This is a genomic window from Amycolatopsis pittospori (assembly GCF_013870525.1).
In the GTDB taxonomy this organism is placed as follows: domain Bacteria; phylum Actinomycetota; class Actinomycetes; order Mycobacteriales; family Pseudonocardiaceae; genus Amycolatopsis; species Amycolatopsis pittospori.
In genome coordinates, this window is record NZ_JACBXD010000028.1 from 1 (window position 1) to 56,775 (window position 56,775).

At 69.1% G+C, this 56,775-nt stretch carries 55 protein-coding genes (1 of these 55 only partly in view); 22 read left to right on the forward strand and 33 right to left on the reverse strand.

What is annotated here, in order from left to right; translation table 11 throughout:
* Positions 1-67: 67 nt before the first annotated feature.
* The 4 genes from H5J31_RS17705 to H5J31_RS17720 all read right to left on the reverse strand — a co-directional run bounded on the left by H5J31_RS17705 (position 68) and on the right by H5J31_RS17720 (position 5,082).
* On the reverse strand, positions 68-2,116 hold the full coding sequence (locus H5J31_RS17705) for a fibronectin type III domain-containing protein (RefSeq protein WP_181773691.1): 2,049 nt from the start codon (positions 2,114-2,116) through the stop codon (positions 68-70).
* A 3-nt stretch (positions 2,117-2,119) separates the two neighbouring features.
* On the reverse strand, positions 2,120-3,073 hold the full coding sequence (locus H5J31_RS17710; RefSeq protein WP_181773692.1) for an AAA family ATPase: 954 nt from the start codon (positions 3,071-3,073) through the stop codon (positions 2,120-2,122).
* A 72-nt stretch (positions 3,074-3,145) separates the two neighbouring features.
* Positions 3,146-4,420, reverse strand: a complete 1,275-nt coding sequence (locus tag H5J31_RS17715) for a sensor histidine kinase (RefSeq protein ID WP_328701525.1) — start codon at positions 4,418-4,420, stop codon at positions 3,146-3,148.
* Positions 4,417-5,082 (reverse strand): response regulator transcription factor, encoded by a 666-nt coding sequence (locus tag H5J31_RS17720; RefSeq protein WP_181773693.1) that lies wholly within the window; start codon positions 5,080-5,082, stop codon positions 4,417-4,419. The genes H5J31_RS17715 and H5J31_RS17720 overlap by 4 nt, the downstream gene beginning before the upstream one ends.
* 35 nt (positions 5,083-5,117) lie before the next feature.
* Between H5J31_RS17720 and H5J31_RS17725 the strand changes: the two genes are divergently transcribed.
* Entirely contained in the window at positions 5,118-5,774 is a 657-nt protein-coding gene (locus H5J31_RS17725; RefSeq protein WP_181773694.1) for a response regulator transcription factor, read from the forward strand.
* A 55-nt stretch (positions 5,775-5,829) separates the two neighbouring features.
* Here the strand turns inward: H5J31_RS17725 and H5J31_RS17730 are convergent, their stop codons facing one another.
* The 3 genes from H5J31_RS17730 to H5J31_RS17740 all read right to left on the reverse strand — a co-directional run bounded on the left by H5J31_RS17730 (position 5,830) and on the right by H5J31_RS17740 (position 7,415).
* Positions 5,830-6,012, reverse strand: coding sequence for a CsbD family protein (locus H5J31_RS17730; RefSeq protein ID WP_181773695.1), 183 nt, complete (start codon positions 6,010-6,012; stop codon positions 5,830-5,832).
* A gap of 159 nt (positions 6,013-6,171) precedes the next feature.
* Positions 6,172-7,050: a phosphotransferase gene (locus H5J31_RS17735; RefSeq protein ID WP_181773767.1), complete on the reverse strand. Its 879-nt coding sequence runs from the start codon at positions 7,048-7,050 to the stop codon at positions 6,172-6,174.
* Positions 7,050-7,415, reverse strand: a complete 366-nt coding sequence (locus tag H5J31_RS17740; RefSeq protein ID WP_236005190.1) for a glycine-rich domain-containing protein — start codon at positions 7,413-7,415, stop codon at positions 7,050-7,052. The genes H5J31_RS17735 and H5J31_RS17740 overlap by 1 nt, the downstream gene beginning before the upstream one ends.
* Before the next feature lie 343 nt (positions 7,416-7,758).
* On the opposite strand from H5J31_RS17740, the gene H5J31_RS17745 reads away from it, so the two are divergent.
* Entirely contained in the window at positions 7,759-8,466 is a 708-nt protein-coding gene (locus H5J31_RS17745; RefSeq protein WP_181773696.1) for a helix-turn-helix domain-containing protein, read from the forward strand.
* 14 nt (positions 8,467-8,480) lie between these two features.
* Here the strand turns inward: H5J31_RS17745 and H5J31_RS17750 are convergent, their stop codons facing one another.
* From H5J31_RS17750 to H5J31_RS17770, 5 genes are all read right to left on the reverse strand, one after another.
* Positions 8,481-8,888, reverse strand: a complete 408-nt coding sequence (locus H5J31_RS17750) for an ATP-binding protein (RefSeq protein WP_181773697.1) — start codon at positions 8,886-8,888, stop codon at positions 8,481-8,483.
* A gap of 84 nt (positions 8,889-8,972) precedes the next feature.
* Complete coding sequence (locus H5J31_RS17755) at positions 8,973-9,203, reverse strand: hypothetical protein (RefSeq protein WP_181773698.1); 231 nt, start codon at positions 9,201-9,203, stop codon at positions 8,973-8,975.
* The gene (locus H5J31_RS17760) at positions 9,200-9,613 is read right to left on the reverse strand and encodes an ATP-binding protein (RefSeq protein WP_181773699.1); all 414 of its coding nucleotides are present in this window, start codon (positions 9,611-9,613) and stop codon (positions 9,200-9,202) included. Before H5J31_RS17760 ends, H5J31_RS17755 begins: the two co-directional genes overlap by 4 nt.
* A complete protein-coding gene (locus tag H5J31_RS17765) occupies positions 9,610-10,998 on the reverse strand; it encodes a PP2C family protein-serine/threonine phosphatase (RefSeq protein ID WP_181773700.1) in 1,389 nt (462 codons plus the stop codon). The genes H5J31_RS17760 and H5J31_RS17765 overlap by 4 nt, the downstream gene beginning before the upstream one ends.
* Positions 10,998-11,360: an STAS domain-containing protein gene (locus H5J31_RS17770; protein ID WP_328701526.1), complete on the reverse strand. Its 363-nt coding sequence runs from the start codon at positions 11,358-11,360 to the stop codon at positions 10,998-11,000. Before H5J31_RS17770 ends, H5J31_RS17765 begins: the two co-directional genes overlap by 1 nt.
* A 184-nt stretch (positions 11,361-11,544) precedes the next feature.
* Here H5J31_RS17770 and H5J31_RS17775 point away from each other — a divergent pair, with 184 nt between their 5' ends.
* The 3 genes from H5J31_RS17775 to H5J31_RS17785 all read left to right on the forward strand — a co-directional run bounded on the left by H5J31_RS17775 (position 11,545) and on the right by H5J31_RS17785 (position 15,408).
* Positions 11,545-12,072, forward strand: a complete 528-nt coding sequence (locus tag H5J31_RS17775) for an EF-hand domain-containing protein (protein WP_181773702.1) — start codon at positions 11,545-11,547, stop codon at positions 12,070-12,072.
* 220 nt (positions 12,073-12,292) lie between these two features.
* Positions 12,293-14,821: a hypothetical protein gene (locus H5J31_RS17780; RefSeq protein WP_207898198.1), complete on the forward strand. Its 2,529-nt coding sequence runs from the start codon at positions 12,293-12,295 to the stop codon at positions 14,819-14,821.
* Positions 14,818-15,408, forward strand: a complete 591-nt coding sequence (locus tag H5J31_RS17785; protein WP_181773704.1) for a helix-turn-helix transcriptional regulator — start codon at positions 14,818-14,820, stop codon at positions 15,406-15,408. Before H5J31_RS17780 ends, H5J31_RS17785 begins: the two co-directional genes overlap by 4 nt.
* A 165-nt stretch (positions 15,409-15,573) precedes the next feature.
* Here the strand turns inward: H5J31_RS17785 and H5J31_RS17790 are convergent, their stop codons facing one another.
* Together H5J31_RS17790 and H5J31_RS17795 are read right to left on the reverse strand one after the other, a co-directional pair.
* Complete coding sequence (locus H5J31_RS17790; RefSeq protein ID WP_181773705.1) at positions 15,574-16,209, reverse strand: helix-turn-helix transcriptional regulator; 636 nt, start codon at positions 16,207-16,209, stop codon at positions 15,574-15,576.
* A gap of 84 nt (positions 16,210-16,293) precedes the next feature.
* Positions 16,294-16,545 (reverse strand): hypothetical protein, encoded by a 252-nt coding sequence (locus tag H5J31_RS17795; protein WP_181773706.1) that lies wholly within the window; start codon positions 16,543-16,545, stop codon positions 16,294-16,296.
* Positions 16,546-16,893: 348 nt separating this feature from the next.
* Between H5J31_RS17795 and H5J31_RS17800 the strand changes: the two genes are divergently transcribed.
* The 4 genes from H5J31_RS17800 to H5J31_RS17815 all read left to right on the forward strand — a co-directional run bounded on the left by H5J31_RS17800 (position 16,894) and on the right by H5J31_RS17815 (position 25,445).
* Positions 16,894-18,984, forward strand: coding sequence for a BTAD domain-containing putative transcriptional regulator (locus H5J31_RS17800; RefSeq protein ID WP_181773707.1), 2,091 nt, complete (start codon positions 16,894-16,896; stop codon positions 18,982-18,984).
* A 106-nt stretch (positions 18,985-19,090) separates the two neighbouring features.
* Positions 19,091-22,744, forward strand: coding sequence for a BTAD domain-containing putative transcriptional regulator (locus H5J31_RS17805; RefSeq protein WP_181773708.1), 3,654 nt, complete (start codon positions 19,091-19,093; stop codon positions 22,742-22,744).
* A 41-nt stretch (positions 22,745-22,785) separates the two neighbouring features.
* Positions 22,786-24,063 carry an extracellular solute-binding protein gene (locus H5J31_RS17810; protein ID WP_181773709.1) on the forward strand — a complete coding sequence of 426 codons (1,278 nt, stop codon included), beginning with the start codon at positions 22,786-22,788 and terminating at the stop codon, positions 24,061-24,063.
* 11 nt (positions 24,064-24,074) lie between these two features.
* Positions 24,075-25,445, forward strand: a complete 1,371-nt coding sequence (locus H5J31_RS17815) for a GH1 family beta-glucosidase (RefSeq protein ID WP_181773710.1) — start codon at positions 24,075-24,077, stop codon at positions 25,443-25,445.
* A 208-nt stretch (positions 25,446-25,653) separates the two neighbouring features.
* On the opposite strand, the gene H5J31_RS17820 is transcribed toward H5J31_RS17815, so the two are convergent.
* The 3 genes from H5J31_RS17820 to H5J31_RS17830 are packed head-to-tail and all read right to left on the reverse strand — an operon-like array spanning position 25,654 to position 28,135.
* Positions 25,654-26,487 carry a carbohydrate ABC transporter permease gene (locus H5J31_RS17820; RefSeq protein WP_181773711.1) on the reverse strand — a complete coding sequence of 278 codons (834 nt, stop codon included), beginning with the start codon at positions 26,485-26,487 and terminating at the stop codon, positions 25,654-25,656.
* The gene (locus H5J31_RS17825) at positions 26,484-27,377 is read right to left on the reverse strand and encodes a carbohydrate ABC transporter permease (protein WP_236005191.1); all 894 of its coding nucleotides are present in this window, start codon (positions 27,375-27,377) and stop codon (positions 26,484-26,486) included. Before H5J31_RS17825 ends, H5J31_RS17820 begins: the two co-directional genes overlap by 4 nt.
* Positions 27,374-28,135, reverse strand: a complete 762-nt coding sequence (locus H5J31_RS17830; RefSeq protein WP_181773712.1) for a DeoR/GlpR family DNA-binding transcription regulator — start codon at positions 28,133-28,135, stop codon at positions 27,374-27,376. The genes H5J31_RS17825 and H5J31_RS17830 overlap by 4 nt, the downstream gene beginning before the upstream one ends.
* Before the next feature lie 245 nt (positions 28,136-28,380).
* Here H5J31_RS17830 and H5J31_RS17835 point away from each other — a divergent pair, with 245 nt between their 5' ends.
* Complete coding sequence (locus H5J31_RS17835) at positions 28,381-30,807, forward strand: beta-L-arabinofuranosidase domain-containing protein (RefSeq protein ID WP_181773713.1); 2,427 nt, start codon at positions 28,381-28,383, stop codon at positions 30,805-30,807.
* A 304-nt stretch (positions 30,808-31,111) separates the two neighbouring features.
* On the opposite strand, the gene glmS is transcribed toward H5J31_RS17835, so the two are convergent.
* Genes glmS through H5J31_RS17860 form a run of 5 tightly spaced genes read right to left on the reverse strand, consistent with a single transcriptional unit; the run spans position 31,112 to position 35,892 of the window.
* On the reverse strand, positions 31,112-32,932 hold the full coding sequence (gene glmS, locus H5J31_RS17840; protein WP_181773714.1) for a glutamine--fructose-6-phosphate transaminase (isomerizing): 1,821 nt from the start codon (positions 32,930-32,932) through the stop codon (positions 31,112-31,114).
* A gap of 56 nt (positions 32,933-32,988) precedes the next feature.
* Positions 32,989-33,261 carry a hypothetical protein gene (locus tag H5J31_RS17845; RefSeq protein WP_181773715.1) on the reverse strand — a complete coding sequence of 91 codons (273 nt, stop codon included), beginning with the start codon at positions 33,259-33,261 and terminating at the stop codon, positions 32,989-32,991.
* A gap of 57 nt (positions 33,262-33,318) precedes the next feature.
* A complete protein-coding gene (locus tag H5J31_RS17850) occupies positions 33,319-34,410 on the reverse strand; it encodes a M20 family metallopeptidase (protein ID WP_181773769.1) in 1,092 nt (363 codons plus the stop codon).
* A gap of 5 nt (positions 34,411-34,415) precedes the next feature.
* Positions 34,416-35,726: a glycosyltransferase family 2 protein gene (locus tag H5J31_RS17855; RefSeq protein ID WP_181773716.1), complete on the reverse strand. Its 1,311-nt coding sequence runs from the start codon at positions 35,724-35,726 to the stop codon at positions 34,416-34,418.
* Positions 35,727-35,736: 10 nt separating this feature from the next.
* Positions 35,737-35,892: a hypothetical protein gene (locus H5J31_RS17860; protein ID WP_181773717.1), complete on the reverse strand. Its 156-nt coding sequence runs from the start codon at positions 35,890-35,892 to the stop codon at positions 35,737-35,739.
* Between the two features lie 253 nt (positions 35,893-36,145).
* On the opposite strand from H5J31_RS17860, the gene wecB reads away from it, so the two are divergent.
* From wecB to H5J31_RS17880, 4 genes are all read left to right on the forward strand, one after another.
* A complete protein-coding gene (wecB, locus tag H5J31_RS17865) occupies positions 36,146-37,357 on the forward strand; it encodes a non-hydrolyzing UDP-N-acetylglucosamine 2-epimerase (RefSeq protein ID WP_181773718.1) in 1,212 nt (403 codons plus the stop codon).
* Positions 37,358-37,361: 4 nt separating this feature from the next.
* Positions 37,362-39,095: a DUF2334 domain-containing protein gene (locus H5J31_RS17870; protein ID WP_181773719.1), complete on the forward strand. Its 1,734-nt coding sequence runs from the start codon at positions 37,362-37,364 to the stop codon at positions 39,093-39,095.
* 9 nt (positions 39,096-39,104) lie between these two features.
* A complete protein-coding gene (locus H5J31_RS17875) occupies positions 39,105-40,292 on the forward strand; it encodes a cytochrome P450 (protein ID WP_181773720.1) in 1,188 nt (395 codons plus the stop codon).
* Between the two features lie 234 nt (positions 40,293-40,526).
* Positions 40,527-41,315, forward strand: coding sequence for an XRE family transcriptional regulator (locus tag H5J31_RS17880; protein ID WP_328701527.1), 789 nt, complete (start codon positions 40,527-40,529; stop codon positions 41,313-41,315).
* Here H5J31_RS17880 and H5J31_RS17885 read toward each other — a convergent pair.
* The 3 genes from H5J31_RS17885 to H5J31_RS17895 form a co-directional block, all read right to left on the reverse strand.
* On the reverse strand, positions 41,302-42,075 hold the full coding sequence (locus H5J31_RS17885; RefSeq protein ID WP_181773722.1) for a hypothetical protein: 774 nt from the start codon (positions 42,073-42,075) through the stop codon (positions 41,302-41,304). The two genes, H5J31_RS17880 and H5J31_RS17885, sit on opposite strands and share 14 nt — an antisense overlap.
* A 9-nt stretch (positions 42,076-42,084) precedes the next feature.
* Positions 42,085-42,699 (reverse strand): papain-like cysteine protease family protein, encoded by a 615-nt coding sequence (locus H5J31_RS17890; RefSeq protein WP_236005203.1) that lies wholly within the window; start codon positions 42,697-42,699, stop codon positions 42,085-42,087.
* 325 nt (positions 42,700-43,024) lie between these two features.
* Positions 43,025-44,587 (reverse strand): adenylate/guanylate cyclase domain-containing protein, encoded by a 1,563-nt coding sequence (locus tag H5J31_RS17895; protein ID WP_181773724.1) that lies wholly within the window; start codon positions 44,585-44,587, stop codon positions 43,025-43,027.
* 351 nt (positions 44,588-44,938) lie between these two features.
* Between H5J31_RS17895 and H5J31_RS17900 the strand changes: the two genes are divergently transcribed.
* Both H5J31_RS17900 and H5J31_RS17905 read left to right on the forward strand, forming a co-directional pair.
* Positions 44,939-45,199: a hypothetical protein gene (locus tag H5J31_RS17900; protein ID WP_181773725.1), complete on the forward strand. Its 261-nt coding sequence runs from the start codon at positions 44,939-44,941 to the stop codon at positions 45,197-45,199.
* A gap of 36 nt (positions 45,200-45,235) precedes the next feature.
* Positions 45,236-45,700 (forward strand): peroxiredoxin, encoded by a 465-nt coding sequence (locus tag H5J31_RS17905; RefSeq protein WP_181773726.1) that lies wholly within the window; start codon positions 45,236-45,238, stop codon positions 45,698-45,700.
* A 3-nt stretch (positions 45,701-45,703) separates the two neighbouring features.
* On the opposite strand, the gene H5J31_RS17910 is transcribed toward H5J31_RS17905, so the two are convergent.
* The gene (locus tag H5J31_RS17910) at positions 45,704-46,396 is read right to left on the reverse strand and encodes a MerR family transcriptional regulator (RefSeq protein WP_181773727.1); all 693 of its coding nucleotides are present in this window, start codon (positions 46,394-46,396) and stop codon (positions 45,704-45,706) included.
* A 76-nt stretch (positions 46,397-46,472) separates the two neighbouring features.
* On the opposite strand from H5J31_RS17910, the gene H5J31_RS17915 reads away from it, so the two are divergent.
* Positions 46,473-46,934 (forward strand): DUF6194 family protein, encoded by a 462-nt coding sequence (locus H5J31_RS17915; protein ID WP_181773728.1) that lies wholly within the window; start codon positions 46,473-46,475, stop codon positions 46,932-46,934.
* 105 nt (positions 46,935-47,039) lie between these two features.
* Positions 47,040-48,599: a dolichyl-phosphate-mannose--protein mannosyltransferase gene (locus tag H5J31_RS17920; RefSeq protein WP_328701528.1), complete on the forward strand. Its 1,560-nt coding sequence runs from the start codon at positions 47,040-47,042 to the stop codon at positions 48,597-48,599.
* A 4-nt stretch (positions 48,600-48,603) separates the two neighbouring features.
* Here the strand turns inward: H5J31_RS17920 and H5J31_RS17925 are convergent, their stop codons facing one another.
* Entirely contained in the window at positions 48,604-49,143 is a 540-nt protein-coding gene (locus H5J31_RS17925; RefSeq protein ID WP_181773729.1) for a putative immunity protein, read from the reverse strand.
* 58 nt (positions 49,144-49,201) lie between these two features.
* Here H5J31_RS17925 and H5J31_RS17930 point away from each other — a divergent pair, with 58 nt between their 5' ends.
* Positions 49,202-49,927 (forward strand): TioE family transcriptional regulator, encoded by a 726-nt coding sequence (locus tag H5J31_RS17930; protein WP_181773730.1) that lies wholly within the window; start codon positions 49,202-49,204, stop codon positions 49,925-49,927.
* Between the two features lie 36 nt (positions 49,928-49,963).
* Here the strand turns inward: H5J31_RS17930 and H5J31_RS17935 are convergent, their stop codons facing one another.
* Both H5J31_RS17935 and H5J31_RS17940 read right to left on the reverse strand, forming a co-directional pair.
* A complete protein-coding gene (locus H5J31_RS17935; RefSeq protein WP_236005217.1) occupies positions 49,964-50,389 on the reverse strand; it encodes a hypothetical protein in 426 nt (141 codons plus the stop codon).
* A gap of 2 nt (positions 50,390-50,391) precedes the next feature.
* Positions 50,392-51,603: a hypothetical protein gene (locus tag H5J31_RS17940; protein ID WP_328701529.1), complete on the reverse strand. Its 1,212-nt coding sequence runs from the start codon at positions 51,601-51,603 to the stop codon at positions 50,392-50,394.
* Positions 51,604-51,974: 371 nt separating this feature from the next.
* Between H5J31_RS17940 and H5J31_RS17945 the strand changes: the two genes are divergently transcribed.
* Entirely contained in the window at positions 51,975-53,132 is a 1,158-nt protein-coding gene (locus H5J31_RS17945; RefSeq protein WP_181773732.1) for a S1 family peptidase, read from the forward strand.
* A gap of 110 nt (positions 53,133-53,242) precedes the next feature.
* Complete coding sequence (locus H5J31_RS17950; RefSeq protein WP_181773733.1) at positions 53,243-53,728, forward strand: carboxymuconolactone decarboxylase family protein; 486 nt, start codon at positions 53,243-53,245, stop codon at positions 53,726-53,728.
* Between the two features lie 232 nt (positions 53,729-53,960).
* Here H5J31_RS17950 and H5J31_RS17955 read toward each other — a convergent pair whose 3' ends face one another.
* The 3 genes from H5J31_RS17955 to H5J31_RS17965 are packed head-to-tail and all read right to left on the reverse strand — an operon-like array spanning position 53,961 to position 56,082.
* Positions 53,961-54,938 (reverse strand): alpha/beta fold hydrolase, encoded by a 978-nt coding sequence (locus H5J31_RS17955; protein ID WP_181773772.1) that lies wholly within the window; start codon positions 54,936-54,938, stop codon positions 53,961-53,963.
* A gap of 33 nt (positions 54,939-54,971) precedes the next feature.
* Positions 54,972-55,463, reverse strand: coding sequence for a DinB family protein (locus H5J31_RS17960; RefSeq protein ID WP_181773734.1), 492 nt, complete (start codon positions 55,461-55,463; stop codon positions 54,972-54,974).
* A complete protein-coding gene (locus H5J31_RS17965; protein WP_181773735.1) occupies positions 55,453-56,082 on the reverse strand; it encodes a class I SAM-dependent methyltransferase in 630 nt (209 codons plus the stop codon). The genes H5J31_RS17960 and H5J31_RS17965 overlap by 11 nt, the downstream gene beginning before the upstream one ends.
* A gap of 91 nt (positions 56,083-56,173) precedes the next feature.
* Between H5J31_RS17965 and H5J31_RS17970 the strand changes: the two genes are divergently transcribed.
* The gene (locus H5J31_RS17970; protein WP_181773736.1) at positions 56,174-56,746 is read left to right on the forward strand and encodes a helix-turn-helix domain-containing protein; all 573 of its coding nucleotides are present in this window, start codon (positions 56,174-56,176) and stop codon (positions 56,744-56,746) included.
* Here the strand turns inward: H5J31_RS17970 and H5J31_RS17975 are convergent, their stop codons facing one another.
* On the reverse strand, positions 56,747-56,775 hold the 3' end of the coding sequence (locus H5J31_RS17975; protein ID WP_181773737.1) for a response regulator transcription factor. Its footprint extends 574 nt past the window's final position; 29 of the gene's 603 nt are visible here — the last part of the coding sequence; its start codon lies off the right edge, out of view; the stop codon is at positions 56,747-56,749.

The window sequence follows — 56,775 nt, forward strand, 5'->3', positions numbered from 1 at the left end:
TCGCCCAAGCCGTAGAACAGCACGGCCGCGATCAGCAGCCCGGTTCCGCGTCGAGTCGGCCGCATCGCTACTTCCAGACCAGTTTCTTCGATTCGACGCCGTCGGCACGGATCCACACGTTGCGACCTTCGGTGCCCTGCGGGAACTCCTCGAAGGTCAGCTTCCCGTCCGGTCCGATCCGCTTGGACTTGCTGCCGTGCACGCCGTCGTCGGTGACGCAGGTGACCGACACGGTCTTGCCGGGGGTGAACCCGGTCATCACGATGTGGATCAGCCCGCAGATGGGCGGGTCACACAGATCCGCCGTGGTGTCGGCGCCGCGCGAGATGACGATGCTCCGGTCGGCGGGCTGATCGCCGCTCGACTTCGTGACCTGTGCGGGAGTACCGCGACCGGCAGCGTTCTCCGCGACCACGGTGACGGTGATCGGCTGCTCGATCCCGATGCCGGGGATCAGCCGCGACCGGCCCGTCACCCTCGCCGAACCGGCGCCGGAACCGTCCGCCCGCCGCCAGGAGACGTGGTACGCGGTGACCGGCGAACCGTTGGCCGCGGCGGCGTTCCAGGTCACGTTCGCGTCGGTGTCCCCCGTCTTGATGCGGACATCGAGCCCGGTGGGCGCGCCCGGCGGGTTGACGTTCGATCGCGGGGTCACCGCGCCCGAAGTGGCGCCGGGACCCGTGCCCGCCCGGTTCGTCGCGGTCACTGTGAAGGCGTACGCGGTCCCGTTGGCCAGCCCGGCGATCGACGTCGTCCGGACTCCGCCACCGACCGTCTTCTCCCCGCCCGCCCAAGAGATCCGGTATCCGCTGACCGTCGCGCCGTTGGCCGCGGCCGCGCCCCACTTCACCGTCGCGGCACCGTCTCCGGGGGTCGCGCTCACCGAACGCGGCGCGCCCGGCGGGCTCGCCGGGATCACCGGCTGCGGCTGGGGTTTCGGCTGCACCGGCACGGCCGGTCTGTCGGCCGGCTTGTCTATGGGCTTGTCTGCGGGCTTGTCGGCCGGCTTGTCCGGCGTCGGCGGGGTCACCGGGTTCGGTTCGTCCGCGGGCTTCGGAACCCCGGTCACGGGAACCTCGTTGACCGCGCCGTCCTGATCGACGACGAGTACGTGCGCGCCGTCGGCACCGTCCACATAGACCCGGGAATCCGGACCGCGGACCGGCGGATGCTCGGCACCGCCCGGAATCGGCCTGTTCTCCTTCGCGCGGCCCGCGCCGTCGAAGGTGCGCAACGTGCGGTTTCCCTTGTCCACCAGGGCGACCACCGAACCGGACGACGCGAGACCCGCGTAATCACCGGGTGGCAAGGGAACGGTGACCGGACTTCCGGAACCGACCAGATACAGCCGCGCTCCCGCCCGGTCCAGGATCGCGAGCTTGCCATCGACGTCGGTGGAGGCCGCGACAGCGGTGTCCGGCACGTCCACGCCGAGCCGGACGGACTCGCCGAAGCCCGCCGACGAAACCCCGCGCACGGTGTCGTCGTCGTTGTCCACGAACACCGGACCGGCTGCGGTGACCACCAGGGATCCCTTGTGCCTGCCCGGAATCGCGATCGGGCACGAGACGCGGTCGGCGCCGGGCGCGAGTTCGCACAGCAACCCGTTGTCGATCTGGTGCAGCCACAGCCGTCCGTCGGCGGTCGCCACCGGATCGCCCAGCCTGCCGCCGACCGGGATCCGCGCCATCCCCTCGCCGAGCCGGACCACGATGCCCGATTCGCGGTACACCGCGTACGGGCCGCCCTTGGTCTCGACGGTCGCGGGCCATTCGTTCGCGGGCGACGGCGTGCTGTTCTCGACCGAAAGCGTCGACTTCCCGAACTCGATGGTCTTCGACGGCGAGACGGCGTACCCCTGCGTCGGTCCCTGCACGACCCGGCTGCCGGGATCGGCGCCGGGCAGCGAAACCTGGGCGTCGGCCTGCTTGCCCGAGCCGTCGACGTGGAAGGCCGAACCCAGCGCGGAGTTGTAGATCCAGTGCCCCGTCTGCGCCAGGTCCAGGCCGACCAGCGGTTTCGCCCCGCCGGTGACCGCGATCCCGACCAGCGCGACGGTGCCCGAGACGATCATCGCGATCGGCATCCGCGCGCGGAAACGTCCGGAAGCGCCCACGGCTCAGACCGCGTTGACGGCCGGCGCCGGCGTCGCCGCCAGGGCCTCGTCGACGATCTCGGTGGCCGGCCGCTGATTGAGTTCGGCGTCGGCGGTGAGCACCAGGCGATGCGCCAGCACCGGTTTCGCGACGGCCTTGATGTCATCCGGCGTCACGTAGTTCCGGCCGTCGGTGGCCGCGATCCCTTGTGCCGCGCGGACGAGCGCGATGCTCCCGCGTGGGCTCGCGCCGTAGCGGACCGACGCGTGGTCCCGGGTCGCGGCGGCCAGCCGGACCGCGTACGAGCAGATCGCCGGGTCCAGATAGGCGTCCCTCACCTGGTCGATGGCACGGCGCAGGATCTCCAGATCCACCACCGGCTCGAGTTCGTCCGGGCTGACCCGCGCGCAGTCGCTCATGATCACCCGCACCTCGGCGTCGTGATCGGGGTAGCCGACGGAGATCCGCATCATGAAGCGGTCGAGCTGGGCTTCGGGCAGCCGGTAGGTGCCCTCCATCTCGATCGGGTTCTGGGTGGCGATCACCAGGAAGGGATGCGGCACGTCGTGCGGCACCGAATCGACCGTCGCGCGCCGCTCCGACATCACTTCGAGCAACGCGGATTGCGTCTTCGGGGTGCCGCGGTTGATCTCGTCGGCCAGCACGATGTTGGCGAAGATGCCGCCGGGGTGGAACTCGAACTTCTCGTTGTTCTGGTGGTAGACCATGACTCCGGTGACGTCGCCGGGCAGCAGGTCGGGGGTGAACTGGATGCGGTTCCAGCTCCCGCCGATGCTGCGCGCCAGGCAGCGGGCCAGCGTCGTCTTCCCCAGCCCGGGGACGTCTTCGATCAGCAGATGCCCCTCGGAGAGCAAGGCGGCGATCGCCAGCCGGACGACGTCGGGTTTCCCGCGCAGCACGCGCTGCACGTTCTCGGCGACGGCCCGGTAGACCGCGGTCGCTGCCGGCTGGTTCATCGTTTCCCCTCCGAACGGTGCCTTCGGACAGGAAGCATCCCTCGCCGGGGCCGGGACCGGTCCCCGCCGAGGTCAGGGGCCGCTGACCGGCAGGGCGAGCTCGAAGATCGCGCCACCCTCGTCGCGGTTGTAGACCCGCAGCGTGCCGCCGTGGACGTCGGCCACCCATTTGACGACGGCCAGGCCGATCCCGGTGGACCCGCCCCCGCTGACGAACCGCTCGAACAACGCGGCCGCTCCCTCCGGGTCCACACCCGGGCCGCGATCGGCGATGAGCACCCGGCCGTCGAGCACGGTGACCTGGATGTCGGCCACCTCGCCCGGCTCGCGGCCGTGGCTCAGCGCGTTGCCGATGAGGTTCGCGATCGCGCGCCGCAACAGTGTCGCGTCGCCGTCGACCCGGGTCGGGACGGTGGTGACCGCGATCCTCGCGTCGTCGGCGGGCAGATCCTCGACGACCATCTCGACCAGCTGATCGAGCATGAGCGGGCCGATGGTCAGCTCGTCGACCCCGGCGGTGACGCGCGCTCGTTTCGGCCAGAGGTCGATGATGTCGCCCATCATCGAAGCCAGGCGGATCGTCCTCGGCAACATCTCGGCCTGTTCGGCGGGGTTCCGCGAAGCCGTTTCGGCGAGGGCGCGCAGACCCGCCACCGGGGTCTTGAGGTCGTGGACGACGCCGTCGAGAAGCTGGGAAACGCCGTCCAGCAACGACTTCTGCTGTTCCAGCGCGGCGGTGGCCGGGCGCATCGCCCGGCCGGCGATGGCGTAACCGGCGGCGCCGAGTCCGAGCACCAGCAGCACGCAGCCGCCGATCACCAGCCAGACCCACTCGTCGTGCTGGTCCTGGACGCCTTCCGCGTCGGCCACCACGACGACGGCGCCGACGATCTGCCCCTGGAGGTCCTGGATCGGATCGGCCGAGACGTACACGGACCTGCCCTCGGCCGTGGTCTCGTAGCCGGTCTTGGACCGGTTCAGGCTCGTCGCCTCGGTCGCGAGCCGGTTCAGCAGCGCGTCGTCCACGGCCACGCACTCGCGCTTCCCGCGATACGGCTCGAACCTCGGAGCGCTGCCGGGGAGGACGGCGAACCGCGGGCACTGGTCGTTGACCGTGTCGGTGCCGATGTAGGCGGTGACGATCGAACCGCCGTTCGCGGTGATCAGCCTGGCCAGTGTGGCCGCGGTCTGCCGGACGTCGCTGTCGAGCCGCTGTCTGCCCTGATCCGCGTCGGCCTGGATCACCAGCCAGGCCAGCACCACCAGGCCGAACGCGTTCATCGCGGTGAACAGCAACGTCAGGAGACGGCGCAGACCGCGCAGATGGCCGGTCGAGGAGTCCGTCACGAGAGCCGGTATCCGATCCCGCGCACCGTCTCCACCGGATCGGGCTGGCCCAGCTTGCGGCGCAGGCGTTTGACCACGGCGTCGACGACGTTCGCCATCGGCTCGTTCTCGAGGTCCCAGCAGTGCTCGATGAGGTCCGCGCGCGACACCGCCATACCCGGCCGGGTCGCGAGGTATTCGAGGATCGCGAACTCCCGGTTGCTCAAGGAGAGCAGCACGCCGGCTCGGCGGACCTCACAGCGCGCGAAGTCCACTTCGAGGTCGGCGTGGCGCAGCACCGGCGGCCTTCCACCCTGGCGGCGGCACAGGTTCGTCACGCGGGCCAGCAGTTCCGCCATCACGAACGGTTTGACCACGTAGTCGTCCCCGCCGTGTTCGAAACCCTCGACGCGGGCGCTGCCCGAGTCCAGCGCGGTCAGGAACAACACCGGCACGGCCCAGCCTCGCCGCCTGCGCTCGTCGACGAATCCCGCGGCGTCGCCGTCGGGCAGCATCCGGTCGAAGACCGCGCACGCGAACGGCTCGCCCGCCGCGGCGAGCACGTTCGCGGCGGCCGCCAGCGAACCCGCGGCGTCCACCGTGAACGAGGCCGCCCGCAGCTCGGTCACCACGGCAAGCCGGATGTCCGCGTCGTCCTCGACGACCAGCACTCGCGCGTTCATGGCATCCCTCCGTGACAGGACGCTACCGTGAGCGAGTGCGGATCCTGGTCATCGAGGACGACGAAGCCCTACGGACGTCGGTGCACTCGTCGCTGCGCTCGGCCGGATTCGCCGTCGACGCCGTCGGCGATCTCCGCGCGGCGGACGAGGCGCTGTTCGTCAACGAATACGATTGCGCCGTCTTCGACCGGATACTCCCCGGCGGCGATTCACTGGACTACGTCGAGCGGAAACGCGCCACGGGCTGGGCGACCCCGGTACTGTTCCTGACCGCGCTCCGCGACCCCGATCAGCGGGTCGCCGGCCTGCGGCGCGGGGGCGACGACTATCTCGAAAAGCCTTTCGCCATCGCGGAAATGGTGGCCCGCGTACGCAGCCTTTGCCGCCGCGGCGGGGTCGCGCCACCCCCGGTACTCCGCGTCGCCGACCTCGAACTGGACACCGGCCGGCACGAAGTCCGGCGCGGTGGCGTGCTGTTGAGCCTGACCCGCACGGAATTCGCCGTCCTGCGGTGTCTGCTGGAGAACGCGGGGCACGCGGTTTCGCGGGACGACCTCATCCGGGCGGGCTGGGACGAACAGGCCGATCCCGCTTCGAACGTCCTCGACGTCCTTTTGACCAGCCTCCGGCGGAAACTGCTTTCGCCGCCCTTGATCGCCACCGTGCCGAAGGCCGGATATCGCATCGGCTGAACGCCAAAAAGGGGTCCGCCCAGTCCAGGCGAACCCCTTTTTCTTGGCCCTACGGTCAGTTCTTGTCCGTGACGCCCTTCACGGCGTCCTTGAGCTTCTCGCCGGCCTGCTTCACGTTGGCCTTGCCCTGCTCGGCCTTGCCTTCGGCCTGCCACTGCTCGTTGTCCGTGGCGTTCCCGACGGCTTCCTTCGCCTTGCCCTTGAGTTCGTCGACCTTGTTCTCGGCTTTGTCGTTCATCGGGCCTCCATTCGTTGTCCGCTACCTCAGGGTTACCCGGCGTCGAAGAGCGGAAACCTGCGAAGCGATTTTGGACGGGTGGCGACGGACACGTTTAGCCTCATAGGCGCATACCGATGGGTAGTCGATGGCCACACGTCGAGGCAAATGTCGGATTTCCTACAGCCTGAGCCGATACCTGGTGTAGTCGGCGGCGGCGAGTCGTAACCTGGTCGCCCCGGGAAACGGCGAGGTGGCGGCACGGTAGCCCCACAGCCCTGCGACGTAGCAGGCGAATGCCGTCACGGCGTCCTCGGACCGAGTCTCCCATGCTGGGACCGTGGCCGCCCACTCCTCCGCATCTCGGGGATCATGTCCGGCCGCGATCAGACGCACCACGAGGAACGCGGTGTCGATCCAAGCCGCGCCCGAGGCCGGACGACCCCAATCAATTACGCGAGTCGTCTCGCCATCGTCATCGATCACGAACTGGTGCTCGTGCAGGTCCGTGTGGACCAAAGCGTCACCCTTGACCATCTCGGGGATGCTCCGGCACCGATCGGTCAGCTCGACGATGTCCCAGTCGAAATCCTCATCCTCGGTCTCGGCTGCCAGCTTCTGCCACCAGTCAGCTGTCCCCCACCGCTTGCTCAATGGTTGTACCGACCCGCCTGGAAGCGTGCTGATCCTTTCCAAGGTCGCCGCGACAATGGCCAGATCGTCAGAGCTCGGCGAGAGGTCGGCAGGGCGGCCGTCAACGTACTCGAATCCGACCACGAGCCAAGGGGTCTCTGCGTCGACATCTTCGCTGAACCGAACATCCGGGGCGAGGCCGGGAGCCAAAGCGCCCGCTTCCGACTCGTTCCGCAGCCAGCGCATCCTCGGGCTGATGCCCTTGACGCCCTTGAGAAAAAGGTCGGATTCGCCGGAGCGGAGCACCAGGGCGAAATCGTTGTTCTGACCTTGCTCGACCTCTCGGACATCGAAGGTCGCGCCGACATGCGGGTGCACTGCCGCCTTGACAGCGCCGGGCAAGTCGTCCCAACCATATCGCCGCATCACGCCGGGACCGTATCAGTGCGGACCGGATGATGGTGGCACCCGGTGTCACCACTGGAGTGAGTGCAACCTTCGCTGCACTGATTGCATTTCGCCGATGCCTTCCACAGCGGCAGATCGACCACGTAGCCGGCCTGTCGGATGGCGTCGACCGTGCGGTCGGTCATCCGCTCCGGATCACGGGCGATGCGCTTCCCATCGTTCGGGACGTGGTGCAGGAATCGCCCTGCGACTCTTTCGCAGAATCTCGCATAGTCACGCGTGTAGAGGATGAAAGTGTGCCACCCGATGTCCACCGTATCGCTGGGCGCCAGTTGCTCAGACGAGTCCGCGCACGCTCCGAGGAAGGCCAGCGCCTGGTCCATGATCCTCTCCGCATGCCCCAGGGGAGATCGTTCTCCCCGGCGATGCGTTTTACGAGGCGACTGAACAGATCTTGCGAGATGAGACCCTGCCCTACGAATTCCTGAACGGCGGTTTTCATTCCCTCTCCTTTTCGTAACCATGCGCTCGCCATGTCGATTACCTTGAATCCGGCCACCCCAGCGCTCAGGAACGCAACGTCGCGGCAGCGGAAACGTTTTGGAATGAGTTTCGACGCTCGTTCGCGCTCGCGAAGTCCGCTCGACTTCCACGCCTCGCTCGCCTTGCCTCGCCGAGTAGCATCGTCGTTACCGGGCGTGAGGGGAACAGGTGAGGGGTCTACTGGTGTCTACTACAGCAGAGATCAGCGAACCTACGGGCGCGAAGCTCCGCGCGGCTCGCCTCTACATGAAGCTGTCCCTATCAGAGATGGCGAAGGCCACCAGGTACACCAAGGCGTACCTCGGGCTGGTGGAGACGGGAAAGAAGGCCGTTACGCTGGAGGTGCTGACCGCGTATGAGCGAGTACTAGGAGACGGCATGAAGCGCCCGGACCTCGTTCACCCCCGACTGATCAGGCTCGACACGCCGCAGGAGCGTGAGCGCGTCCTCGTGGCCGTCGAAGCGGGTGACCCCGACGTCTTCGCTCAAGGACCGACTTCGAGTTCGATCGATGCCGCGATCTGCCCGAACTTGTCCGAGACCGCTATCGGCCACTTCCGCACTTGGGCGCTTGACGGGAAGACGTCAACTCTGCGAGCGAACGCGATCTCCATCCTCGGCTTCCTGCCGGGCAGGGAGAACGCTGAAGTCGTAGTGCGAGCCCTCGACTCGGACCCGAAGGTACGGAAGCTGTGCCTCGCGTCCGAGGTTTCCCGGCTCATGCAATGGGACTGGCCGACCTCACTCCAAGTTGCCGACGATCCGACGACCGCCCCGGATCCGAAGGGGCTCGGGATGAAACTGGCGAAGGAGGCGATCGACCCCAAGGACTCCGAATCCCGCTGGTGTGCTGGTTGGCTCCTTCAACGGCTGGCGCCGGTCCTCGGTTGAGATACCGGGAGCGATCAGGCGTCGCGGCCGTAGCCGAGTTCCGCCCACACCGTCTTGCCGTCGTCTCGGTGGTCCTGACCCCAAGCAACACTGCACGCCTCGATCAGCGCCAGTCCGCGACCGCCGTTCACCGACGACCGGCGCGGGACCGCGGGCGTCTTGCCGGAGTCGTCGACCTCGATCCGCAGCCGGCCGGGTCGCCTCAGCAGACGCACCTGCTGCGGCGGTTTCCCGTGCCGCAGCGCGTTGGACACGAGCTCGTCCAGAACCAGGATCGTGTCCATGAGGTCGTCTTCGGCGAGGTCGCCGAGTTCCTTGCGCGCCCAGGCCCGGACCCGCGCCAGTTCGGTCAGGTCGCCGCCCACGTCCAGAGTCAGCACCTCGACCTGGGCGTCGGCTCTCGCGGCCTGTTCGGTGGACACGGGGACCTCCAGTTCTTTTACGACTCTCGGGGGAGCTCGTGCCGATCTAGTACCCCAAATGCCGCGAAATCTAACAGCCCGCCGTCAACGCTCGTTCCCCGTGTGGCCGCACGCGTAGACGGTCTTCGCGGCGAAGGCCTCGCACGCCGGGCAGTTGTTCACCGGCCGGTCGCGACGGCCCCAGAAGGGATGGGTGGCGCCGCACAGCGCGGTGACCAGGTCGCCGCGTCCGGGATCCGGATGGCAAACGGGGCAATAGGCATGGGCGGCGCGTTCGACGTCGGTCGTGCCGAGGATGACGAACTCGCCGCTCATGTCGGCCCTCCGGTCAGCCAGCTCATGGTCACCGTGGTGCCGTCGCCCCGGTACTCGCACGCGGCCTGGTCGGCGAGGCGGTCGATCAGCAGCAGTCCTCGGCCGCGGATGGTGTCCTCCGTATCCGCGGGCTTCCAGGCGCCGTAGTCGGTGACGACCACCTTGATCTCGTTCCGGCTGGAGGTGGCGTGAATTTCGATGACGCCGTCCGCCTCGTCGCGGTAGGCGTGCTCGGCCGAGTTGGCCAGCGCCTCGTTGCTCGCCAGGACGATGTCCTCGCGCCGTTCCCCGTCCACGCCGAGTCCGGCGAGCCACTCGGCGAGCTGCTTGCGGAGTCCGACGAGCCGTCCGGCCTCGGCGGGTACCCGATCCCGGAACTCTTGCGGCACCGGGGCCGAAACGTGCTTCATTCTTCGCCGCCTGTCGTGTGATGGACGTGGATCACGGCGATGTCGTCGTCGTGCCGATTGTGGGTGATCTCCTTGATGAGATCGTCCCAGGCGGCCGCCGCGCCGAGCCGGTCGCCGAACGCGAGGAACGCGTCGAGCAGGCGGCCGATGCCCAGGGTGAGGTCGCGTGCGGGACTCTCGACCAGGCCGTCGGTGTACAGCACCAGGTCGGCGCCCGGCGGGAAACTGGTCGTCCGCTGCGGGAATTCGACGCCGACCCCCAGCGGCGCCGCGAGTGCCTCGCCGATCTGTTCGATCCGGCCGTCCGGATCTTTCAGCAAAGCGGGCAGATGTCCCGCGTTCGCGTAGGTCAGCGAGTGGTCCTCCGGATCGTGAACCGCGTAGAAGCAGGTGACGAATCCGGGCTCGGTCAGCTGGGAGACATGCCGGAGCAGATCCGACGGACACAGCTCCAGCAGGGCGTACGAGCGGATGGCCGTCCGGGTCTGGCCCATCACGGTCGCCGCGGCCACCCCGTGCCCGACGACGTCGCCGATGACGAACGCGGTGCGCCCGGACGGCAGCCGGATGACGTCGAACCAGTCGCCGCCGATGTTGATGCCGGTGGCGGCGGGCAGGTAGCGGGTGATGATCCGCAGGCCGGGGATTTCGGGCACGTCCGGCAACATGCTGCGGGACAGTTCCGCGACGAGGGTGCGCTCCTGCTCGTAGAGCCGCGCGTTGTCCAGCGCGATCGCGCTGTAGCCGGCGATGCCTTCGGCGAGGTACTCGTGCCGTTCGGTGAACCGGCCCGGCTCGGCGTGGCCGAAGAAGAAACCGCCGAGGACCTTGCCGCTGGTCGGGCTCAGCACCGGCACCGCCAGGTAGCTGCGCACCGGGAGGTGCCCCTCCGGCATGCCGTAGTACGGCGCGTTCTTGCCGAAGCCGGGGTTCTGGACGATGTCGTCGCTGCGGACGGTGCCGACGCCGTCGAAGGTGGGCGCGAAGATCTCGGTGTTGCGCGGCATCGGGAACTTGGAGAACGCTTCGCGAGGAACACCCGACAACGTGTAGAGCGTGTAGGACTCGCCGAACTGGTCAACGAGGTTGTAGAAGAACGCGCCGAAATCCGCACCGGTCGCCTTCGTCGCGGAATCCGTCGCGTCCTGCACGATCCGGTCGATGTCGAGCTGGGAGGTCAGGCGGCGGCCGACCGAATGCAGCCCGTCGATCAGCGCGGCCTCGGTGCGCAGGCGGTCGATCAGCTCGACGAGCGGGGACACGGCTTCCTCGATGCTGGCCACGATCCGGCGCCGGGTTTCGACAGTGACAGGCTCTCCGTCGTCGCCGAGGAAACAGCGGCCGACGACCTCCGCGACCGTCGTCGGCCCGGCGCTGGAATCCATCAGGCCTCCAGTGCCGCTGTCCGCGTCGGATACACGGCCAGTTCGTCGGTCAGCCGTGTCAGCTCGAGGGGCCGCAGTACCACCCGGCTGCCCGCCACGACCCGGACCTGCGTCGTCCCCGCGCACAGCCGGTCCGCTCGGACCAGTTCCGCCATTCCCGCCGACGCGAGGAAGTCGACCGCCGTCAGGTCGACGACCATGACCCGCGGCTTCAGCCGGAAGGCCCGCTCGACCATCAGGCGCAGTCGGGGCGCGAGGGCCAGGTCCAGGGCGCCGGACACGTTCAGCACGGCCGTCTCGTCGCCGCCCTCCAGCGCGACGCCGCCGCTGTCCGCGTCGTTTCCGGTCCTCGATTCCGTCACCGGTTCATTTTGCCGGGCTTCACGGGGTGCCGCCATATAGAACGTCGTGACCCTATTTCCGTTCCATGATCGTGACGGCACCATGGTGGTCGGCGAACCGTGACGTCCCATCCCCCTTTCGTGGATCCGTGGTGATCTGAATGGCCGATATGCGGCTACGACGTCCGGCCCTATCGTCTTTCGCATGGCAAGCGACTTGCAGCGGCGCAAGATCTCGGGTGTCTTCTCGGCGATGGACGTCAACGGGGACGGTTTCCTCGAGGAGCGGGACTTCCAGGAACTCGCCGCGCGCTGGGCGCGACTGCGGGAGCCGGGCGACGAGCAGCGCCTGACCGGCATCATGCTGAGCTGGTGGGCGACCTTGCTGGAGGCGTCCGACGTCGACCGCGACAACAAGGTCACGCTCGACGAGGTCCTGCTGGTGGTCGACAAGCTGCCGGAAATGCCGCAGGCCGTGATCGCGACGGCCGACGCGATGTTCGAAGCGATCGACGAGAACCGGGACGACCTGATCTCCGCGGCGGAGTACCGCCGGCTGATCGAGGCCTGGAACGGCCGCCCCACCGACACCGACGCCACGTTCCCGCTGCTGGACTCCGACGGCGACGGCAAGCTGTCGCGGGAAGAGTTCGCCTCGTTGTGGCTGGAGTTCTGGGCCGGCGACGACGCCGAAGCGCCGGGAACCCTCGTTTTCGGTCCGCTCGCGGCCTGAAATCGTAACGTCCACAAAGGACCGGTCACGGCGAAATCCGCGCCGCGACGGGTGGCGGGAGCGGACCTCGCGACGGCGACCGGGGGGAGCCTGCCGCCGAACTCGCTGACGCCGGGCGAGACCGCGCTCACCGAGCCGTAGCCCGGCTTTCAGGCCGACGCTCCGTCCTTACGGGCAAGACCTGCCCGGAGCGGCGATACGGAGGCGGTGGCGGCTCAAGATGGTGGTCGTGGACAAGGTGACCGAGCAGATCCTGGAGCACGTCACCAGCGCGGCCTCCCCTTGTGTGTGGGTGACCGGCCCCGCCGGTGTCGGCCGGTCCACGCTGCTGGCCCGGCTGCACGAGCGACTGTCCGCGGCCGGCTACCGCGTCTCGACCCTGCGCTTCACCGCGGAGGGCGATGCCGGGGTGGCCGTGCGGGCGGCGGCCACGACGATCCCGCGCGGTGGCGGGAACGTGCTGTTGCTCGACGACACCCAGTGGATCGACCACGACACCCTCGCCGCGCTGGAGACGTTGATCCGACGTCTGGACTGCACCTCCGCCCGGTTGATCTGCGCTACCCGCACTCCGGTTCGCGACGCGGCCGAACGACTGGCCACCGTCCGGCGACTGCGCGCCGAGGGCCTGGTGCTTCCGGTACGGCTGTTACCGCTGAAGGTCGACGAGCTCACGCGGCCGGTCGCCGAGGCCTTGGGCGCCGTTCCGAGCAAGACGCTGAGGAACCGTCTGCACGAACTCAGCAGGGGCGTGCCCGCGGCGCTGCGTCAGGCTTTGGACCTGCTGCGCGCGGAAGGCGCGATCCGGATCGTCGACCGGCGCGCGTACCTCGTTCCCGGCGCCCCGGCGCCGCTGCGGTCCGTCGGACTGGCCCCGGAAAAGCTCGCCGTGGCGAAAGCCGCCGCCGTCCTGCATCCGCTCGGCGAGGCGATGCCCGCGCTGATCAGCGAAGTCCTGGCACAGGATCCCGCCAAGACGTCGGCGATGCTGGAGGACCTGCGCGCCGACGGCGTGCTGCATCGAGGCCGGACCTGGCGCTTCACCGTGCCGGTGGTGGCTTCCGCGCTGATCGCCGAACTCGGGCCGTTCGAGCGCCGCCGGTTCTCCGCGGCCGCCGTCACCGCGCTGTGGGAAGGGAAGGCGCGCACGACCGATCCGTACTTCCTCGCCGACCGGCTCGCCGAAGCGGGCAAGCTGGTCGATCCGCGACGCGCGCTCAGCCAGTTACTGGGCATCGCGTCCACGCTGCCCGGCGACCAGAGCGGACGTGGCGTGCAGTGGCTGCGCGCGGCCGTCGAGCTGACCGAGAACCGGGGACAGCGTGCGGCGGTGACCCTCCTCCACACCACGTGGTGCTCCCTGCACGGCGATCACGAACAGACCCTCGCGGGATCCCGGCGGTTGCTGGAGGAATACCCCGATCGCCTTTCCGCCGGTGCCGCACAGGAAGTCCAGTCCATGGCGATCCGGGCGCTGCACAACTCCGGCGGCACCGCCGAACTGACGAGGATCGCCTCGAACCCGCCGGACTGGTCGGTGACGTCGAGCGCGATCGCGCTGAGCCTGCTGGACCGGTGGGCCGAAGCGGCCGAACTCCTGGCTGAGGACGACTCGTGGCGCACCGAGTCGCGGGTCTCCGCCAGGCTGGGCGGACTCTTCGCAGGCCTGGCCGAACTCTGGACGGGCAGGCCCGCGCGGTTCGGCGTGAACCTGACCGAACGGGAACGCTGGCCGCTGCGGACCGAGCGGCGGCACCGGGCGGATCAGATCGGCTCCTACACGGCGGCACTACTGGTGCTCGGCGAGCGGGCGCGCGCGGAAAAGCTGCTCTCCGACGAGAAGTTCCCCGAGAACAGGCTGCACGACAGCGAGCGTTCGATGCTCGCCGCCCTGCGCGGCGATTTCCCCCGAGCGGTCGACCTGGCCCACCGGAGTGTCGCCGACCGTTCGAGGCGCGGCCACGACATCGGTTCGTCCGCCATGCATCTGTCCACCGTGTCGGTCCTGGTGTCGCAGGGACGGTTCACCGCCGCGCGAGAGCTGCTGACCGCCGCCCGCGCGACGGCGCCGCCCCTGGCGCATCTGCTCGACATCGCGGAAGCCCGGGTCGACGGCGCGCTCGGCGAGATCGACCGCGCCGGCAACCGCCTGCGGGCGGCCACCTGCGGACTCTCCGTCGGCACGGACATCGCCTGGGCCGACCTCGCCGAACTGGCCCTCCTGGGCAACGACCGGGCCAAGGCGAAGAAGGCACTCGACGCTTTGGAAGACCTCGCGTCCGCTTTGCCGAGTGGGCGGGTCCTGGTCCACCGGCATCTGGTCCGCGCCTGCCTCGGCCGGGAAACGGGTGAAGAATGCCTGTGGCTGGCCCAAGAACGCGCGCATCCGCTGGAGCTGGCGATCGTGGCCGAGCGCCTGGTACGGCACGGTGCGGCCGATCCCAAGGTGCTCCTTGAGGTTTACGAGGTGCTCGGCTCGGTGGACGCGTTGTTCTACCGTGCGCGCCTGCGGGGCCTGATGCGGGAGCACGAGATCCCGATCCCCGGGCAGCAGGAGACGGCCGCCGAGAACGAGCGTCTGCTGGTGTTGCTGGCCGGGGAAAGCCTGACGAACGAGCAACTCGCGAAAGCGTTGCGGACGAACGAAAAGAGCGTGGAAAGGCGGTTGAGCAGGCTCGCCACGCGGATGGATCACCGGTCCCGGATCGAACTCGCCACGACCCTGCTGAACGGTGGATACGCCTCGTGAGTGCTTTGGGTGTCCGGGTGGCCGTGTACGCGGCCGATCCGCTGACCCGGTCCGGCCTCGTCGGCATGCTCACCCGGACCGCCGTACTCGAGGTGGTGCCACGCGACGCGGACGTCCTGGTGGCCGCGGAGGATCCGGGCGGGCACGAGCTCCCGGTGCTCGGGCAGGCGGTGGCCGAACAGGGCTCGCTGCCCGTGGTGCTGATCGCCGGGCCGCTGCCCGCGCCGGGTTACCGCTCGGCGGTGGCGGCGGGTGTCCGCGTCCTCCTCCCGTACCGGGCGGCACGGGAGGAGCGGCTGATCACGGAGATCCTGGCCGCGCGCACGGCGGCCGAAAGCTCGCCGCGACGGCTCTCGGCCGAGTACGAGTCACTGGCGGGCAGACCGGACGGGCCCGCCCTGTTCGACGAACGCGAGATCCGGGTACTCCGGCTGATCTCGGAGGGCAAGGACACCGCCGAGATCGGCTCGGAGATGGGCTATTCCCAGCGCACCATCAAGAACATCCTGCACCAGGCCCAGCATCGGCTGGCGTTGCGGAACCGGTCCCACGCGGTGGCCGCGGCCATCCGCGCCGGGCTGATCTAGCCGCGCCCTGGTGCCGTCCGTCCGATCACAAGTGCCGTCCGTCCGATCACGAGAGTCGTCCGTCCGATCACGTATGCCGTCCAGTGGCGACCACCGAGCGGGGTACAGATGGACGTCACGCGTGATCAGACGGACGGGACACGTGATCAGACGGACGACACGCTCCTAGATGACGCCCGCGCGCACCGCGTAGGCGACGGCGTGCGGCCGGTTGCGCAGGTTCAGCCGTCCGGTGATGCCCTGGATGATGTGCTTGACGCTGCGCTCGGAGTAGCTGAGTTCGCCGGCGATCTCGACGGTGTCCATCCCGTCGGCCATCAGGCGCAGCACGTCGATCTCCCGTGTGGTGAGCCCGGCGGTGTTGACGCCCATCGGGTCCAGCACCTCGCGCTGCAGGCGCTCGACGTGCTTGAGCAGTTCGCCGAGAAGGCTCGGCGGGAGGACCCCGCCACCGGAGGCCGCCGCGCGGACCGCGTGCGCCAGCCGTTCGCCGGTGGTCGCCGAACGCGGCAGCACCGCCACGACCCGGCATTCGATCGCGGGCACCAGCTCGGCCTCGCCGATCTGGCTCACCACGAGCACCACGGGTTTGCCGACCTCGGCGGCCAGCCGTCGCAGCCACAGCACCGTCTCGGGCGTCAGCCATTCGGCGGCGAACACCAGCACGTCGGTCTCGGCGCGTTGCTCCCAGTCACGGACCTCGATGCCCGGTTGCGCGCCGAGCTGGCTGGCCAGCCCGGCGGCGGTGATCGGGTCCGGCGCCCGCACAGCGACGGTGATCTCTCGCGTTTCCGTGTCCACCTCTGTCCCCTCCGCTTGATCCGCGGCCCCAGTCGGATGGGACACAGTCTGCGAAGGAGCTCTTCACGAACTCTCCACGAGTTCTCAACGAGGCGTGAAGGACTTCGTGGCCAGCTGAAACGCTTCGACGTACTTGGGCAATTCGCCCAGGACCTCGCGGAGCCTGCCCTCGTGGCCGTCGAAATCCGGATCGGCCAGCCGGGCGTAGCCGAACGCCAGCGTGCGGCGCAATTCGGCGACGCGCTCCTCCGCCTCGTCGGCGTCGAGCACCACTCGGCCGCTGTAGGCGAGGTCGAGCAGGACGTCGCCGGCGGACCGCTCCTGTGCCTGACTCACCGCAACCGGCCTACTTTCACTGGTGGACCCTCACAGCATGCACAGCGGTACCGGGCACGGACCAGCGGGAAACCACTTTCTGCCCGGGCGAACGCCGGGCTTTGCCCCCTCGCCCCTCACCTGTACGAACCCTGAAAACCACATGAACGGGCAGCCAACCACGCCCGCTTTCCCGGCGATGAGCAGCGGGAATCCGAACTGTGCAGGCAAGACCCGAGGACGTCTCGTGACCTGCGGCCGAAACCCACACGATGCCTGCCCGATTGATTGCGAAACCCGGATCGCCGCGACTAGGCTTTCGACGGAGATGGTGATCGTTTCGGAAGTCGGACGCACAGGCGGCAGGTCATGGACGAGGTTCCCTCGCTGACGGTGCGACTGCTGGGCGGTCCCCCCGCCTGGTGCGGCACCGGCGAGATCGCCCTCGGTCCCGCTCAGCGGCAAGCGGTCTTCGCCGCACTCGCCCTGCGCGCCGGTCACTTCGTCTCCCGCAAGGAGATCATCGACGCCGTCTGGGGCGAGCAGCCGCCGCACAGCGCGACCGGCATCGTCTACACCTACGTGTCCGCGCTGCGCCGCGCGCTGGAGCCGGCGGGCGAGCCGCTCGTCGCCACCCGGGCCGGTTACAGCCTCGACCTGCCGAAGCAGCAGGTGGACGTCCACGTCTTCGAAGCCGAACTGGAGCGGGCCCGCGGCCACCGGCTCACCGGTTCGCATCATCTGGAGCTGGAGTCGCTGCGGATCGCGCTCGGGTTGTGGCGGGGCTCCGCGCTGAACGGGATCCCCGGGCCGTTCGCCGAAACCCAGCGAGCCAGGCTGAACGAACTGCGCATGTACGCGCTCGAGCGTCAGGCCGAGGTCGCGCTGGACCTGGGCGGCTACCGCGAACTCGCCGGTGAGCTGGCCGTCCTGGTCGAGCGGCATCCGTTACGCGAAGGCCTGCACCGCATGCTGATCACCGCGTTGTTCCGGTCCGGCCGCCAGGCCGAGGCGCTGACCGCGTTCGACCGCGCCCGCGAGACGATCATCGAGCAGTCCGGCCTCGAACCCGGCCCGGAACTGCTGTCCCTGCGACAGCGGGTGGTGGACGGCGATCCGACGCTGCACCACCAGGACCGGCCGGAACGGCACCGGCTCGCGCGCGCCCTGCCGGAGCCTCCGTCCGTCTTCGTGGGCCGCGAGTTCGAGCTGCGCCGCGTGCGCCACCACCTGTCCGCCCTGCTCACCGACGGCCGCGGCGGCACCGTGTGGGTGGACGGCGAGGCGGGCAGCGGCAAGAGCGCGCTGCTCGCGGAAGCCCTCGCCCCGGCGAAGAAGCACACCCGCTGGGTCGTGGCCGACGAACTCACCAGCGCGGTCCCGCTCAGCCTGATCGCCGACTGCCTCGGCGGCGAAGCGCTCGACAGTCTCGCCAGGACGGTCACCGATCTGTGCGCGCACGGGCCGCAGGTGCTCGTCTTCGAGGATCTGCACTGGGCCGACGAGGAAAGCCTGCTCGCCTGGCAGCGGCTCCACCGGCTCGCCGAACACCTGCCGCTGCTGCTGATCGGTTCCGCACGGCCACTCCCCCAGCGCCGCACACTCGATGTCCTCCGTTCGCGGCTCGACGGCGAGATCGTCTCGCTCCCGCCGTTCGACGGGCCGACCGTGGAAGCGCTTGCAGAGGAGACGCTGGCCAGGGACCCGGGCGAAGACGTGCTCGGTTTCGCCGCCGAGTACACCGTCGGCAACGCCGCGTACCTGTGCGAACTCTTCGCCGAGTTCGCCGCCGGCCGCGACATCACCGGCGCGCCGCACGCGCGCGTCGTCTCCCTGGTCGAAGATCACCTCACCACACTTTCCGTATCCTGCAAGCGAATGCTGACCTCGGCCGCGTTGCTCGGCTCGTCGTTCACGGTCGCCGACCTGGCCGGTGTCACCGGACGCGATCTGCGGGAACTCGTCGAAACCGTCGAAGTGGCGCTGGCCGCGCGCGTGCTGGAGACCGAAGGGGAACGTCTGCGGTTCCGGGTCCCGCTGGTGCGGTCGGTCTTCGCCGCGAACACCCCACCCGCCATCCGCACCATGCTGCACCAGGAGATCGCCTCCACCATGGCGGGTACGGGGGCGCCCGCGGACCGCGTCGCCGAGCAGTTGCTCCAGGCGGGCGACGAACTCACGGCGCGCTGGATCCCGCAGTGGCTGCTCGACAACGTCGGCGCCCTGTCCACCGGGCTCGCGGTCGAGCTGCTCCACCTGCTTTCGCATCAGCAGAACCTCACCGAAGACCAGCACCAGGCCCTGACCGCGGAACTCGCCGGTCTGCTGCTGCCCGAGCGGGGCACCGCGGATCCCGCCGACACCAGGATCTTCTGGCCCGCCGCCCGCATCACCCGGGCCGGGCAGCCCTGGTGCGCGCCCCTCCACGCGCTCACCCGCCCCGGCGGTCCGCCCGTCTGACCGCTCCGTACGGGTGCGCAACCACGCCTTCGCACGGACGTCTTAAACTGCGGGGGCCGCTGTGAAGATCCGGCCACTTTCGGTAACGACGAGAAATGGAGCCGGCGTGACGAACGGGCTGCGCGTCGAGCTGCTCGGGCCGCCTCGTGCCTGGCTCGAAGGTACCGAACTGAAGCTCGGACCCGCCCGTCAGCGCGCCGTTTTCGCCACCCTGGCCGCACGTCGCGGTCAGCCGGTGTCGCTCGGCGAACTGATCTCCGACGTCTGGGGCGGATCGGCGCCTGCCAGTGCCACCGGCAGTGTCCACACCTACGTCTCCGGTCTGCGCGGCGCCATCCGCAAAGCGGGCGGCACCGCCCACGACGTTCTGCACTCCTCCGGGTCGAGCTACGTGCTCCGGCTGGACCGCGAAGCCCTCGACGTCCGACTGTTCGAAAAGGACGCCTCCGAAGCCCGGCGGCTGCTCGGCCAGGAGGATCAGCGTGGCGCGGCCGCCCTGCTCACCACCGCGCTCGGGCGCTGGCGCGGCGAGGCCTATTCCGGCGTACCGGGGCCGTTCGCCGAAGCGGAGCGCGTCCGGCTCGCCGAACTGCAGCTGACCGCCACCGAACTCCGGGCCACCGCGCTGCTCGGCCTCGGCGACCACCGCGAACTGGTAGCCGAGCTGACCGAACTGGTCCAGCGGCATCCGTTGCGCGAGTCGCTGTACGAAACGCTCATGCGCGCCCTGCACGCCAGCGGACGGCAGACCGAAGCGCTGACCGTCTACCGCGAAGCCCGGCAGGTGCTCCAGAGCGAACTCCGGGTCGAGCCGGGCGTTCCGCTGCGGGAACTGCACCAGCGCATCCTGGACGGCACCGAGAAACCTGTCACCGGACCGAAATCGGCTCCGGTGCTGATCGTCCCGCCGCCGGTGGCCAAGGCGATCGAACGCGGCGGCACGTCGTATCTGCCCGGGCGAGCCCGGCAGGTCGAGCGGCTGGCCGGCTTCGTCACCGACGTACTCGCCGGGCGAGGCCGTCCCGTCTGGCTCGAAGGCGAACCGGGCATCGGCAAATCGGAACTGCTGATCGCCGGGCTTGCCTCCGCCGGGGCGCGGGGCTGTCAGCTCGCCTGGACCGCGGCCGATGAGCTCCAGCAACGGTTCCCGCTGCAGGTGATCATGGAATGCCTCGGCGTGCATCACGGCTCGGCCGATCCGGCCAGGGCCGAACTCGCCGGAGAGCTGCACGCCGAACCCGCGCACGGCAACTGGGGCCCGGCCGACCCGATCCTGTCCACTGTGGACAAACTGCTGGCGCTGGTCGACGAGACCTGCGCGGCAGGCCCGCTGGTACTGGTGATCGACGACCTGCACTGGGCCGACGAGGCGAGCGTCCTGCTGTGGCAACGGCTGGCCGCCGCGACCCGTCAGCTGCCGCTGCTGCTGGTCGCCGCCTCCCGCACCGGGCACGGCCGCCGGGATCTGGCCCAGCTGCGCCGCGGTGTCGAGGCGAGGGACGGCGAGATCATCCCGGTCGAGGTACTGACCGACGACGAGGTCGGCGCGGTGTTCGAGGTCGTCCTGGCCGCGAAACTGGGCCCGAGCCTGCGCCCGCTGGTCCGCCGCGCGGCCGGGAATCCGCTCTACGCCAGGGAAATCGCCCACGACCTGGTCCGCACCGGCGCACTGCGGATCAACGGGGGCGTCGCCGAGGTGACGCTCGACGGCACCCAGAACGCGCCGCGTTCGCTGCTGGCGGCGGTCGGCCGCACGCTGGAATACCTCGACCCCGCCACGACGCAGATCCTGCGCACGGCCTCCCTGCTGGGCGCGGAGTTCGCGGTCGAGGACATCGCCGCGCTGGCAGGCAAGACCCCGCTGGAGGTCCTGCGGGAACTCGAACCGGCCACCGCCGCCGGGGTGATCGAGTACGCCGGGGACAAACTCGCCTTCCACCACCCGTTCCAGCGTCAGGCGCTCTACGACGGCATCGCCAAACCGGTGCGCGCCGCCCTGCACCGGCGCGCGGCCGAAGCACTCGATCGCGGTGGCGCGCCGGTGAAGCGGGTCGCCGAGCAACTCGCCGCCGAGCCGGTGCCGTTCGACCCGTGGCTGGTCGAATGGCTCACCGGCAACCACATCGCGGTGTCCAACCGCGCCCCGCAGATCACCGCCGACCTCGTCCGCCGTGCGCTCGAAAGCACCGTGCCCACCCGGGAACAGCGGGAAACGCTGATGGCCGTGCTGGTGCGCGTGCTGTTCCGGCTCGAGCTGAATCCGGAGGAAGAGGCCGAGCAGGCGGTGAAGACGATCCGCGACAAGGCGGATCTGGCGCAGATGCGGCATGTCCTCGCCGCGCTCCGGTACCGCCGTGGTGACACCCCCGGGGCGCTGGAAGCACTCGCCGACACCGCCGACGACCCGTCGATGCCGGAGCTGTGGCGCACCAGCACCCGGACCCTGCTCGCCAACTTCCGGCGCGGCAACCTCGACGACCTGGACGAAACCGAGCGGACGGCGCGGCGGCTGCACGCCGAGGCCGAGGCGGCGGACGAACGCTATCCGGCCGCGCACGCGCAGCAGACGCTGTGGCTCGTGCATTCCATCCGCCGCGAGCACGACCGCGCGCTGGCCGCGATCGACGGCGCGCTGGACACCGCCGGCGACGAGGCGGACCTGGCGACGCTGCGCTTCGACCTGCTCGACAACCGCCTGTTCACCCTGCAGAACCTCGACAGGCTCGACGAAGCCGACGCCACCCTCCACGCCGGGTACGAAACGGCCGCACGGCACGGTCTGCCGACCGGCCCGCAGGTGTCGGCCGCCGTGCACTACTACTGGACCGGCCGCTGGGACGAGGCACTGGCCGAACTGGACTCGGTCACCGAAGACGGTCCGGCGATCACCTTCTACGGTGTGCGCGAGCCCGGCGCCGCCGCCCTGTTGCTGCACGGCGTCGCCGCCCTCATCGCGGGTCACCGGGACGAACGCGTCGCCGTCCGAGCGCATCTCGACGCGGCCGAGGCGCATTCGCCGTCGAACTCCGCCGAGCGTGAAAGCTGCGACTTCTACCTCGCGGCCCAGGCGACGGCCGCCGAGCAGCGGGATCGGCTCGACGACGCGCTGCGCCTGTTCGCCCCCGTGCTGCGTCCCGACTACGCCCGGATGATGTTGCGCCACCAATGGCTGCCGGACGTCGTCCGCGTCGCGCTCGCGGCCGGGAACCAGGACATCGCCGACGAAGCGCTCGCCGTCTGCGTCGAGGAGGCGAGCCAGGAAACCGTGCCCGCGCGGGCCACCGCGGCCGCCGACCGCTGCCGGGCGCTGATCGACGGCGACCCGGAGGGCGCGCTGGCCGCGGCCGATCACTATCGCGCGGTCGGCCGTCCGATCGAGCTCGCCTCCGCGCTGGAGGACTCCGCCGAACTGCTCGCGAAGGCCGGATACCTCGAATCGGCCACCCAGGCACTAACCGAGGCGTGTGAGGTGCTCGGGCCGGTCGGTGCCACCTGGAGCATCCGCCGCGCCGAAAGCCGGCTGCGCCCCTACGGCGTGCTGAGCCGGGCCGAACAAGGCCCCCGGCACGCGGGCGCGTTGTCGCCGCTGGAGATCCGGATCGCGCAGCTGGTCGCCGCGAAGCTGTCCAATCCGGAGATCGCGGCGGAACTGAGCCTGCCGAGAAGAACCGTTCAGTCGCTCGTGTCCCGTGTGCTCACGAAGCTGCACGCCGACTCGCGGCTGACCATCGTCGACCAGTTGCCCCGCAGACTCGCATGATCCGCAAGCCGTCCGAGCATCGCGCACGACCGAGGAGAGTTATGACCCGCCCGCGTGGATTCCGTCTGGTGGCCGGAGCGGCGGCCTTCGCGCTGCTGCTCACCGGCTGTTCGGGAAAGTCGGCGGAGCCCGGCGGACCGATCAAACTCACCGTCGCCACCTTCGGCGAATTCGGCTACGAGAAACTCTTCGACGAATACGAGAAGGCGCATCCGGGGGTCACGGTCGAAGGCCGCGTCGCCGACTTCGAGACGCACCACCGGCAACTCGCCACCGGCCTGGGCGCCGGACGCGGCTCCGCCGACGTCGTCGCGATCGAAGAGCAGTACCTCCCGAAGTTCCGGCAATCCACGGACAAGTTCACCGATCTGTCCGAATTCGGCGCGCAGGACCTGCGCCCGAACTGGCCGTCGTGGAAATGGGACCAGGGCACCGCGAACGGCGGGAAGTTCGTGATGGGCCTCGGCACCGACATGGGCAGCCTCGCGCTCTGCTACCGCCGTGACCTGTTCGCGAAGGCCGGGCTGCCGACCGACCGGGACCAGGTGGCCGCGTTGTGGCCGACCTGGGAGAAGTTCGCCGAAGTCGGCGACCGGTTCAGCGCGAAGATCCCGGACGCCAAATTCGCCGACTCGGCGGGCACCGTCTACACCGCGATGCTCAACCAATCACAGGAGAACTACTTCGCCGCGGCCGACGACAAGTTCATCGGGGACACGAACCCGAACGTGCGCAAGGCCTTCGACCTGGCGGGCGGGATGGCCATGAAGAAGGAGACGGCCGCCGTCACCACCTTCACACAGCCGTGGACGGTGGCGATCAAGCAGAGCCGGTTCGCCACCATCACCTGCCCCGCCTGGATGCTCACCCAGATCGAGGAGGCGGGCGGCCCGGAACTGGCGGGCAAATGGGACGTCACCTCGGTGCCGGGTAAGGCGGGCAACTGGGGCGGCTCGTTCCTGACCGTCCCGAAGCAGGGCGAGCACCGCAAGGAGGCCTACGACCTCGCCGTCTGGCTCACCGCGCCCGAACAGCAGAAACGGATCTTCCTCGACAGCGGGCTGCTGCCGAGCGCGCTGGGCGCCTACCAGGACGGCGCCGTGCTTTCCCACACCAGCAAGTACTTCAGCGACGCACCGGTCGGCAAGATCTTCGCCGCGTCCGCCGAAGCCCTGCGGCCGAACTACCGCGGCCTGCGCGACGGCGAGGTCCGGCCGGTGTACGGGCACGCGCTCGGCCGGGTCGAAGAGCGCAGGCAGAGTGTCGAAGGGGCCTGGTCCCAGGCCGCGAGGGAAGGCCGCGCCGCGGCCGTGAAATGAGTGGGGACGGCGTGACACGCAGCTTTCCGGCAGGGTTCCGCTGGGGCACGGCCACGGCGTCGTACCAGATCGAGGGTTCGGCGACGGCCGACGGCAGAGGACCGTCCATTTGGGACACTTTCAGCGCCGAACCGGGCCGGGTGGCCGACGGCGCGACCGGCGACCGGGCCTGCGAGCACTACCTGCGGTACGACGAAGACGTCGACCTGCTGAGCGGACTCGGCATCCCGTACTACCGGTTCTCGGTCGCGTGGTCCCGGGTCATGCCGGACGGCCGGGCGATCGAACCACGCGGGCTCGCCTTCTACGATCGCCTTGTCGACAAGCTGCTGCAGCGCGGGATCACCCCGATGGTCACGCTCTACCACTGGGATCTGCCACAGGCGCTGCAGGACGAGGGCGGCTGGCCGAACCGCGACGTCGCGAGCCTCTTCGCCGACTACGCGCAGACCGTCCACAAAGCACTCGGCGACCGCGTCCGGCAGTGGACGACGATCAACGAGCCGTTCTGCGCCGCCTTCATCGGCTACGGCAACGGCGACCACGCCCCGGGTATCCAGGACGAAGGCGCCGCCCTGGTCGCCGGGCACCACCTGCTGCTCGCTCACGGCCAGGCCGCGCAGGCGTTACGTGCCAACGGTGGCGAGCAGGAAGTGTCCATCGTGCTCAACTTCGCGCCGGTCCTGACCGATGTGGACGATGCCACGCACCGCGAAGCCGCGCGCAAGTTCGACTTCCTGCACAACAGGTTCTTCCTCGATCCGCTGCTCGGCCGCGGCTACCCGCCCGAGTTGCTGGCGGACCTGGACCATCTCGGCACCCTCGAACCGGCGATCGCCGACGGCGACCTGGAAGTCATCGCGCAGCCCCTGGACGTCCTGGGCGTCAACTACTACGCGCCCGCCCGCGCCGTCCCGCTCGACGACCCCGAGGCCGACAGCAACTGCCCGCTGCCGGGGCTGCGCGGCATGGACGTCCTGCCGCCGCGCGGCGAGCTGACGTCGATCGGCTGGGAGCAGCGACCGGAGTCGTTCACCGATCTCCTGCTGTGGCTGCGCGGACACTGCCCCGGCCTGCCGCTGGTGATCGCCGAGAACGGCGCCGCCTTCGAGGACGAGGTGGTGGACGGGCGCGTCCACGACGAGCAACGCGTCCGGTACTTCGCCGAGCACCTCGGCGCCGTGCACGACGCGATCGAGCGCGGCGCCGACATCCGCGGCTACATGGCCTGGTCGCTGCTGGACAACTTCGAGTGGGCCATGGGCTACACGAAACGGTTCGGCATCGTGCACGTCGACTTCGAGACGCAGGAACGGACGCTCAAGGACAGCGCGCGGTTCTTCGCCGACGTGGTGGCACGCAACGGCCTCATCGGGCTTTAAGGCAGTCGTGAGTGGCGATTCGGGTTAGAACCCGAATCGCCACTCACGACCCTCAACGCCGTCCGGTGCCCCCGGCAGGGGTTGCGAAAGCCACTTTCGCAACGTTGAGGGTTGCGAAAGTGGCTTTCGCAACGCCATCTCCCGGCAGGCCGTACTGGGCCGGGTCGGTCGTGAGTGGTGTTCTGGCGTCACTTACCACTCACGACCCTCAGACTCGGGGCGCGCCGCGCATCACGCCGTTGACCACCTTCCGGGCCAGCAGGATGAACAGCGCGACGACCGGCAGCACGCCGAGCGTCGCGGCCGTGAGCATCAGCGAGTAGTCGGTGAAATAGCCGCTGGCCAGCCGCGACAGTGCGACTTGGACGGTCGGGTTCTCGTTGGGGTCGAGCGCGATCAGCGGCCAGAAGAAGTCGTTCCAGGCGGTCATGAAGGTCAGCATGGCGAGCACCGCGGCCTGCGGACGGATGGCGGGCACGGCCACGTGCCAGAACAACCGCACCGTCGAGCAGCCGTCGATGCGTCCGGCGTCGAGCAGTTCGCCGGGGATCGCCTCTTCGCACGCCTGCCGCATCCAGAACACGCTGAACGCGCCGATGAGACCCGGCACGATCACCGCCTCCAGCCGCCCGTACCAGCCGAGTTCGCCGACCACCAGGTAGAGCGGGATGACGCCGAGTTGCGCGGGCACCATGGCGGTACCGATGACGATCAGGAACAGCGTGTCACGGCCGGGGAATCGCAGGCGGGCGAAGGCGAATCCGGCCATGCTGGACAGCAGGACGTTCGACACGGTCACCGTGCCGGCGACGATCAGCGAGTTCTGCATCGCCAGCCAGAAGTCGACGGTGGCGAAGACCTCCCGGACGTTCTCGAACAGGTTCCCGCCGGGCAGCAACGGCGGTGTCGTCTCGCCGAGCGCGGAGTTGTCCTTCGAGGACACCACGAACGACCAGTACAACGGGAAGATCGACGCGACACCCACCGCGAGCAGCAGCCCGTAGGCGACGAAACCGCCTCTTTCCCTCGCCGCCACTGTCACTCACCGCCCCGCATCCGGCGCACGAGCGAGAAGTTGGCCAGCGCGAACCCGGCCGAGAACAGGAACAGCAGCCAGGCGATCGCGGCCGCGTATCCGGCGTCGAACTCGCCGAACCCCTTCTCGTACAGGTACATCGCGAGCGTCTGGAACTGCCTGTCCGCGCCGCCCGTCCCGGCGACGCCGGTGTCGTCGAACAACTGCGGCTCGGCGAACAACTGCAGCCCGCCGATGGTCGAGATCACCACGGTGAAGGCGATGGTCGGCCGGATGGCGGGTACGGTGATCGACCAGAACGTCCGCCAGCGTGACGCGCCGTCGAGCATGGCGGCGTCGTACCGTTCCTGCGGCACGGACTGCATGGCGGCGAGGTAGAGCAGCGCGTTGTAGCCCGTCCAGCGCCACATCACCATCACGCTCACCGCGACGTGCGAGGCGAACCGGTCCGATCGCCAGTCCACCGGGTCGATCCCGACCAGGCCGAGTGCCCAGTTGACGACGCCGTAGTCCTCGGCGAACAGCTGGCTGAACACCAGCGCCACCGCGACCACCGAAACGACGTTGGGCAGCAGGACGCTGGCGCGCCACAGGGTCCGCGCGCGCAGTGGACGGTCGAGCAGGGCCGCGAGACCGAGCGCGGCCAGCAACTGCGGCACGGTCGAAAGGAGGAAGATGCTGACCGTGTTGAAGAGCGCGTTGTAGAAATACGGATCCCCCAGCAGGACCGCGAAGTTGTCCAGACCGGCGAACCCGCCGTCACCGTTGATCAGATGCCAGTGGTGCAGCGCGACCCAGGCGGTGTACAGCAACGGGAAAAGGCCGAACACGCCGAACAGGATGTAGAACGGCGCCGTCATCAGGTATCCGGCGAGCCGCTCGCCCGTACGCCTCAAACGGCGATCACCTTGATGCCGGTCTGGGCGATCTCGTCGGCGACCTGGGGATCGACGCCGGTGTCGGTGATCAGGGTGTCGACGTCGCCGAGCTCCCCGAACCGGGCGAAGTGATCGTTGCCGATCTTGGTGTGGTCGGCCAGCAGGACCGTGCGGCGTGCGGAGGAGATGGCCGCGCGCTTGACCATCGCCTCGGCGGTGTCCGGTGTGGTGAGTCCGCGCTCGACGGAAATCCCGTTGGTCGCGATGAAGGCCACGTCGACGAAGGTGTCCTTGAGAGCACTGAGCGCCCAGCTGTCCACCGCGGCCATGGCGCGGCCTCGCACCCTGCCGCCCACCAGCATCACCGTGATGTTGGGGCGGTTGGCGAGGGTGAACGCGTTCGGCAGCGAAGGGGTGACCACGGTCAGTTCGCGATCGGCGGGGATGATGCTCGCCAGCCGCCCGACCGTGGTGCCGGCGTCGAGCAGGATCGCGCCCTCGTCGGGGACCTGCTCCAGCGCGGCGGCGGCGATGCGTTCCTTTTCGCCGGTCATCACCGTGTCGCGGGCGGCGAGACCGGGCTCGAAGCCCAGCCGCTCGACCGGGATCGCGCCGCCGTGCACCCGCCGCAGCATCCCGTTGCGCTCCAGGGCGGTGAGATCGCGGCGCACGGTCTCGCTGGTGATTTCGAAGCCGGCCGCGAGCGACGCCACGTCGACCCGGCCGTCCTGCCGGGCCTGCTTGAGAATGGCGCGCTGCCGCTCCTCGGCGTACAACGGTCACCTCCTGGCCTGGCGAGTATGCGGGTATGGCGACAATAGTTGGTTTCGCTTCCCAGCGGACACCCATCGCCGGATCGGGTCGCGCGCGCCCCGGACGACGGCAGCACGCCTGCCCTATCGGACAGCGCGAGTGCCCCTTAGCCCCCGCCGCTCGTCCGGAACACGACGAACGGCGGATTTACAACGTTGTACCAACGATGTAAATCTTGGCTGACCGGGTAGTGAAAGGGGAAAACGCCATGTCAGTCCCCCGCCGAAGCTTCCTCAAGGCCACCGTCGCCACAGGTCTCGCCGCCGGAACCGGGATCGGTGCCGCCGCCGAAGCCGGAGCCGCACCGGCCTCGCCGTACATCGCCAACCGGGCACCACTGCAGCCCGCTCCCCTGCTGCGCCTCCCGCCCGGCTCGGCCAGGGCCGACGGCTGGCTCGCCACGCAACTCCGCAAGCAACTCGACGGTCTCAACGGCCGCTATCAGGAGGTGTCGCACTACCTCGCGTTCGGCGACACCGGCTGGACGCGTCCCGAACTGGACGGCTGGGAAGAGGTGCCCTACTGGCTGCGCGGTTACGGCGATCTCGGTTACGTCACCGGGGACGCGCGCGTCCTGGCCGACACCCGCCGCTGGATCGACGCGGTCATCGCCACCCAGGCCCCGGACGGCTTCTTCGGGCCGACCAGGCTCCGCACGCGGACCGAAGGACATGCGGACCTCTGGCCGCATATGCCGATGCTGCACGCCCTGCGCTCGCATGAGGAGTACACAAAGGACAGCCGGGTCGTCCCGTTCCTCACCCGCTACTTCCGTTACCTGGCGGCCCAGCCGACGTCGGTGTACACCGACGGCTGGGGTCATACCCGCTGGTCCGACACGATCGACGTCGTCTACTGGCTGTACAACCGCACCGGCGACGCGTTCCTGCTGGAGTTGGTCCGCACCATCCACCGGCATTCGGCGAACTGGATGGACGACCTGCCCACCGGCCACAACGTCAACATCACCCAGGGGTTCCGGGAACCCGGCCAGTTCTGGGTGCTTTCGGGCGATCCCGCGCACCGCGCGAGCGCGTACGCGAACTACGACCGCGTCCAAGGGCGCTACGGCCAGTTCCCCGGCGGCGGTTTCGCCGGCGACGAGAACGTGCGGCCCGGCTACGACGATCCGAGGCAGGGCTTCGAGACCTGCGGGATCGTCGAATACATGATGAGCCACGAGATCCTCGCCCGGACGACCGGCGACCCCATCTGGGCCGACCGCGTCGAGGAACTCGCCTTCAACCTGCTCCCCGCCGCACTCGATCCCTCCGGACGCGGCGTGCACTACGTGACTTCCGCCAACGGGATCCAGCTCGACCGGCAGCCGAAGACGCTGAGCCAGTTCGACAATCCCTTCGCCATGCAGGCGTACGAACCGGGTATCGACAACTACCGTTGCTGCCCGCACAACTACGGCATGGGCTGGCCGTACTACGTCGAGGAGATGTGGCAGGCCACGGCCGACGGCGGGCTCTGCGCGATGCTGTACGGCGCTTCCAAGGTGACCGTGAAGGCCGTCGAAGGTACCGCGGTGACCGTCACCCAATCGACCACATACCCGTTCTCGGACACGATCACGTTCACCTTCTCACTGTCGAAACCGACGGAATTCCCCTTCAAGGTCAGGATTCCCGGCTGGTGCCCGTCGCCTTCACTGTCGGTCAACGGCGGCGCGGTCACCGCCGGCGGCGGTCCGCGCTACGAAACCGTGCGCCGGGTCTGGCGTTCCGGCGACCGCGTCACCCTGCGGCTGCCGATGACGACCCGCATCCGGCTCTGGACGCGCAACCACAACTCCGTCTCGGTCGACCGCGGGCCGCTGACGTTCTCCCTCGCGGTACAGGAGAACTGGAGTCGCGTGGCAGGAAACGAACAATGGCCGGTGTACGAGGTCCGGCCGGGCTCCGCGTGGAACTACGGATTGGTGCCGCAGGCCGGTTTCGCGGTCGTGGCGAGCGGCGGGAATCCGCTCGACCCGTTCACCCCGGGGAACAGCCCGGTCCGGCTCACCACCGACGCGCAGCGCATCGGCGCGTGGCAGGCCGACGAGCAGAACGTGATCGCCGAACTGGCCGACGGTCCGGTGGCCGCGAACACCCCTGTCGAACGCGTGACGCTGATCCCGATGGGAGCCGCGCGGCTGCGGGTCACCTCGTTCCCGCAGACCGGTGGCTCCCTGGAATGGCGCACGGGCTGGACCCGGATCGAGAACCGCAATTCCGGCAAGGTCCTCGGTGTCGACCGGATGTCCACCGAGAACTCCGCGCAGGTCGTCCAGTTCCACGACAACGGGACGGCGGACCACCTGTGGCGCACCATCGACAACGGCGACGGCTGGTTCCGTATCCAGAACCGCCACTCCGGCAAGGTCCTCGGTGTCGATCAGATGTCCACGGCGAACTCCGCGCGCGTGGTCCAGTTCGGCGACAACGGCACGGCCGACCACCTGTGGCGGTTCGTGGACAACGGCGATGGCTGGTTCCGCGTCCAGAACCGTAACTCCGGCAAGGTCCTCGGCGTGGACCAGATGTCCACCGCGGACTCGGCGATCGTCGTGCAGTTCGACGACAACGGGACCGCCGACCACCTGTGGCGCCTGCTCGACCAGCCCTCCGCCGTGGCGTCCGGCTGATCACGCGTGCCGTCCGTCCAATCACAAGTGCCGTCCGCCTGATCACAGGTGTCGTCCATCTGATCACCGCACCGGCAAGACCCCCGCGGCGCGACTCACGGCCGCCAACGAGATCAGCCGTGATCAGACGGACGGCACACGTGATCAGACGGACGCCATGCGTGATTGGACGGACGGCACACGGACTGGCTAGTCCTCCGGGAGCTCGTGCTCGCCGCGGCGGCGATCTTCTGGACGATGAGCGGCCGGCCGTCCGGCGACTTCACCGTCGGGTTGACCGAATAGGCGACCTTCGGCGACAGGGTCACTCCACGGTGACGGACTTCGCCAGGTTGCGCGGCTTGTCGATGTCGTGGCCGAGGATCAGCGCCGCGTGATAGGCCAGCAGCTGCAGCGGGATCGTCAGCAGGATCGGGTCGAGTTCCGGCTCAGAACGCGGGACGACGAACCGCGGCACGTCGAGATCCCCGAAGTCGACGTCCTCGTGGGTGATCGCCAGCACCGGCCCCTTGCGCGCTTTGATCTGCTGCACAGCGGCGAGGTTGCGGTCGGCGAGGTCGTCGGACGGCACGATCGCCACCGTCGGCAGCGACTCGTCGATCAGTGCGAGCGGACCGTGCTTGAGTTCGGAGGTCTGGTAGGCCTCCGCGTGCCGGTACGAGATCTCCTTGAACTTCTGCGCACCTTCCCGCGCCACCGGGAAGCCCCGGACGCGGCCGATGAAGAACAGGCTTCGCGCGTCCGCACAGGTCTTGGCGTGCTCCGCGATCGCGGACTCCGCCTCCACGATGGTCGCGACCTGCTTCGGCAGGGCGCGGATGGCGGCGACGATCCGCTGTCCGTCCGCATTGGACAGATCGCGGACCCGGCCCAGCGCCAGCGCGATCATCGCGAAACCGACGGCCATGTTGGTGAGCGCCTTCGTCGAGGCGACCGCGATCTCCGGCCCCGCGTGCAGGTACAGCCCACCTTCGCATGCCCGCGCGATCGTCGAGCCGACGACGTTGACGAGGCCGACCACCCGGCCGCCCTTGCGCTTGACCTCTTCGACCGCGAACGCGGTGTCCGCGGTCTCACCGGACTGGCTGACCGCGATGTAGAGGGTGTCCGCCTCGATGATCGGGTTGCGGTAACGGAATTCGGACGCGGCCTCCGCGTCGGCGGGCACCCGCGCCAGTTCCTCGATCATGGTCGCGCCGATCTGGCCCGCGTAATACGCCGAGCCACAACCGAGGATCTTCACTCGCGCGAAACCGCGCAGGTCACGGGGTGTCAGGTTCAGACCGTCCAAACGGGACACTCCGAACCGGTCGTCCAGCCGCCCCCGGATCATCCGCTCCAGGCATTCCGACTGCTCCTGGATCTCCTTGTACATGTAGTGCTGGTGACCCGCCAGATCGAGGTCGTCGGCCTGGATGTCGATCGCGGTCGCGGCTTTGCCGGTGTCGCTCTCGTCGACGGTGAAGGTGCGGTAGCCGGTGGCCGAGACGCTGGCGAACTCGCCGTCGTCCAGGTGCACCACCTGCGAGGTATGCCGGACCAGCGCGGACAGGTCACTGGCGACGAACATCTCCCGGTCGCCCACCCCGATGATCAACGGCGAACCGTTGCGCGCCACGACGACGCGGTCGGGATGTCCGGTGTCGGTCACCGCGATCGCGTACGTACCCGTGACACGGGAAACGGCCTCGACGACGGCGTCTTCGAGCGTCTTGGCGCTCGAACGCGCGATCAGGTGGGCGAGCACCTCGGTGTCGGTCTCCGACGTCAGGGTGACCCCGGCCTGGCCGAGCTGCTCGCGCAGGCTGTCGGCGTTGTCGATGATCCCGTTGTGCACCACGGAGATCCGGCCGTCCTCGGAGACGTGCGGATGCGCGTTCGCCTCGGTCGCCGGACCGTGCGTCGCCCACCGCGTATGCCCGATCCCGACCTTGCCCGCGAGCCGTTTGGGCAGCGCCGCCGTCAGATTCCGCACCCGCCCGACGATCCGGTGCACCTGGGCGCCCTTGGCCCCCAGGACGGAGATCCCGGCCGAGTCGTACCCGCGGTATTCGAGCCGCGTCAGCCCCTCGATCAGGATCGGGGCGGCGTTCTGACCGCCGATGTAGCCGACGATTCCGCACATGAAGAGTCAACCTCGCAAAGAAAGGACGGTGTCACGCGAATTCCGGGCGTGATCCGTCAGCCGTAGACGATGCGGCGCAGTTGCCGCTCGGACAGATCGGGAGGAGCGACGAGCCGCCGGGTCAGTTCCTCGGCGATCCGGGGGAAGATCTCGGGGTTCTTCCTGCCTTCGGCCTGCAACTGGGCATGCCGCGACCGGACGTACTGCTCGACCGGCTGCCGGTAGAACGCCAGGACGTCCTCGACGACGCGTGCCGCGATGGCCGTCGACAGACCCGTCGACAAGGCCACCTGCTCGACGATGTCCGCGTCCTCCACGCCACTCATCATGCACAGCGACGCCTCGAAACGCTAGTTCTTGCCCGAAATCGGGCAAGAACTAGCGTTTCATTCGCGGATCGCGGCGACGAGGCCGGTGACCAGGTTCGCTCGCTCGACCATAGAGTCGACCAACAGGTATTCGTGATCCGCGTGGGCGCCACCGCCGACGGCGCCCAGGCCGTCGAGGGTCGGCACGCCGATCGCGGCGGTGAAGTTGCCGTCGCTCCCGCCGCCGACGGCCACGCCCTCGACGCCGGGCAGCAGCCGTTCCGCGATGGCGAAGAGGCTCGCGGAGGCGGACTCAGGCATCGGCGGACGGTGGATCCCGCCGCTCACGGTGATCTTCGCCCCGATCAGGTGTGGGGTCAGCGCCGCGAAGGCCGCTTCGACGCGGTCCTTCTCGGCGGCGGACTCGACCCGGACGTCGACCACGATCGTCGCGGAGGCGGGGACGACGTTGCTCGCGGTTCCCGCCGTCGCGACGGCGGGGGTGACGGTCGTCCCGATCTCGGGCCTGCCGAGCGCCACGATGTCGAGCACCTGATGCGCGGCTTCGGTCAGCGCGTTGATCCCGGCCTCGGGTTCGAGTCCGGCGTGCGAGGCCCGGCCCGTGACGACCACCTCGAACGTGCCACAGCCCTTGCGGCCGATCTTGACGCCGCCCCCGTCCGCGGCGCCTTCGAAGACGAGCACCCTCCCGCAGACCCGGCCGCGTTCCTCGATGAGTGCCCGGGAAGCGTGCGACCCGATTTCCTCGTCGGCCGTCACCAGGATCTCGACGCCGGTCGGATCGTCGAGCGCCGACAGCCCGTGGATCGCCTGCACCAAGCCGCCGAGCATGTCGAACACGCCGGGCCCGGTCACCCGGCCGTCCTCGACCGTGAACGGGCGGCGGGCCAGCGTCCCGATCGGGAAGACGGTGTCGTGGTGCCCGAGGATCAGCACCCGCGGCTCACCTCCGCCGGACCAGCGGACCATCGGGCCCGCCACGCTTTCCACCAGGGTCGCCCGCCCGCCGAGCCGGTTCTCGATGATGGCGGCGACGGCCTCGGCCGACGTCGTCAGGGCTTCGATGTCCCCCGAGGGGGATTCGATCTCGACAAGGGTCCTGAGGTCTTCGAGCATCGCGTCCACGGTCACCCGGACACCTTCGCGCATGGTCGTCACCCCCGGATCGTCGCCCCGTCCGGCGTCGAGGAGTCCTCGCTCAGCCGTTCGGTCTTGGTCCAGCTGTTGCGCCGGGCCAGTACCCGGAACAGCGCCCGCCAGGTGGCGATCACGCCGAGAACCAGGAATCCCGGATAGAGCAGACCCGCGAGCAGACAACGGTGGAACGGCTCTTCTCCCAGTCGCAGCCGGTGCACGACCGCCCACACCACACCGGGGACCAGGAGCACGGCCACGCCGATCAAGGCCGCGCCCGGCAACGCCGACGGCGGCGCGATCAGCCCGCCGAGCGTGACGCCCGACCACGACGCGACGAGTGTGCCGGCGAACAACAACGAGACCACCAGGGACAACGGCACGGTCAGCCAAGGCGTCACGAGATAGGCCAGGAAATCCAGCAGACCGAAACTGCCCACGTGCCGAGAGGCCAGCAGTTCCCGCAAATGCCTCGCGCACTGCAGATTGCCTTGCGCCCACCGCGTGCGTTGCCGCAGGAGCCTGCGCAGATCGACGAGTCCCTGCTGGGTCACCCACGCCGATTTCACGTACCGCATCCGGATACCGGCGACATGCAGCCGTAAACCCAGTTCCAGGTCCTCCACCAGGCAGTCCGACCAGGGAGCCGGATCGAACCGGCGCAGGACACCGAGTCTGGTGAATTGCCCGTTACCGCCCATCCCGACGCTGCCCGCGAGATCGCGCAGGCTTTGCGACGCGTCGGCGACCGCGCCGAACTCCAGATCCTGCAGCAACGCCAAGAGGCTGCCCCGATTGTGAATGCGCACCCGGCATTGCACGGCCCCGACACCGCGATCGCCGAACACGTCGGCGACCTCGCGCAACATACCCGGGCTGCCACGGCCGTCGCCGTCGATGATGCCGACGATCGTCTTCTGCACGCTTCCTTCGGCTTCGCACAGCCGGAGGATGTAGCGATAGCCGGCGTTCAGGGCTTCCCCCTTGCCCTGGCGGGCATGAGGGAGATCACGGCGCAGGACGTGCAGGCGCGGGTCGTTCACCTGACGGAGGACGTCCGGGGTGCCGTCGTCCGAACCGTCGTCGATCACCAGGACGCGGACCGGATTCCGGCCGGTGCCCAGCGAAAGCGCGGTCCGGACGGTGTTGCCGACGACCCGTTCCTCGTTGAGCGCCGGGATCACGATCCAGAATTCGAGTCCCTCCCCGCGTGCGGCCACGGACCGGCGCGAGCGGCCGGTGCGCCACGCGAACGCCGCGAGCAGGATGTTGTGCGTCGGCCACCAGAGGAGCAACAGCATCATGGTCGCGCCGAACGCGGGATTCGCCATGAAAGCCGGTTCAGTTCTTCGAACGAAGATGCAGCGAACGCGCCATGAGGAGCAGGGCGATCGCCCCGATCACCATCGCGAGCACGATGCTCACCGACGCACCGGCCGCCGTCGCGCCGATTCCGAGCGCGGAGGCCTTGACCGGCCCCACCGAGACCATCGACATGTCTTTCCTTCGGATAATGGGCGCCACAAAACATCTACTCACAGTTTTCAAACCGTGAGTACCGGGTCACCCTGGGAAGCGATATTCAGCCGTTCGGGTGGGTACAGTACCCCGTTTGTGTTAACGTTCGCGGGCGACGATCCCCCGTAAAGGTGACCATCCGTACGTGATCCTCGCCTCACCTACCACTCCTTCGTGATTTCGACGACGAATTCACGCCGTATCCACCGCGAGACCCCGGAAGAAGGACCAGGTGCGTAACGCACAGCACAAGAGCGACACCCTGCCCGAAATCTGGCTGGTCGCGGGCACCCGGCCCGAAGCCGTGAAATTGGCTCCGGTGGCCCGGGCATTGTCCGCGGAGGGCCGCATGCGACCCGTGGTCATCGCCACCGGGCAGCATCCCGAAATGGTCGACCAGGCTTTGGCGACGTTCGGATTGACGCCGGATGAACGGTTGACGCTGAATCGGCGAACGGGTTCCCAGCCGGAGCTTCTTTCCGGCCTTTTGACCGGTTTGGAAGAAGTGGCCGAACGGCGACCGCCCGCGGCCGTGGTGGTCCAGGGCGACACGACGACAACTTTGGCCGGAGCACTGGCGGCGTTCTGGCGCCGCGTTCCCGTCGTGCACCTCGAAGCGGGTCTGCGCTCGTTCGACATGGGCGCGCCGTTCCCCGAAGAACTCAACCGGAAACTCGTGACGCAGGCGGCCGCGCTCCACCTCGCCCCCACTCCTGACGCCGCCGCCAACCTGCGCGTGGAGGGCGTCCCGGACGCCGACGTCCTCGTCGCCGGGAACACCGTCGTCGACGCGATCCTCACGGTGACGGACAAATCCACCACCTTGCACGACCCCGAGCTGGCGACGGTGATCGAGAACGCCACGCGCGGAGCGGTCAAACTGATGTTGGTCACCCTCCATCGCCGGGAATCCTGGGGAGAGCCGATGCGCCGGGTTCTGCGCGCGGTGGCCGAATTGCTGGACTCGGACCCCGAACTGCGGGTCGTGCTCCCCGCGCATCCGAACCCGGAGGTGCGCGGCCTGGTCCGTGAGGAACTGGGTGGGAACCCGGGCGTGCTGATCACCGGTCCGCTGCCCTACACCGAACTGGCGGCGACGCTGGCCGCCAGCACGCTGGTCCTCTCCGATTCCGGCGGCATCCAGGAAGAGGCGCCGACCTTCGGGGTGCCGGTCCTGGTCCTGCGTGACGTCACCGAGCGCATGGAGGCCGTGAACGCCGGCTGCGCGCTGCTCGTCGGCACGGACGGCGAGCGGATCGTCTCCACCGCGAAGCGACTGCTGGACGATCCGGCCGCGCGCACGCGGATGATGAGCAACGGCAACCCTTTCGGCGACGGAGCGGCCGCGGAGCGGACCGAGCAGGCGATCGCGCATCTGCTGGGACTCGCCGCCGACCGGCCCGCCCCGTTCCGGCCCACCGCGAGCGATCTGGCCGAGGTCTGACCCGATGGCGAAGAACCAGGGCACGCAACGCTTTCGCCTGCCCGCCTGGCTGCGGCTCGCCGTGGTCGCGGTCGTCGCCGTCACCGTCGCCGTGATCGTCCTGGTGCGGGTCACCGCGACGAGTCCGGTCACGGCGTCGCCGCCGGCCACCCCGGTGTCGCTCGCCGGACGGCTGCCGGAGGCGGCCCGGGCCGGAGCGCCCGGGCCCGGAGGCGACCCGGCCCGGCAGACCCTCGTGCTCTACGACGACGGCCGGAAGGCCGACGGATCCGTTTCCCCGCCCGAAGAGGTCAAGTCGGCCGAGGCGTACGCGATGTTCACCGCGAACCTCGTTTCCCGTGGCACGGCTTGGAAAATGCAGCCCGCCGCCGACTACGCACCCCGGCAGGCGGAGCAGTTCCAGGCGATCGTCTACGTCGGCTCGGTCTACGACGCCCGGCTGCCCAAGGCCTTCCTCGTCGATGTCGCGGCCGCCCGTGTCCCGGTCGTCTGGATCGGCGCCAACATCTGGCAGTTGCATGCGGGCACGGGCAAGGCGGCGGGCGGCCCCGGCTGGCGCGCGGAGGGGTATCGAGGCGACAACCCCACCACCGTCACCTACAAGGGCACGCCCCTGCGCCGTGATCCCCGGTCCGGCACGGGCGTCGTCGCGATCGACGTCCGCGATCGGACGAAGGTCCAGATCCTGGCGGAGGCGAGCGCACCCGGCGGTACCCCGTCCCCCTGGGCCGTCCACTCAGGACAGTTGACCTATGTGGCGGAAGTGCCTTACGCCTACGCGGAAGCACAGGATCGCTACCTCGCCATGGCCGACATCCTGCTGGGCGCCCTGTCGCCGAAGGCACCGGACCGCCACCGCGCGCTGATCCGGCTCGAAGACGTTGGCCCGCGCACGAAGCCGGAAGAGCTGCGCCGGGTCACGGACTTCCTCATCCAGCAACGGATCCCGTTCTCCCTTGCGGTATACCCGTACTACTCGGATCCGCAGGGCCGGGCGAACAACGGGAGCCCGACGTCCGCGCGTCTCGTGGACTCGCCGGAACTCGTCGGCGTGCTCAAGGAGGCCGTGCAGGCGGGCGCGACGCTGATCATGCACGGCTACAGCCATCAGAGCGACAGCGGCCCGAACCCGTACGACGGGGTGAGCGCGAGCGATTTCGAGTTCTACAAGGCGAGCGTCGACGGCAACGGAGTCGTCCACATGGACGGGCCGATGCCGGAGGATTCCCCGCAGTGGTTCGAGCAGCGCATCGCGACCGGGCTCGGCGAGTTCCGGCGGGTCGGCCTCCCCGAGCCGACGATGTTCGAATTCCCGCACTACGGCGGTTCGGCCGTGGACTACCAGCTGACGACCAAGATGTTCCAGGCCCGGTACGACCGCGGCAGTTACTACGCCGGTTTCTGCCCGGGCGGCCGGTGCGGCGCGGCCGGCGCGGCGACGTCGGAACAGGTGTACGGCCAGTTCTTCCCGTACCCGGTGCGCGACGTCTACGGCGCGAACGTCGTCCCCGAGAACATCGGGAACGTGGCGCCGATCGCGTTCAACCAGCATTCCGCCCGCACCGCGGTCGACATGCTCGCCGATGCCCAGAGCGCGCTCGTCGTCCGAGACAACGTCGCCAGCTTCTTCTACCACCCGTTCCTCGGTGAGGGCGGCTTGCGCGATCTCGTGAACTCGCTGCGGGCGCTGGGATACCGCTTCACCACACCGGCGGAAGTCCTCGCCGACCAGGCCTAGGATCGGGTGATGCTCGAGAACCTGCTGGACCCGGAGATCAGGGCCGACCCGTATCCCTTCTACCGGCAGGTGTTCGACAGCGGCCCCGTGCTGAAGGTGAACGACGGGTTCTTCGTGGTGAGCGGCTTCGAGGAGGCCACCGCGCTGCTGCGCAACGCCGCGTTCGGCCGTCCGGATCCCGAGGTGCTGCCGGACCCGGACGAGTACGAACCGGTGGACGACCAGGGCCGGGTGGTCCGTTCGTTCCTCGCGCTCAACCCGCCCGACCACACGCGGCTGCGGCGGCTGGTCTCCAAGGCGTTCACGCCGAGGATGATCGAGCGACTCGCCCCGCGGATCGAAGACCTGGCGAAGGAACTCGTCGCGAAAGCCGTCGAGATGGGCGAATTCGACCTGATGGACGAGATCGCGCGGCCGCTGCCGGTCGTCGTCATCAGCGAGATGCTCGGCGTGCCGCTGGCCGACCGCGGCCGGTTCGAGGACTGGTCGCACGCCATGGGCCGGGCACTCGACCCGTCGTTCCTCATCGCGCAGGAGACGGTGACCGCGGCGGTCGCCGCCCGGCGCGAGTTCGTCGCCTACTTCCGTGAACTGGCCAAGGAACGGCGGAAGCGGCCGACCGGCGATCTGTTCTCCGATCTGGTGTCGGTGTCCGACGAGGGCGACCGCCTCAGCGAGGGCGAACTGGTGATCACCGCGATGCTGCTCCTGGTAGCCGGGCACGAGACGACGACCAACCTGATCGGCAACGGGATCCTGGCGCTGCTGAACCACCCGGAGCAGTTCCGTGCGCTGGCGCAGGACCGGTCGAAGATCCCGAACGCGGTCGAGGAGATGCTCCGGTACGACTCCCCCGTCCAGCTGACCACGCGGACCGCGTTGCGTGACGCCACTATCGGCGAGGAGACCGTCGGCGAAGGCGCGCAAGCGGTCGTGCTGCTGGGAGCGGCCAACCGCGACCCCCGCGCGAACGAGGCCCCGGACCGGTTCGACGTCGGCCGTCCGTCGCCGAAGCATCTCGCACTCGGCCAAGGCATCCACTACTGCCTCGGCGCTCCGCTGGCACGACTGGAAGGGCGGGCGTTGTTCGGGGCCCTGCTCGCAACCGGCCGGGACTTCCGCCGCGCCTCGGAGCCGGTCTGGGCGAAGCAGGTGACGTTGCGAGGCCTCGCGAACCTCCGGCTCGCCTTCGCCTGACCGGCGGAAAGTCCGGTTCTCGACCTTAGACGGTTGCCGTCCGCCGCCGAACTGCGCATGCTGTGCGCCATCCGGCGGTCATAGGGGTGTCATATGCACCAGCAACGCAAGGAGATCGGCACAGCGAACCCGGTCAGGCCCGGGCCTTTCCATCGGGCGCTTTCCGAGGCGGTGGAGCATCGCGGGCTTTCGTTGTCCCGGATCAGAGCGCATCTGGCGGCACGGGGTGTTTCCGTGGCCGAGTCGACCCTGAGCTACTGGCAACGCGGGCTCCGGCACCCGTCGACGCCCAAATCACTCGACGTCGTCCGCGCGCTCGAAGCGGTGCTGGGCCTCGCACCCGACAGTCTGGTCGTGCTGATCGGCCCGCAACGACGGGAGAGCGACCGCAGGCCCTCGTTGCCGGAACTGCGGCAAAGCTGGACGGAAACCTGCTCACTCCTGGACGAGCTGAACGACGCGACCGGCGCCGTGGGCAACGCGAAGCTCGACGTCGTGACCGTCGTCGACGTGCTGACCATGACAGCGGAAGGCCGGATCGTGGAGATCACCTCGACCATGGTCGTCCGGGCCCGGGAAACCGGAGCGGACGGCTTCGTGGTGACCCATCAGGACGAGCCAGGAACGGATATGGAGGCCACCACGGTCGTCGCCACCGACGGCTGCCGGAGAGGGAGAGTGCGAAGAAGCACCTCCTCGCCGGGCATGGTGTTCGAGCTCCTTTTCGACCGGGGTCTGACCGAGGGGGAAACACACACCTTCGCCTTCACTCTGCACTTGGCCGCGTCGGTCCGTTCGACCTGTTTCCACCGCACAGTGCGCTCTCGCATGTCCGCCTATCTTCTCCGGCTGCGTTTCGACGCCGGCGCGATCCCGGCCCGCTGTGTCAAAACCGTCCGGGAGCGCGAAGACCTTCCCGCGGTGGTCAGCGAACCGCTGTTCTGCGGTCCGGGGGCGACGGTCAGCGCGTATTTCGAGGACCTCGGCGTCGGGATCGCCGGGATCGACCTCATCTGGGAGTGAGCCGGCGCTTCCGCCGGACCAGGAACACCACGAGGGCGAGCACGGCCACTCCCCCGGCGATCGACGCGGCCGTGATCGCCACGGGCGACCCGCTGTCGACGGGCCGCGGACCGGTCTGGGCGAAGCCGATTCCTTGGTTGCGCTGATAGTCCGAACCGGGCATCTTGTCGCCGTACCGGTCGTGCACGTTCCGCTGGTACTCGGCGAGAGGGACGGACTTTCCCACCGGTGACTGGGGAAGGCTCGCCTGCAGGAGCACCACGTCCTGGGCGCCGAGGTCGTACCAGCCGTTGATCTGCGGTTCGTTGAGCAGCACCGAACCAGGCCGGAGCCGTGCGCTCAGGGTCTCCTCGTCGTTCCCGGAGAACACCCCGGCCGCGACCCATTTCCCCGGTCCTTCCGGCATCGCCTGCAGCGTGGCCTTCTGACCGGAATCGGCGGTGGCTGTCACGGCGACGGAACTCAGGGTGCCGGCTGGGACTTCGGCGATGCCGCGGACGAAATCGGGATTGAGGGTGTAGACCACCACTCCCTTCCCGCTCATCGTGATCCGCTGCGGTTCGATGCGGTCGACCTGCCGGAAGTTCGATTTCGCGAGGCCGATCGCACCCGGCTCACCGGCGACGCGCACGGCGGCGGCGAGATCGTCGGCCGAGGGCGGGACGACTCCTTCGCTCGCCGCGGCGGGCAGCGTGGCGGGCAAGAGCGCCGCGACGGCCAACACGAGGGAACCGGAGAACTTCCGGCAGATCCTGGTCATGACCGCGTGTCAGCCCTTCCGGATGTTGACGATGGTGTCGTTCCAGGTGTGCTGGGCGTTGCGGCGGTACTGGTTGTAGTTCCAGGTCTTGTACCGCGGGGAGGTCGCCCACGGGTCACCGACCATGATGGACTGGCTGGCGGTGTCGTAGCCGTAGATCACCTGCGCGTGGCCACCGCCCGACGTCCAGTAGATCCCCGTCAGGTTCAGGATCCCGGCGTCGACCTGGCTGACGACCGAGGTGAAGCTGATGGGTCCGCGCGCGTCCTGTGAGGAGAAGCCGGTGCCCTGGAACCCGCGGATGATCTCGGGGATCTGAGCCGGCTGGTTCGGGCAGTACCCGGCCTGCGTTCCCTTGCCCGCGGCGCAGAACTGGGCCTGCGTGGCGGTGCCACCCAGCGAGCGTTCGATGCTGGAACCGTCCGCCGCCCAGCACCACTGGTTGTACTGCTGAACCTGCTGGGTGTAGTTCAACTGCTTGGAGGCCGCGGAGGCGGCGAGAGTGGTCGCGTTGCCCGCTACGGGGGCGATCTCGCGCACCTGGGTGTGGGTCTCGGTCTTGATCAGGCCGATGGGCCGTTCGCCGTCCGCGCCGGGCTGTGCGAGGGCGGCGGCGGGCACCATGCTCAGCGCGAAGACGGCGGCACCGGTCGCCAGTGCGGCCCGGGTCACCCGCCGGCTCGATAGGCTCTTCACAGATGTCTCCTTTGACATGGGGATGGGGAGAGGCACACGCGGCCGGAAATGGTGCTGCCGGCCGAGATCACCGTGCGCCGCCCCGCCCTCGGGGACAACGCCCTCGCACGACGTCAAGGAAACGCTGTGATCGTTCACAGGGAGCGCGTCGGCGAGAGAGCCAGGAAATCGCGGGCCCGCGGCAGGAAGACGCGCGGTCGTCGCGCAAGATTCACTGCCCGTTCACAAGCGCTGTGAATCCGCCACCAAAGGTTCAGGGACGCGGGGTCGCGAGCGTCGTGGGGCGGGCGCGGCCGCGCAGGGTCACGTCCTCCGTCGCCGCCCACTGGACGGCCTCGGTCTCGGCCGCCGACTCGACCGCGGTCCAGGACGCGAGCAAACGGGCTTCGACGTTCTTCGCGAGTTCGGTCAGCCGGGCGGCCTCGTTGACCGGGTCGCCGATCACCGTGTACTCGAACCGGCGCGGGTCGCCGACGTTCCCGGCCACCACCTCACCGGTCGCGACGCCGATCCCGGCCGGGCACTCCGGTACCTCCGCGGCCAGCCTGCGCGAAATCGCGCGGCCCGCGGCGAGCGCGAGGGTCGCGTGGTCCTCGAGACGTACCGGGGCGCCGAAGATCGCCAACGCGGCATCACCGACGAATTTGTTGACCAGCCCGTGATTCCGGTCGACCTCGTCGACCACCACGGCGAAGAACCGGTTGAGCAGGCCGACGACCTCCTCGGGCGGACGGCTCGCGGCCAGCGCCGTCGAACCGATGAGATCGACGAACAGCACCGACACCGTCCGCACGGTGCCACCGAGTTCGGCCGAGGTGCGCATCGCCTCGATCGCGACGTCCTCGCCGACATGCCTGCCGAACAGGTCGCGCAAACGTTCTCGTTCGGCCAGACCGGCGGTCATCCCGTTGAAACCGGCCTGCAGCAGACCGAGTTCGGTGCCGTCGTAGACCGGGATCTCCACGTCGAAATCGCCGGCCCGGACCCGGCCCAGCGCGTCCTGCACCGACCGGATCGGGTTCACCACGGCACGGGCGGTGAACACCGTCACCAGCAGACCGAAGCAGAGCACCACCAGGCCGAGAGCGATGACCGAGATGGCGAGCTTCGTGGTCGACACGTCGCCGCGCACCCACGCCAGGATCGCCGTGACCACCAGCCCGGCGACCGGCACCCCGGTGCCGAGGCACCAGAACAACAACATCCGCAGATTGACCCCGCCGCTGAGCGGCCGCGCGGGAGCGGTGCCCGCCAGCGCCAGGGCCGCGTACGGCCGCAGGATGAACTCCCCGGCCAGATACGCGATCGCGCAGACGACGACGCCGGCGAACCCGACGACGAGCATCTCGGTCAGCACGACCCTCGGCTGCACCAACGCGGTCAGCACACCGAACACCACGGTCGCGATACCCCACAGCACCGCCTGCACCAGCGTCAGGCGCAAGGGGACACGCAGGCTCGCCGCACGCTCGGCGTCGGTCGGCGTCCTCCCGTCCGCAGCCCAGCGCAACGTGCGCAGCGCGCCCCGGGTACCCCACAGCGCACCCACGACGACCGCCGAGACCACATAGACCGGCACCGCGATCGCGGTGACCCGGACGAGGTCGCCGGACATGCCGGGCGCGGGCATGAGCAGTGCCGCCAGCCCGACCACGACCAGCGCGCCGATGACGTTCGTCGCGATCAGCGTGCCGGTGAGCAGCCCCTGGACGCGACGGCGCAATACGGCCGCGTCCTGGTCCAGCGGCCCGAGCAGCCAGGAGCCGAACGGCCCTTGCCCGCGGTCCTGAGCGGAGGAGTTCTTGACTGGTCGCACCGGTTCCCGCCGTTCACCCTGTTTGAGTGAACGACTGTACACCGAAACCGGCGTGGACGATCACCGGAGGCCGGACGCGATTCGCGTGTTCGAGGGGACGGCGCACGTGATTGGCTGGACGGCACGTGTGATTGGACGGACGGCACGCGTGTCGTCCGTCCAATCACACGTGCCGTCCGTCGGATCACGCGTGTCGTCCACGCGGTCACGCGAACCCACCGACTCGGTCCGACCTCACGGTGCCGGTCCCGATCAGCCGCCGGGATGGCGTCGATGTTACGACGGACGGCGGCCCCGGAACCGCCCATGCGGCAGGCGATCCGAGGAGCGGTGCGAGCCTAGCGTGGGGTCATGAGGAAAATCCTGCTCGCGCTGCTCGGCGCGGCCACCGTCCTGGGCACGATCGCCACTCCGGCTTCCGCCTCGGCGAGCGCGCTGGAGACCAGGGAATTCGTCGGGAACGGGTCCAGCGACTTCGGCCTCGCGCTCATCTACGCCCGCCAAGACGCCAGAAGACAGGCGGACCGGGCCGGATTCGCCGACTGCGAAGAGTATTTCAAGCTGATCATCTCCCCGTATGAGGCGACCGTCTTCTGGCGGTGCACCCGCTGAACCAATCCGGGACCGGTCCGGCTCCGAAAGCCGGGTATGGAACGAGGAGATACCGTCCCGGACTTCACCCTGCCCGACGACCAGGGCCAGGACCGCACACTGTCGGACTTCCTGTCGACCGGCCCCGTCGTGCTGTTCTTCTACCCCGCCGCGATGACCGGCGGCTGCACCGCCGAGAGCTGCCATTTCCGCGACCTGGCCGCGGAATTCGGCGAGGTCGGCGCCCACCGCGTCGGGATCAGCCCCGACGGGATCACCAAACAGCGCGAATTCTCTTCCCGGAACGGCTTCGACTACCCACTCCTGTCCGATGTGGACGGTGCCGTCGCCAAACAGCTCGGCGTCTGGCGCAAGTTCCTGCCGTTGCACACGAAGCGGCACACCTTCGTCATCGACACCGACCGCAAGGTGCTCGAAGTGATCAAGAGTGAACTCAAGTTCGAGGTCCACGCCGACAAGGCACTCGCCGCGCTGCGCGAACGCTCGTCCAAGGACGCCTGAGCCTCACTCATTTTCGGAGAGCACGGCGGAGAGGGCGGCGGCGCCGTCGAGCAGTGCCCGCGAGCGGGTCGTGATGGCGCCGTCGCGGGCGGCCAGCGCGGTGGCGACGTCCTCGATCCGGCGGGATCGGCGCAGTTCCGGCATCAGCGCGCGAAGCGGCTCGACGCGGTAGCCGGCCAGTCGCAGCTGCTGCACGATCCGCGCGTCCCCCACCTGGGCCGGCGTGTACCGCCGCGTTCCCCGCGCCGGGTCGCGGTCCGGGACGACGAGCCGCTCGGCGTCCCAGTGCCGCAGCGTCGACGGTCGCACGCCGAGCGCGGTGGCGAGTTCGGAGACGCTCATCGAGTCCGAACCGCGTACGTCCTCGATCGGCTCATGCGAGATCACGCGGACGGCTTCCCTGGCGTGCCGCAGATCCGCGCGCTCCGCGTCGAGTCCGGCGTGGGCCGCGTCGAGGAGGGCGAGCACCTCGGCGAGTGGGTCCCGATGCGCGGCGCGGACGATCTTCCTGGCCTCGACCGGACCGACGGCCGCGGCGAACGCGCGGTACGCCAGCGCGGACCTGACGTGGGTCTCCCCGTAATCGCGGTAGCCCGACGGCGTACGCGCCGCCGGTGGCAGCACGCCGTCGCGTTCGAGGTTGCGCACCTGCTGGACCGAATACCCCGCCCGCCGTGCGACCTCCGCCGTCCGCATTTGAGACTTTCCACCGTCCTGACCTGGTAAACCGCGTCAAACTCTCTATAAGCACTTTAATGCGACGCTGGAGCACATGACCATCGAAGAGATCATCGGCTTCGTGTCCGGCCTCGACGGCGTCCTGGCCCTGACCCCGGCACCCGGCGACGAATGGCCGGAGCTCAGCTGGGGCGACGCGTTCTTCTACTACTCGCCCGACGGCGTCGTCCCGACGAACGTCCAGCCGTTCGCGACGATCGTGACCAAGAACTACCCCGGCGACGAAGCCTCACGCCTGGACCGGCCGGGCACCTTCCGCGTGAACATCCACGCCGGGAAGGAGGCGTTCGTCCGGGAGCTCGGCCGTACCCCTCGGGAAGCGGCCGAAACCGACATCGACCCCGGCGTCGCCGACACCGTGATCGCCCATCCCGTCTATGGGACCGCGGGCTGGCTGGCGGTGCTGAACCCGGCCGCCGAAACCGAGACGGTGACCCGCGAACTGCTCGAAACGGCTTACCGGCGGGCCCGGGCCCGCTACGAAAAACGCGGTTAGCCGACTGGTTGTCGTGAGTGATAAGGGCGGTTAGAACGACCCGAAACACTCACGACCCACCTAAGTAGGCGACTGATCGCGCCCCCGCACCTAAGATCGATTCCCGTGATCGCAACGCTGGCGCACGCCGAGCCGGACAGGGCCGTGACACCGCCGCCGTACTCGGATCGCGAGGCGACGCTGCTCGGCAGGCCGATGCCCGCCGATCGGCTGCGTGGCTGGCTGGTCACGCTGGCGCTGACGGTGATCGGCGGAGTGGTCCGGTTCCAGAACCTGGGTTTCCCGACCGACAAGGGCACCCCTGTCTTCGACGAGAAGTACTATGCCGCGCAGGCGTGGCAGATCCTGCGCAACGGCGGTTACGAGGACAACGCAGGTTACGAGTACATCGTCCACCCGCCGCTGGCGAAGCAGCTGATCGCGGCCGGTGAAGCGCTGTTCGGCTACAACGGCTGGGGCTGGCGGTTCGCGGCGGCGATCGCCGGGACGCTGATCGTGCTGCTGACCATCCGGATCGCCCGCAGGCTCACCCGGTCGACGTTGCTCGGCGGGATCGCGGGCGTCCTGGTCATCTGTGACGGCGTGCTGCATCTGCAGTCCAGGATGTCGATGCTGGACATCTTCATCGCGCTGTTCGTGGTGGCCGCGTTCGCCTGTCTGCTGGCCGACCGCGACCAGGTCCGGACGCGGCTCGCCATCGCGGTGCGGGACGGCTGGGTCGGCGAATCCCCTTACGGGCCAAGGCTCGGCTTCCGGTGGTGGCGGTTCGGCGCCGGACTGATGATCGGGCTCGCGTTCGCGGTCAAATGGTCGGGGCTCTATCACCTGGCCGCGTTCGGCCTGCTCTGCGTGGCCTTCGACGTCGCCGCCCGTCGCGCGGCCGGAGTCCGGCGGCCGTGGGTCGGCACCATCGTCCGCGATGTCGCGCCCGCGTTGTGGGCGTTCGTCGGGATCGCCTTCCTGATGTACCTCGGCAGCTGGTGGGCGTGGTTCGCGAGCGAGACCGGCACCGACCGCAATTACGTCGCGATCAAGGAGATCGCCCCGGGCTTCTTCGGCTGGATCCCGCCCGCGCTGCGGTCCTTGGGCGACTACTCGATGAACGTGCTGCAGTTCCACGAAACGCTGCTCACGCCCAAGGATCAGCCGCATCCGTGGGAATCGAAGCCGTGGACGTGGCCGATGGGGCTGCGGCCGATGCTCTACTACTACGAATCCGGCGACGCGGCGGCAGGCTGCGGCGGGCCGGGTTGTGTCCGCGCGACGATGCTGATCGGCACGCCGGCGATGTGGTGGCTCGCGTTGCCGATGCTCGCCTGGGGACTGTGGCGGTGGATCTTCCGCGCGGACTGGCGGTACGCGGCCGTGCTGACCGGCTACCTGGCCGGTCTGCTGCCGTGGTTCCTCAACCTCGACAGGCAGATGTACTTCTTCTACGCCACGACGTTGGCGCCGTTCCTGATCCTCGGGCTGACACTCGCGCTGGGCCAGATCCTCGGAAGCGCGAACCGCGGTTTCGAACGCAGAGGCACCGGCCTGGCGGTGGTCTCGTTGTACGTGGGCCTCGTGGTCGCCAACTTCCTTTGGCTGTGGCCGATCCTCAACGGCGACCCGATCACCGGCGAGCATTGGCAGACCGAACTTTGGCTGCCTTCCTGGCATTGACCGGTCAGGCGCGTCGCAACGACGCGTCCAGGATCCGCAGCAACTCGCCCGCCCGGCGGCCACCACCGGGGGCGTCCGGGTAACGCCTCAGGACGCTCACGACGACAGGGCTTGCCAGGTCGCGCGCCTTCTCGATGTACTCGACGCCGACGTCGGGGTCGTCACCGGCGTCGAGTTCGAAGGCGCGGGCGGCGTCCGCCGCCGAACCGAGGATGTGCGGGACCTGGGTGGCCTTCGCCAGTGGGTGCAGGTAGGCGGCCCCTCCCGCGTGACCGGCCGCGCGCGCTGCCTCGAAAGCGGCTTCGCGACCCTCTTCGCGAGCCGTTTTCGCCGCCCGGTGCGCCGCCAGCGCGGTCACCCTCAACGCCTGCGTGCGCTTGCCCCCGGCCGCGAACGCGCGTGCCTCGTCGAGCACGGCCCGCGGGCGAGGGTCCTCCGGATAGTGGCGTTCGAAGATCGCCAGAGCGGGCCCGGCGCAGGCCACGGCGAAGGTCGTGACCTCGCGAAGTTCCGCCAGGTCGAGTTCGATCGTCGCGTTCGTCATCCACCAGACGGTATCGTTGAACCGCCGGTTGGCACTTAACCGCGACAATGGCAGGACGATGGGGCGAAACCTTCAAACCGGCAGACAGCTCAGGCCGGTCGATCTGGCCCGCGAGCACGGGCTGTCCACCCAGGCGATCCGCAATTACGAGGCGGACGGCATCCTGCCCGAAGCCGAACGCAGCCCGCACGGATACCGCGCCTACACCTCGCTGCACGCCCAGGCTTTGCGCGCTTTCCTCGCCCTGATGCCCGGACACGGCCACGCGACGGCGACGTCGATCATGCAGGCGGTCAACCGGGAAGCGATCGAGGACGCGCTCCGGCTCATCGACGAGAGCCACGTCCAACTGCTCGACGACCGCGCCACGCTCCAAGCCGTCACGGCCGCGCTTCGCGACCTCCAACCCGTGCCGCAGGAACGCGGTGACCTGTTCGTCGGCCCCCTGTCCAGGAAACTCGGCATCCGCCCGGCGACCTTGCGGAAATGGGAGCGCGCCGGGCTGCTCCGGCCGGAACGCGACCGGCGGACGGGCTATCGCGTCTACACCGCGGCCGACGTCCGCGACGCCAAGCTGACCCACCAGCTACGGCGGGGCGGCTACCTGCTGCGGCAGATCGCGCCGCTGATCGACCAGGTCCGCTCGGCGGGAGGCGTCGAGCCACTCGAAGCGATGCTGCACGACTGGCACGCACGGCTTTCGGCCAGAAGCCGTTCCCTGCTCTCCGGCGCCGCCGCCCTGGACGCTTACCTCGACCTGCGAACCTTTAAAGTTAGGATTTAAGCCTTACGTACCGCTCGGCTTCTCCGGCGAACGCGCTCAGAGCGGTTCGAGGTAGGTCCGGTCGTCCCACTCGTCGTCTTCGTCGTCGGCGCGGGAGGCTCGGGAGACTCGGGTGCGTGATGGCTCCAGAGCCGGGGCGGCCAGATCCCGCAGTTCGGCGACGGCGGAATCGACGTCCAGCGCGGCGAGTTCGGCGAACCGCTGCTCCAGCCCGGCCTGGGCTCCGGTGGCGAGTTGCCGCCGCTGCTCGGCGGGCAGCGCGTCGATGAGGTTCCGCAATCCCCGCGCGTCCTGGACGAACTCTTCCAGCACCGGGCGATGAGCCAGCAGTTCACTCGGCCGCCGCCGTCCGGCGAGGACCTCTCCGGCGAAGTCGCCTGCCGCCCCGCCGGTCGCCGCCAGCAGGCGCATCATCGTCGTCCGGACGCGGTCACCCTGATCCGATTCGAACGGATTGTGCATCGTCACAGCAGAACCTCCTTGCCCAAGCCCAATCCGGGACATTGGGCATCGCGGTGCCGATAGCTTTCCGGCCATTGCGGCGGCTCACCCATGGAGAAGGTGCTCTTCAGCAGATCCTCGATCGCGTCCTCGCGCGCGAACTGGTGCGCCAGCCCGAGCAGCGCGCTGATCGCCGTCTGCGCGAGGCTGACGACCTCGTTGAAGGACGCCACCAGGTGCAGGAGCGCCAGGAGATCGCCGTCCATCACGAATTCCTTGAGGTTCTTCCATCGGCTGAATTCGGTGATGGCCTTGGCGATCAGGTCGGCCAGCTTGACCCCGCGCTTGACCGCGAGGCTCTGTCCCTCGGTGAGGATCAGCAGCGCGATGTCGATCGCCGCGCTGTAGAAATGACGGATGTCCTGCATCAGGTGATAGGCGATCCGCGCCAGCGCCTGGATGGCCAGGCCCGCGCCGCGGAAGTACTGCGCCAATTGGAGAACGCTGGCGCGGTAGACCGTCAGCCAGTTCTTGGCCCGGTCCGCGGCCTCCCCGACCCAGGGACGCTCGATGCCGAAGCGACCCTGGTTGATGTTGGCCGCGATGTTCTCGAGCCCCGCCGCGGCGTCGGCGTAGAGCACCGCCTGCGCCTGCAGCACACTCCAGTCGCCGGCGAGTGCCTCGGCGATCATGGTGATGAAGTCCTTCTCGGCACCGGTGAGCGTCTGGATCAGCTCGGCGAGGTCGCCCAGGGTGCCGCCGAGGTCGAGAAGCTCCTCGGCCGCCTCCTCCACCTTGACCGGCCACCAGTCGGGGTTTTCGATCTGTGCCGGGTCCGGTCCTCCGTATCCGACGGGGACGGCGTCACGGAATACCGCCGCCGTGGCGGGGTCGCGCACTTCGCCCACCGGCACCGGCGGCGCGTCGGGCTCCGGATTGAGCTGATCCAGCAGTTTCGCCTGCTCCAGGTCGATCTCGTCGTACCAGTGCGCCACACACCGCAGCTGGTGGCCGACCTGCCCGCCGAGGTCGGCCGCGAAACGGGACTGACTCAGGGCGTTGCGCTGCCATTCATCGAGTTTCGGCCAGGCGTTGGCCAGGAACCCTTCACCGTTCTCCGTGTCGAAGCCGCCCCCGCCGGAGATCAGGCGATCGAACCACCGGCGGTAGCTGTCAGCACCCGCCCCCGCCCGCAGCACCAGCTCGCCGAGAGCGCGAACCGCGTCCGGCTCCACGAAGAATCCTTGACCTGCCGACATCCGCCGCCCCTCGCACGCTGGAAAGTACCCCTTCGACGTCCACTGAGCTTGACAGGTTGCCGCCAGATGTCACATCACCCGAACGGAGTACTGCCCCGTGGTCTCCTTTTCGCCGGGATGACACCTTTCGGTCAATGACACATATGCGCGGTCGAATACACGCGCCGATCCCATTTCGCATACGAAAGTAGGCCGCTTTCGCCGAACCTACTTTCGGCGCTACGGCGCGATAACCGGGCACTCGTAATCTGCGTCACGTCGCGATGAACCGGCCGCGTCCCTGCGATTTCCGAAAACTCCCCCGTCCCGGCCGGTTCGTCATTCCCTCCTTATCGAAGGAAATTCGCATGCGAATTCGCGGACCCGTCATGCTCACCTTGTTCAGCGCCTGTGTCGGTCTCGGTGCCTTCACCGCCCCGGCCACCGCCGCGCCCACCGGCTACGACCAGACGATGCTCGAGACGCTCGCCGACCAGCTGCGGGTCAGCCCGCTCCAGGCCGCGCAGAAACTGGATCACGAGAAGGCGCTGATCTCGTCTCTGGACAGCATCAGATCGCGTGGCCTCCACATCGACGGCGCGTACTTCGACGACGCCGGTGCCCTCGTCGTGAACACGCCCGACGCCGGAGCCGCGCGGGCCGTCCGTTCCGCCGGGCTGACGGCGCGCACCGGCGCCCTCGGCGAGAACGCGCTGAACACGTTGTCCGCCACCGTCGGCAAGGTGATCGGCGCCGACGTCACGCAGGTGCAGTCCTGGGGCCCGGAACTCGCGGCGGACAAGGTCGTCGTCACCGTTCAGCCCGGTGCCGACGCCGAACTCGTCAACCGGCTCTCGGCGCTTTCCGGCGTGACCGTCCGAACAGGACCCGCCCTCGGCAACAGTACGCAGGCGGACGTCATCCCCGGCCAGATCATGGACCTCGACCCCGGCACGAACTGCTCCCTGGGCTTCCCCGGCACCACCAGCGACGGTGACAACGTGCTGCTCACCGCCGGGCACTGCGTCGAAGGGAACCCCGACATCCTCAACCGCAACGGTGTGCACATCGGCCGAGGCGTCGCGACCGAGTTCCCCTCGACCGACATGGGCCTGATGGACATCGACGACGAGGACACCGGCCGCGGCTACGTGGACACCCGCAAGGGCACCACGGTCCGGATCACCGGCAGCTCGAAGGCTCCGGTCGGCACCACGCTGTGCAAGGCGGGCAACACCACCGGCTGGACCTGCGGCAAGATCACCGCCTACAACCAGACCGTCCGCTACAGCGGGGAAAGCGTCGCCACCAGCGGCCTGGCCAAGTCCACCGTCTGCACCGAGGGCGGCGACAGCGGCGGCGCCTACATCGCCGGGAACACCGCGCAGGGTATGACCTCGGGCGGGCCCAACGACGGGCACGACTGCGGCTACAACCAGGGCTCCAACGCCACCGGCTCGTACTCCTACTACCAGCCTGTCGTGGACGCGGCGAACACCTACGGGGTCACGCTGACCCGCTCCTGAACGAACGAGCGGCGGTGGCGGGTTTCCCCGCCACCGCCGCTTTTCCGTGATGTCACAACGGCGGGACCGCCGGTGTCTCTTGTCCGTCAAGCCAACGAGAGGAACACCTGATGTCCACCGAGCTCAAATCACGGATGCCCAACCCCGTCGACTTCGTCCCCGACGTGATCACGATCGCGCAGGCGCTGAACAAGACCATCCAGGACGGCCCTGTCCCCCGGATCACCATCGGCCTGATGCACCTGCGGGCGGGACAGCTTCTCGGCAGCACGTATTTCACCATCGGGCAGACCGGCATCCTCCGCGCGGCCGGCGAAACGGAGGAACGCATCACCGCCGTCGCGACCTGGCAGGACTCCCCTCATTTCACCGAGGCGGAGCGGGCCGCGCTGGAACTCCTGGAAGCCGTCCTCACCCCGAACCCGGCCGGGGAGCGCGTCTCCGACGAGGTGTACGCCCGGGCGGCCGCGCAGTACGACGACAAGGCGCTCTGGTCGCTCGTCATGGCGATTTCGTACATCAACTACTTCGCCCCGGCCGCGCTGGTCGCCAAGCCGATCCCCGGCAAGGCGCCCGGGCAGAACTACACGCCGTAGCGAGGGGTAAGGCGAAGGTGGCGTGGTCGGTGCTGTTCGTTGCGTCCGGCCGCGTGGCGGGTGTTGCGAAAGCAACTCCGGAGGTTGGGCGTGGAGGCGTGACTCGTGTGCTTGGAGACGCCACTCGGGTGTGCGGCGTCTGAGCACGTGAGTTCCGTCTCCAAGCACACGAGATCCGTGTCCGGACACGCGAGTGTGGTGTCGGGTCACACAGGCCGGCGACCAAGCCACGTCACGGCTTGAGGAAGCCGACCAGTTCGGCGGTCACGAACCCGGGATTCTCCTCGGCCAGCCAATGTCCCGCCTTGGGCACCTCCACGGCGCGGGCGAGGTCGGCCACCCGGGGTGCCAGCGTCGCTTTCTGGGGTTCGAGCAGTCCTTCGGCGGTCATCAGCAAGGTCGGTGTGGTGATGGGCTTCGCCTCGGTGTTCGCGGCGGCGTCCTGACCGAGGGTGCGGTAGAGCTCGAACCCTCCGTGCAGGACCTCCGGCCTGCTGTAGGTGCGGGCGTACTCGCCGATTTCCGCCTCGTCGAAGGGCGGTGGCGCGCCGGGACCGCCGAAAGCGGTTCCGGCGTAGGCCACTTGGGGATAGAACAGGGAAAGGTATTCGCGGACGTCGTCACCGACGACGGCTTCGGGCACCGTTTTCTGTGAATGGAAAGCGATATGCCAGCTCAGATTCCGATATGCCGTCGCGTCCAGCGCGGGGCCCGGGAGCGGCAGGTCGAGATAAGCGAGTTTCGTGACGTCCTGGGGAAACTGCGCGGCGTAGCGGAAAGCGACCGCGGCCCCGAGGTCGTGGCCGGCGATCCGCACGTCGCGCAGTCCCAGACGTCCGCCGACGAGGCCGTGCACGTAGCGGGCGAGGGTGGCCTTGTCGTACGTGGGCGGCGCGCCGGTGCTGTCGCCCAGGCCGGGGAGGTCGAGGGCATACACCGTGAAGTGCTCGGCCAGCGCCGGCATCACGCGGTGCCAGGCATACCAGGTCTGCGGCCAGCCGTGCAGCAGGACGAGCGGTGCGCCGCGGCCACCGGTGACGTAGTGCATGCGGACGCCGTCGACGTCGGCGAACTCGTGACGGAACTGCCGGGTGAAGGATTCGTCGCCGCGGGTGATGGTCTCGTGGCTCGCGTCCCGGGCTTCGGCTCCGCACGCCGCCGTCGTGAGGACGAGAGCGGCGGTCAGCGTCGCGGCGACGCGTCTGAATATCCGGCGGGACATGGGAATCTCCGTTTCGGTGCTTCAACGTCCGGTGGTGCCGTCGATCAGTTCGCGCAGGATGTCGGCGTGTCCCGCGTGCCGCGCGGTCTCCTCGATCAGGTGCGTCAGCGTCCATCGCCGTGACGGCGCCGAGCGGCCGCGGTTCGCCGGGCGCGGACCCGGTTGGGTGAGGTCGTCCCAGGACGCCATCCCGGCGTTCGCTTCGGCGCCGGTTTCCCGATAAGTGGCGAGAATCGCCGCGGCCGTGTCGTCCGGGGCGGGCTGGAACGTCGCCGGCCAGTCGGTGACCTCGTGGCCGAGCAGCCAGTGCCGTTCCACGAAGGTCAGGTGGTTGACCAGGCCGAGCAGGCTGGTGCCCGACGGCACGCCCGGGGCACGGGCCTGGGCTTCCGACACGCCTTCCGCCTTGCCCGCGACGGAGGCGCGCAGATAGTCGAGGAAGCCGACGAGCACGTCCTGTTCGCCGGGCCCGGTCGACGGAGGGCCGGTGTCGCGTTTGCGCCTAGCGCCCATCGCCGGACCTCCTGAGCACCAGCACGTGGTCGACGACGGTCGCCGTACGGCCCGCCGGGCCGGTGGCCTGCCGCCGCGGGGTGTCCGCCCGGTCGATCGACCATTCGGCGGGGTCGAGCGCCAGGTCGGCGGCCACTTCCCAGGGCGTCGGATACGTGGTGTCCGGATCCTGGTTCCACGACCAAGGCGCGGTGGATCCGTGATCGACGACGGTCAGCCGACCGCCCGGGGCAACCGCTTTCGCGGCGGTCCGCAGGACGTGGGCACGGTCCAGCGCGAACGGGGTGTGCAGGTACTGCGCGGACACCAGGTCGAAAGTGCCGTCGGGGAAGTCCCCGGCGAGATCGACCCGGAGGGCCGTGATCGGTGCCCCGAGGCTTTCGGCGCGCCGCTGGAGTGAACGCACGGCCGCCCCGGAGATGTCGACCGCCGTCACCGTCCAGCCGTGGACCGCCAGCCACAACGCGTCCCCGCCCGCGCCGCAGCCGAGGTCGAGGGCGTCGCCCGGCGTCAGCGGCCCGGCGATCTCGGCCAGTCTCGGGTTCACCCGCGGCGACCCGGCGGCGCGCCGTTCGTAAAGCTCGTCCCAGAATTCCGTGGCCTGGTCCGGAGCGTTCATTCCTCACCTCGCATGATCGGTTCGGGACCTACCTTCGCCTCGGAACCCGACAGATGGCACGAAAACTTGCCGACCTGGCAAGATCGGGTTCATGGCGGACGAGACCGACGAGGTGCTGGACGCGGTGGGCCCGCGGCTGCGCGCCCTGCGCAAACAGCGCGGTTTGACCCTGGCCGATCTGTCGGCGGCGACCGGGACCTCGGAAAGCACCTTGTCCCGGCTGGAAAGCGGCGGGCGACGGCCGACCCTGGAACTCCTGCTACCGCTGGCCCGCGTGTACGGCGTGCCGCTCGACGATCTCGTCGGCGCCCCTCGGACGGGCGATCCGCGGATCCATCTGCAGCCGATCCACCGTCACGGCATGACGTTCCTCCCGCTCACCCGCCGCGCGGGCGGGGTGCAGGCCTTCAAGATGCTGATCCCCAGCCGTCCGGAGCCGGCGGAACCCACCCCGCAGACCCACGGCGGCTACGAATGGGTGTATGTCCTCAATGGACGGTTACGGCTGGTCGTCGGCGACCGGGACATGGTGCTGCCGCCCGGGGAGGCCGCCGAATTCGACACGGCGCTGCCGCATTGGCTCGGCTCGGCCGATGGTCACGCCGTCGAAACCCTCGTCCTGTTCGGGCCCCAGGGCGAGCGGGCCCACGTCCGGCCGCGTTAGCTACAGCCAGTCGTGTTCGCGGGCGTACC

Coding starts and splice junctions, on each gene's coding strand:
- H5J31_RS17710 (WP_181773692.1), bottom strand. CDS start 3,073: ATGAACCAGCCGGCAGCGACCGCGGTCTACCGGGCCGTCGCCGAGAAC.
- H5J31_RS17720 (WP_181773693.1), bottom strand. CDS start 5,082: ATGAACGCGCGAGTGCTGGTCGTCGAGGACGACGCGGACATCCGGCTT.
- H5J31_RS17730 (WP_181773695.1), bottom strand. CDS start 6,012: ATGAACGACAAAGCCGAGAACAAGGTCGACGAACTCAAGGGCAAGGCG.
- H5J31_RS17735 (WP_181773767.1), bottom strand. CDS start 7,050: ATGCGGCGATATGGTTGGGACGACTTGCCCGGCGCTGTCAAGGCGGCA.
- H5J31_RS17740 (WP_236005190.1), bottom strand. CDS start 7,415: ATGGACCAGGCGCTGGCCTTCCTCGGAGCGTGCGCGGACTCGTCTGAG.
- H5J31_RS17755 (WP_181773698.1), bottom strand. CDS start 9,203: ATGAGCGGCGAGTTCGTCATCCTCGGCACGACCGACGTCGAACGCGCC.
- H5J31_RS17760 (WP_181773699.1), bottom strand. CDS start 9,613: ATGAAGCACGTTTCGGCCCCGGTGCCGCAAGAGTTCCGGGATCGGGTA.
- H5J31_RS17765 (WP_181773700.1), bottom strand. CDS start 10,998: ATGGATTCCAGCGCCGGGCCGACGACGGTCGCGGAGGTCGTCGGCCGC.
- H5J31_RS17775 (WP_181773702.1), top strand. CDS start 11,545: ATGGCAAGCGACTTGCAGCGGCGCAAGATCTCGGGTGTCTTCTCGGCG.
- H5J31_RS17780 (WP_207898198.1), top strand. CDS start 12,293: ATGGTGGTCGTGGACAAGGTGACCGAGCAGATCCTGGAGCACGTCACC.
- H5J31_RS17800 (WP_181773707.1), top strand. CDS start 16,894: ATGGACGAGGTTCCCTCGCTGACGGTGCGACTGCTGGGCGGTCCCCCC.
- H5J31_RS17810 (WP_181773709.1), top strand. CDS start 22,786: ATGACCCGCCCGCGTGGATTCCGTCTGGTGGCCGGAGCGGCGGCCTTC.
- H5J31_RS17835 (WP_181773713.1), top strand. CDS start 28,381: ATGTCAGTCCCCCGCCGAAGCTTCCTCAAGGCCACCGTCGCCACAGGT.
- glmS (WP_181773714.1), bottom strand. CDS start 32,932: ATGTGCGGAATCGTCGGCTACATCGGCGGTCAGAACGCCGCCCCGATC.
- H5J31_RS17845 (WP_181773715.1), bottom strand. CDS start 33,261: ATGATGAGTGGCGTGGAGGACGCGGACATCGTCGAGCAGGTGGCCTTG.
- H5J31_RS17850 (WP_181773769.1), bottom strand. CDS start 34,410: ATGCGCGAAGGTGTCCGGGTGACCGTGGACGCGATGCTCGAAGACCTC.
- H5J31_RS17855 (WP_181773716.1), bottom strand. CDS start 35,726: ATGGCGAATCCCGCGTTCGGCGCGACCATGATGCTGTTGCTCCTCTGG.
- H5J31_RS17860 (WP_181773717.1), bottom strand. CDS start 35,892: ATGTCGATGGTCTCGGTGGGGCCGGTCAAGGCCTCCGCGCTCGGAATC.
- H5J31_RS17870 (WP_181773719.1), top strand. CDS start 37,362: ATGGCGAAGAACCAGGGCACGCAACGCTTTCGCCTGCCCGCCTGGCTG.
- H5J31_RS17875 (WP_181773720.1), top strand. CDS start 39,105: ATGCTCGAGAACCTGCTGGACCCGGAGATCAGGGCCGACCCGTATCCC.
- H5J31_RS17885 (WP_181773722.1), bottom strand. CDS start 42,075: ATGACCAGGATCTGCCGGAAGTTCTCCGGTTCCCTCGTGTTGGCCGTC.
- H5J31_RS17890 (WP_236005203.1), bottom strand. CDS start 42,699: ATGGTGCCCGCCGCCGCCCTCGCACAGCCCGGCGCGGACGGCGAACGG.
- H5J31_RS17900 (WP_181773725.1), top strand. CDS start 44,939: ATGAGGAAAATCCTGCTCGCGCTGCTCGGCGCGGCCACCGTCCTGGGC.
- H5J31_RS17905 (WP_181773726.1), top strand. CDS start 45,236: ATGGAACGAGGAGATACCGTCCCGGACTTCACCCTGCCCGACGACCAG.
- H5J31_RS17910 (WP_181773727.1), bottom strand. CDS start 46,396: ATGCGGACGGCGGAGGTCGCACGGCGGGCGGGGTATTCGGTCCAGCAG.
- H5J31_RS17915 (WP_181773728.1), top strand. CDS start 46,473: ATGACCATCGAAGAGATCATCGGCTTCGTGTCCGGCCTCGACGGCGTC.
- H5J31_RS17925 (WP_181773729.1), bottom strand. CDS start 49,143: ATGACGAACGCGACGATCGAACTCGACCTGGCGGAACTTCGCGAGGTC.
- H5J31_RS17930 (WP_181773730.1), top strand. CDS start 49,202: ATGGGGCGAAACCTTCAAACCGGCAGACAGCTCAGGCCGGTCGATCTG.
- H5J31_RS17935 (WP_236005217.1), bottom strand. CDS start 50,389: ATGCACAATCCGTTCGAATCGGATCAGGGTGACCGCGTCCGGACGACG.
- H5J31_RS17945 (WP_181773732.1), top strand. CDS start 51,975: ATGCGAATTCGCGGACCCGTCATGCTCACCTTGTTCAGCGCCTGTGTC.
- H5J31_RS17950 (WP_181773733.1), top strand. CDS start 53,243: ATGTCCACCGAGCTCAAATCACGGATGCCCAACCCCGTCGACTTCGTC.
- H5J31_RS17960 (WP_181773734.1), bottom strand. CDS start 55,463: ATGGGCGCTAGGCGCAAACGCGACACCGGCCCTCCGTCGACCGGGCCC.
- H5J31_RS17965 (WP_181773735.1), bottom strand. CDS start 56,082: ATGAACGCTCCGGACCAGGCCACGGAATTCTGGGACGAGCTTTACGAA.
- H5J31_RS17970 (WP_181773736.1), top strand. CDS start 56,174: ATGGCGGACGAGACCGACGAGGTGCTGGACGCGGTGGGCCCGCGGCTG.